Origin of the sequence: Labrys miyagiensis, from assembly GCF_030160835.1 — a bacterium.
Taxonomy (GTDB): domain Bacteria; phylum Pseudomonadota; class Alphaproteobacteria; order Rhizobiales; family Labraceae; genus Labrys; species Labrys miyagiensis.
In genome coordinates, this window is sequence record NZ_BSPC01000057.1 from 1 (window position 1) to 57,671 (window position 57,671).

At 58.2% G+C, this 57,671-nt stretch carries 47 protein-coding genes, 1 tRNA gene and 7 pseudogenes (1 of these 55 running past the window's edge); 22 read left to right on the top strand and 33 right to left on the bottom strand.

Annotated features, from left to right (window positions below; all coding sequences use genetic code 11):
* The 3 pseudogenes from QQL24_RS24815 to QQL24_RS24825 form a co-directional block, all read right to left on the bottom strand.
* Positions 1-1,674 (bottom strand): annotated as a pseudogene (locus QQL24_RS24815) (phosphoesterase); the annotation flags it as partial.
* Positions 1,675-2,250: 576 nt separating this feature from the next.
* Positions 2,251-2,854: pseudogene (locus QQL24_RS24820) on the bottom strand (IS66 family transposase); the annotation flags it as partial.
* A gap of 529 nt (positions 2,855-3,383) precedes the next feature.
* Positions 3,384-3,521, bottom strand: a pseudogene (locus QQL24_RS24825) (transposase); the annotation flags it as partial.
* A gap of 77 nt (positions 3,522-3,598) precedes the next feature.
* On the opposite strand from QQL24_RS24825, the gene QQL24_RS24830 reads away from it, so the two are divergent.
* Positions 3,599-3,796 (top strand): hypothetical protein, encoded by a 198-nt coding sequence (locus QQL24_RS24830; RefSeq protein ID WP_284314986.1) that lies wholly within the window; start codon positions 3,599-3,601, stop codon positions 3,794-3,796.
* A gap of 165 nt (positions 3,797-3,961) precedes the next feature.
* Here QQL24_RS24830 and QQL24_RS24835 read toward each other — a convergent pair whose 3' ends face one another.
* Together QQL24_RS24835 and QQL24_RS24840 are read right to left on the bottom strand one after the other, a co-directional pair.
* On the bottom strand, positions 3,962-5,251 hold the full coding sequence (locus tag QQL24_RS24835; protein ID WP_284314987.1) for a polysaccharide biosynthesis/export family protein: 1,290 nt from the start codon (positions 5,249-5,251) through the stop codon (positions 3,962-3,964).
* A complete protein-coding gene (locus QQL24_RS24840; protein ID WP_284314988.1) occupies positions 5,248-6,483 on the bottom strand; it encodes a polysaccharide biosynthesis protein in 1,236 nt (411 codons plus the stop codon). Before QQL24_RS24840 ends, QQL24_RS24835 begins: the two co-directional genes overlap by 4 nt.
* 315 nt (positions 6,484-6,798) lie before the next feature.
* On the opposite strand from QQL24_RS24840, the gene QQL24_RS24845 reads away from it, so the two are divergent.
* The 4 genes and pseudogenes from QQL24_RS24845 to QQL24_RS24860 form a co-directional block, all read left to right on the top strand.
* Positions 6,799-7,944 (top strand): DegT/DnrJ/EryC1/StrS family aminotransferase, encoded by a 1,146-nt coding sequence (locus QQL24_RS24845; RefSeq protein WP_284314989.1) that lies wholly within the window; start codon positions 6,799-6,801, stop codon positions 7,942-7,944.
* Between the two features lie 5 nt (positions 7,945-7,949).
* Positions 7,950-8,675 carry a sugar transferase gene (locus QQL24_RS24850; protein ID WP_284314990.1) on the top strand — a complete coding sequence of 242 codons (726 nt, stop codon included), beginning with the start codon at positions 7,950-7,952 and terminating at the stop codon, positions 8,673-8,675.
* Entirely contained in the window at positions 8,665-10,113 is a 1,449-nt protein-coding gene (locus QQL24_RS24855) for a lipopolysaccharide biosynthesis protein (protein ID WP_284315050.1), read from the top strand. The genes QQL24_RS24850 and QQL24_RS24855 overlap by 11 nt, the downstream gene beginning before the upstream one ends.
* 319 nt (positions 10,114-10,432) lie before the next feature.
* Positions 10,433-10,624: pseudogene (locus QQL24_RS24860) on the top strand (IS630 family transposase); the annotation flags it as partial.
* Positions 10,625-10,691: 67 nt separating this feature from the next.
* Here QQL24_RS24860 and QQL24_RS24865 read toward each other — a convergent pair.
* The 11 genes and pseudogenes from QQL24_RS24865 to traA all read right to left on the bottom strand — a co-directional run bounded on the left by QQL24_RS24865 (position 10,692) and on the right by traA (position 24,785).
* Positions 10,692-11,705 (bottom strand): ABC transporter substrate-binding protein, encoded by a 1,014-nt coding sequence (locus tag QQL24_RS24865; RefSeq protein WP_284314991.1) that lies wholly within the window; start codon positions 11,703-11,705, stop codon positions 10,692-10,694.
* Positions 11,706-12,446: 741 nt separating this feature from the next.
* Complete coding sequence (locus QQL24_RS24870) at positions 12,447-13,595, bottom strand: adenylate/guanylate cyclase domain-containing protein (RefSeq protein WP_284314992.1); 1,149 nt, start codon at positions 13,593-13,595, stop codon at positions 12,447-12,449.
* A 5-nt stretch (positions 13,596-13,600) separates the two neighbouring features.
* Positions 13,601-13,966 carry a response regulator gene (locus QQL24_RS24875; protein ID WP_284314993.1) on the bottom strand — a complete coding sequence of 122 codons (366 nt, stop codon included), beginning with the start codon at positions 13,964-13,966 and terminating at the stop codon, positions 13,601-13,603.
* Entirely contained in the window at positions 13,963-16,071 is a 2,109-nt protein-coding gene (locus QQL24_RS24880; RefSeq protein ID WP_284314994.1) for a sensor histidine kinase, read from the bottom strand. Before QQL24_RS24880 ends, QQL24_RS24875 begins: the two co-directional genes overlap by 4 nt.
* Positions 16,037-16,621 carry an SCO family protein gene (locus tag QQL24_RS24885; protein ID WP_284314995.1) on the bottom strand — a complete coding sequence of 195 codons (585 nt, stop codon included), beginning with the start codon at positions 16,619-16,621 and terminating at the stop codon, positions 16,037-16,039. Before QQL24_RS24885 ends, QQL24_RS24880 begins: the two co-directional genes overlap by 35 nt.
* Positions 16,618-17,625: an ABC transporter substrate-binding protein gene (locus QQL24_RS24890; RefSeq protein WP_284314996.1), complete on the bottom strand. Its 1,008-nt coding sequence runs from the start codon at positions 17,623-17,625 to the stop codon at positions 16,618-16,620. Before QQL24_RS24890 ends, QQL24_RS24885 begins: the two co-directional genes overlap by 4 nt.
* A gap of 41 nt (positions 17,626-17,666) precedes the next feature.
* The gene (locus QQL24_RS24895) at positions 17,667-18,668 is read right to left on the bottom strand and encodes an ABC transporter substrate-binding protein (RefSeq protein ID WP_284314997.1); all 1,002 of its coding nucleotides are present in this window, start codon (positions 18,666-18,668) and stop codon (positions 17,667-17,669) included.
* A 754-nt stretch (positions 18,669-19,422) separates the two neighbouring features.
* Entirely contained in the window at positions 19,423-20,340 is a 918-nt protein-coding gene (locus QQL24_RS24900) for a formylglycine-generating enzyme family protein (RefSeq protein ID WP_284314998.1), read from the bottom strand.
* A 572-nt stretch (positions 20,341-20,912) separates the two neighbouring features.
* Positions 20,913-21,149, bottom strand: a pseudogene (locus QQL24_RS24915) (transposase); the annotation flags it as partial.
* A 276-nt stretch (positions 21,150-21,425) separates the two neighbouring features.
* Complete coding sequence (locus tag QQL24_RS24920; RefSeq protein ID WP_284315000.1) at positions 21,426-21,641, bottom strand: helix-turn-helix transcriptional regulator; 216 nt, start codon at positions 21,639-21,641, stop codon at positions 21,426-21,428.
* A 129-nt stretch (positions 21,642-21,770) separates the two neighbouring features.
* Positions 21,771-24,785: a Ti-type conjugative transfer relaxase TraA gene (gene traA / locus QQL24_RS24925; protein ID WP_284315001.1), complete on the bottom strand. Its 3,015-nt coding sequence runs from the start codon at positions 24,783-24,785 to the stop codon at positions 21,771-21,773.
* Between the two features lie 172 nt (positions 24,786-24,957).
* Here traA and QQL24_RS24930 point away from each other — a divergent pair, with 172 nt between their 5' ends.
* The 3 genes from QQL24_RS24930 (at position 24,958) to QQL24_RS24940 (ending at position 26,051) form a co-directional block, all read left to right on the top strand.
* Entirely contained in the window at positions 24,958-25,284 is a 327-nt protein-coding gene (locus QQL24_RS24930; protein WP_284315002.1) for a conjugal transfer protein TraD, read from the top strand.
* Position 25,285: 1 nt separating this feature from the next.
* Positions 25,286-25,504 (top strand): conjugal transfer protein TraD, encoded by a 219-nt coding sequence (locus tag QQL24_RS24935; RefSeq protein ID WP_284315003.1) that lies wholly within the window; start codon positions 25,286-25,288, stop codon positions 25,502-25,504.
* 247 nt (positions 25,505-25,751) lie between these two features.
* On the top strand, positions 25,752-26,051 hold the full coding sequence (locus QQL24_RS24940) for a hypothetical protein (protein WP_284315004.1): 300 nt from the start codon (positions 25,752-25,754) through the stop codon (positions 26,049-26,051).
* Here the strand turns inward: QQL24_RS24940 and QQL24_RS24945 are convergent.
* Positions 26,048-26,548 carry a hypothetical protein gene (locus QQL24_RS24945; protein ID WP_284315005.1) on the bottom strand — a complete coding sequence of 167 codons (501 nt, stop codon included), beginning with the start codon at positions 26,546-26,548 and terminating at the stop codon, positions 26,048-26,050. The genes QQL24_RS24940 and QQL24_RS24945 overlap by 4 nt on opposite strands.
* A gap of 966 nt (positions 26,549-27,514) precedes the next feature.
* Here QQL24_RS24945 and QQL24_RS24950 point away from each other — a divergent pair.
* Positions 27,515-27,766: a hypothetical protein gene (locus QQL24_RS24950; protein WP_284315006.1), complete on the top strand. Its 252-nt coding sequence runs from the start codon at positions 27,515-27,517 to the stop codon at positions 27,764-27,766.
* A 50-nt stretch (positions 27,767-27,816) separates the two neighbouring features.
* On the opposite strand, the gene QQL24_RS24955 is transcribed toward QQL24_RS24950, so the two are convergent.
* The 5 genes and pseudogenes from QQL24_RS24955 to QQL24_RS24975 form a co-directional block, all read right to left on the bottom strand.
* Entirely contained in the window at positions 27,817-28,197 is a 381-nt protein-coding gene (locus QQL24_RS24955; protein ID WP_284315007.1) for a carboxymuconolactone decarboxylase family protein, read from the bottom strand.
* A gap of 412 nt (positions 28,198-28,609) precedes the next feature.
* A complete protein-coding gene (gene istB, locus QQL24_RS24960; protein WP_284315008.1) occupies positions 28,610-29,386 on the bottom strand; it encodes an IS21-like element helper ATPase IstB in 777 nt (258 codons plus the stop codon).
* An 11-nt stretch (positions 29,387-29,397) separates the two neighbouring features.
* A pseudogene (istA, locus tag QQL24_RS24965) lies at positions 29,398-30,986 on the bottom strand (IS21 family transposase).
* A gap of 991 nt (positions 30,987-31,977) precedes the next feature.
* Positions 31,978-32,517, bottom strand: coding sequence for a recombinase family protein (locus QQL24_RS24970; protein WP_284315009.1), 540 nt, complete (start codon positions 32,515-32,517; stop codon positions 31,978-31,980).
* Between the two features lie 307 nt (positions 32,518-32,824).
* A complete protein-coding gene (locus tag QQL24_RS24975; RefSeq protein WP_284315010.1) occupies positions 32,825-33,109 on the bottom strand; it encodes a hypothetical protein in 285 nt (94 codons plus the stop codon).
* 163 nt (positions 33,110-33,272) lie between these two features.
* Here QQL24_RS24975 and QQL24_RS24980 point away from each other — a divergent pair.
* Positions 33,273-33,354: transfer RNA gene (locus QQL24_RS24980), tRNA-OTHER, on the top strand.
* The gene (locus QQL24_RS24985; RefSeq protein ID WP_284315011.1) at positions 33,329-33,637 is read left to right on the top strand and encodes a ribbon-helix-helix domain-containing protein; all 309 of its coding nucleotides are present in this window, start codon (positions 33,329-33,331) and stop codon (positions 33,635-33,637) included. The genes QQL24_RS24980 and QQL24_RS24985 overlap by 26 nt, the downstream gene beginning before the upstream one ends.
* 293 nt (positions 33,638-33,930) lie before the next feature.
* Here QQL24_RS24985 and QQL24_RS24990 read toward each other — a convergent pair whose 3' ends face one another.
* Both QQL24_RS24990 and QQL24_RS24995 read right to left on the bottom strand, forming a co-directional pair.
* Positions 33,931-34,191 carry a DUF982 domain-containing protein gene (locus tag QQL24_RS24990; protein WP_284315012.1) on the bottom strand — a complete coding sequence of 87 codons (261 nt, stop codon included), beginning with the start codon at positions 34,189-34,191 and terminating at the stop codon, positions 33,931-33,933.
* Positions 34,192-34,193: 2 nt separating this feature from the next.
* Complete coding sequence (locus QQL24_RS24995; RefSeq protein ID WP_284315013.1) at positions 34,194-34,442, bottom strand: hypothetical protein; 249 nt, start codon at positions 34,440-34,442, stop codon at positions 34,194-34,196.
* Between the two features lie 388 nt (positions 34,443-34,830).
* Here QQL24_RS24995 and QQL24_RS25000 point away from each other — a divergent pair, with 388 nt between their 5' ends.
* Positions 34,831-35,109 (top strand): hypothetical protein, encoded by a 279-nt coding sequence (locus QQL24_RS25000; protein ID WP_284315014.1) that lies wholly within the window; start codon positions 34,831-34,833, stop codon positions 35,107-35,109.
* 47 nt (positions 35,110-35,156) lie between these two features.
* Entirely contained in the window at positions 35,157-35,468 is a 312-nt protein-coding gene (locus QQL24_RS25005; RefSeq protein ID WP_284315015.1) for a hypothetical protein, read from the top strand.
* A 1,873-nt stretch (positions 35,469-37,341) separates the two neighbouring features.
* Here the strand turns inward: QQL24_RS25005 and QQL24_RS25010 are convergent.
* The 3 genes from QQL24_RS25010 to QQL24_RS25020 form a co-directional block, all read right to left on the bottom strand.
* Complete coding sequence (locus QQL24_RS25010) at positions 37,342-37,527, bottom strand: hypothetical protein (protein WP_284315016.1); 186 nt, start codon at positions 37,525-37,527, stop codon at positions 37,342-37,344.
* A 732-nt stretch (positions 37,528-38,259) separates the two neighbouring features.
* Positions 38,260-38,451: a hypothetical protein gene (locus QQL24_RS25015; protein ID WP_284315017.1), complete on the bottom strand. Its 192-nt coding sequence runs from the start codon at positions 38,449-38,451 to the stop codon at positions 38,260-38,262.
* Positions 38,451-38,981 (bottom strand): hypothetical protein, encoded by a 531-nt coding sequence (locus QQL24_RS25020; protein ID WP_284315018.1) that lies wholly within the window; start codon positions 38,979-38,981, stop codon positions 38,451-38,453. The genes QQL24_RS25015 and QQL24_RS25020 overlap by 1 nt, the downstream gene beginning before the upstream one ends.
* A gap of 272 nt (positions 38,982-39,253) precedes the next feature.
* On the opposite strand from QQL24_RS25020, the gene QQL24_RS25025 reads away from it, so the two are divergent.
* A complete protein-coding gene (locus QQL24_RS25025; RefSeq protein ID WP_284315019.1) occupies positions 39,254-39,802 on the top strand; it encodes an SOS response-associated peptidase family protein in 549 nt (182 codons plus the stop codon).
* A gap of 726 nt (positions 39,803-40,528) precedes the next feature.
* Complete coding sequence (locus tag QQL24_RS25030) at positions 40,529-40,774, top strand: DUF982 domain-containing protein (RefSeq protein WP_284315020.1); 246 nt, start codon at positions 40,529-40,531, stop codon at positions 40,772-40,774.
* Positions 40,775-41,286: 512 nt separating this feature from the next.
* On the opposite strand, the gene QQL24_RS25040 is transcribed toward QQL24_RS25030, so the two are convergent.
* A complete protein-coding gene (locus QQL24_RS25040) occupies positions 41,287-42,030 on the bottom strand; it encodes a hypothetical protein (protein ID WP_284315021.1) in 744 nt (247 codons plus the stop codon).
* A gap of 499 nt (positions 42,031-42,529) precedes the next feature.
* Between QQL24_RS25040 and QQL24_RS25045 the strand changes: the two genes are divergently transcribed.
* The 4 genes and pseudogenes from QQL24_RS25045 (at position 42,530) to QQL24_RS25060 (ending at position 45,358) form a co-directional block, all read left to right on the top strand.
* Positions 42,530-42,970, top strand: coding sequence for an NUDIX hydrolase (locus QQL24_RS25045; RefSeq protein ID WP_284315022.1), 441 nt, complete (start codon positions 42,530-42,532; stop codon positions 42,968-42,970).
* Between the two features lie 557 nt (positions 42,971-43,527).
* A pseudogene (locus QQL24_RS25050) lies at positions 43,528-43,653 on the top strand (VOC family protein); the annotation flags it as partial.
* Positions 43,654-43,750: 97 nt separating this feature from the next.
* Positions 43,751-43,915 carry a hypothetical protein gene (locus tag QQL24_RS25055; protein WP_284315023.1) on the top strand — a complete coding sequence of 55 codons (165 nt, stop codon included), beginning with the start codon at positions 43,751-43,753 and terminating at the stop codon, positions 43,913-43,915.
* A 78-nt stretch (positions 43,916-43,993) separates the two neighbouring features.
* A complete protein-coding gene (locus tag QQL24_RS25060; RefSeq protein ID WP_284315024.1) occupies positions 43,994-45,358 on the top strand; it encodes a peptidoglycan-binding domain-containing protein in 1,365 nt (454 codons plus the stop codon).
* 257 nt (positions 45,359-45,615) lie between these two features.
* Here the strand turns inward: QQL24_RS25060 and QQL24_RS25065 are convergent, their stop codons facing one another.
* The 4 genes from QQL24_RS25065 to QQL24_RS25080 form a co-directional block, all read right to left on the bottom strand.
* On the bottom strand, positions 45,616-50,580 hold the full coding sequence (locus tag QQL24_RS25065) for a hypothetical protein (RefSeq protein WP_284315025.1): 4,965 nt from the start codon (positions 50,578-50,580) through the stop codon (positions 45,616-45,618).
* A 9-nt stretch (positions 50,581-50,589) separates the two neighbouring features.
* Entirely contained in the window at positions 50,590-50,898 is a 309-nt protein-coding gene (locus QQL24_RS25070; protein WP_284315026.1) for a trypco2 family protein, read from the bottom strand.
* A gap of 710 nt (positions 50,899-51,608) precedes the next feature.
* Entirely contained in the window at positions 51,609-52,268 is a 660-nt protein-coding gene (locus tag QQL24_RS25075; RefSeq protein WP_284315027.1) for a hypothetical protein, read from the bottom strand.
* Positions 52,265-52,993 carry a GIY-YIG domain-containing protein gene (locus QQL24_RS25080; RefSeq protein ID WP_284315028.1) on the bottom strand — a complete coding sequence of 243 codons (729 nt, stop codon included), beginning with the start codon at positions 52,991-52,993 and terminating at the stop codon, positions 52,265-52,267. The genes QQL24_RS25075 and QQL24_RS25080 overlap by 4 nt, the downstream gene beginning before the upstream one ends.
* Positions 52,994-53,308: 315 nt before the next feature.
* On the opposite strand from QQL24_RS25080, the gene QQL24_RS25085 reads away from it, so the two are divergent.
* Both QQL24_RS25085 and cysS read left to right on the top strand, forming a co-directional pair.
* On the top strand, positions 53,309-53,491 hold the full coding sequence (locus tag QQL24_RS25085; RefSeq protein WP_284315029.1) for a hypothetical protein: 183 nt from the start codon (positions 53,309-53,311) through the stop codon (positions 53,489-53,491).
* 81 nt (positions 53,492-53,572) lie between these two features.
* Positions 53,573-54,919 (top strand): cysteine--tRNA ligase, encoded by a 1,347-nt coding sequence (cysS, locus tag QQL24_RS25090; protein WP_284315030.1) that lies wholly within the window; start codon positions 53,573-53,575, stop codon positions 54,917-54,919.
* Between the two features lie 116 nt (positions 54,920-55,035).
* Here cysS and QQL24_RS25095 read toward each other — a convergent pair whose 3' ends face one another.
* Positions 55,036-56,703 (bottom strand): hypothetical protein, encoded by a 1,668-nt coding sequence (locus QQL24_RS25095; protein WP_284315031.1) that lies wholly within the window; start codon positions 56,701-56,703, stop codon positions 55,036-55,038.
* A gap of 811 nt (positions 56,704-57,514) precedes the next feature.
* Here QQL24_RS25095 and QQL24_RS25100 point away from each other — a divergent pair.
* On the top strand, positions 57,515-57,671 hold the 5' portion of the coding sequence (locus QQL24_RS25100; RefSeq protein WP_284315032.1) for a hypothetical protein. The gene runs 20 nt beyond the window's last position; only the first 157 of its 177 coding nucleotides appear in the window; its start codon is at positions 57,515-57,517; its stop codon lies off the right edge, out of view.

A 57,671-nucleotide genomic window follows, 5' to 3' on the forward strand; every position in this document is an offset into this window, starting at 1 on the left:
TGCCGGTGCCGTGGTGTCAATCTGCAGAATGCCGGTCGGATTATTGTTGGAAGCACCCGACAGGTCGGCCACATTTCCTGCTCCATCGCGGATAGTAGCGCCATTCAGATTGAGAGACGACACGATCAGGTCTGCCGTATTCTGACCGGCCGCGACTGTATAGCTGAAGGTGAGCGCGCTGGTGCCCGAGCCACCGGTGTAAGTGGCGCTGCCGCTATCATTCAGTGCCAGCGTGGGCGCCCCCCCCGCGGTATTGACCGTAACCGGCGAACTGAAATTGACAGTCAGCGTAATGATCTTGCCCGCATTCAGATCGCCGACGCCGCCGTTGATGCCTGTCCCGGAGGTCGCAATCGATGCCACCGTCGCACTGCTGCCCGACTTGACCTCGATCTGCGCAACCGAGGTCTGCCACCAATTATTGGCGACGTATTCGTTGGAGATCCAGAACGCGTGTGGATTGTTGGGATCTGCGATGGCGGTGGAATAGGCGCCCCAGCGCTGCGTCGTGGATCCGTTTCCCGCGTTGAAGAATCCGGTGCTCGCCTGATACAGGACAGGTGCGCTGAACGAGCCAATCGGATCCGTCGCGCTCTGATAAACGTAGTAGTCCGATGGATACATGTTCGGACCACTGGCGGTGAAATTGATGATGAGGTCGCCTGCCCCGCTGACCGCAATGGAGCCGTTAAACGTCGCCACATTGCTTCCCAGCGAAGCGCCGGAGATGTCGCCCTGCGCCACGAGCGCGGGGCTGTTCGGATTACCAACATCGACTTTGAACCAATGGACCAGGGGAACGCTCGATCCGAGCGGCTTTTCTTCGGCAACGCCATAAAGAAAGCCATTGGAATACACTAGGCTCTGAGCACGTTTGTCGCCGGCATCTAGCAGCAGGGTGGTTCCTTGCTGCTGGGCAGTGTATGTACCGCCCTGATCAATATTTCCGAGCGAGATGGTTTTGACCGGCCCGAAAGCGCTGGTGGCGGTGTCATAAGTTTGCAAAGCGAGAAGGATCTGGCTGCCGCTGGAATAATCAGAGGCGTAATAGGTTTTGCCATTGTTGCCGGCCGCAACCGTGAAAATCCCCTGGCTTGGCGAAGAAATCTGGTTGGCGACGACCGTCATTGTGCCGCCGTTATAGAGGCCGCCGCCGGCGCCCGCAGTTTTCCCGATAACCCACGTCTCCGTGCCCTGCCAGCCGCCGCCGCTATTGTTGTACTGCGGTGCAGAAATGTAGATGTTGTTCTGATCAACCGAGATTGCGGGCCGATCCGAGGCGGTCGCCTGTCCGTTGATGACGAGCGCGGTGTTCAGCGACGCGAAGTACCAACCGTCGTTCGGATTGGAGTCCTTGGATACAGCAATATCGATATTGCTGACGGCGCCGTTGGATCCCAAGTTCTGCATGATGACGACGAACCGGCCGCTCGCACTATCGTAGAAGCAGCGTGGGTCGTACAGCGAATTGGTCGCTGTGGTACCGAGCGATCCGAAGAAGCTATAGACCGATTGTAGCGTCGGCGCGCCGCCGGTCAGGTTGGTCCACTCGATCCGTGATCCCTCTGCCATCACGACGTAACCCGGTCCTACCGCCAGGCCATTATGAGGCGGATACGTCGAGGTGTTTGAGATCCCGGAAAATTGGGTGTCGGTCTGTGAAGATGAAGGCATCTCAGGCTCCTAGTTACCAGGCGCTCGTATTCAGTAGCTTACCGCGAAGGGATTGCGGCCACGCGATGCTCCTGCGAGCGGGGCCATCGCTGCAAACGCGAGCGACTGCTCGTCCTATGCACCACCCTGCATTGGGGAAGTCATCGACGAGGTCGATATCAAACCAGAGGCCTGCTTGTTCGAATGTGTTCACAGGTTGCTCACGAACTCGAGCACAGGTGCGCCCGACCGCCTTAAAATGGTTCCTATGAATAAAGGTATGCGATCGGGATCGCGTAACGACGAGTAACTAGTTTCCTCTCGCGTACGATACCCGTTCTCATCTCACGGTCAGAACTAACGCCGCGAGCCCCCTTCTCTTCCCGGTCCAAGACGAGCCTCGACGACTTCGATGCTAACCTGCTCGCCGGCGCGCCCGCAGGGAAAAAACGAGGTATGCGGCAACCACGTTCGTATTACGTCCAAATTGGTAGCGCATGAACGTCATGATCGCACGCATACGACGAAGGTCGCCAGATTGCAGCATGGGCGTGCGCATAGCGGGCTTTTCGGCCTGGCGCAGGCGCGTCCAATCCCGGGCAGAAGTTCGTGCAGACGCGAGGCGGGAAGATGACCGATACGGGCGAGGATGTCGGCGAGCCGGGCTTTGCGATCGACGTCGTTGAGGCGGCAGGTCGTGATCATCGTCGGCGTGACCGGGGGCACGGTCGGCGCCGCGCTGGGAACCAGCGAAGGTCCACTTATGCCTTCCCAACGCGCGCTCAGCACAATTGTTGGTCAAGCAGATTCTGCCATCATAGAGGAAGCGGGCGAAGTCGGCCCAGCGCTTGAGCATGTAGTTGATCGGCTTGAGGACTTCGGCGGAGCGCGAGAGGGCTTCGCGCTCGTGGAGCAACCACGGGTCCATGTCGCTGAGAGACGGCTTGCTCTTCCCCTGGCATACGGCGCGCCGCTCGTCGGCGCTGCGGCCGTTGATGGCGCACTCGATCTCCAACAGCTCGTCCGGGCGCCTAACCGCCTCCAGCGCGATTGCGGAGATGGGATTGCCTTTCTGGCCTTCCCGGGCATTTTCCTCGATGTCGGCCAGCCCGAAGAAGCTCCACTGCGCATGGGCGAAGCAAAACGCCGGCGTGATCGGCAGCTCTTTCCACTTCGGGTAGAACATTGGCTCGAGGCCATTGATATGTTGGCCAGAACTTATTAGAGAGCGTTTTTCGATTGACGGCGCAGTGATCAACGTCGCCGAGTGCAGGTGTGCCGCTGCGATTGCGCCGATAAGCTATAAACGTGTTGGACGAAGCCGCCAGGCGGAACGATGCAGCTATGGAAATTGAATGTCGCACCCCCTGCAAAGGATGCAGTCGATGAGGTGTCGGGACCTGCCCGATGTAGTCTGGGTGGCGAGAGGGGCCGCCTGGAATTGGGCATTGCGCAGGGAAGAACCGGAGAAGTCGACGCCCGGACGGAGCGATTTCGGAAGCAGGACAAAAGGAAGCCTGCTGCCGGCCTTGGCAGACGACGGGATCGATGATCGCTGATTGGCACGGCCCGATCGTCATGATGTGTCCGGGAAGGGTGGAATTCCGTCGAAAAGCTCGGCATTGCTGAGGCTGTAGTGTCGTGATTCAATCTTCGCATCGATTTGCGGATGATTGTGCGATGATGGGATCTCAGGCAACTCCAGCGCAGCACTCTTACGATTTCTGCCTTGGCAGGACATGGACGAGGAAACGCCGGATGAACTCGCCGGCGTTGGGTGTCAGGACCTTTTGCTGGTTCTCGTTGCGATAGTCCTTCCGGCGGAAGCTGACCTTGCGATCCTCGATATCGACGATGCGATTGTTGGCCGGGCGCGAGCTTGCTTACGGCGAACAGGCTCAAGATGCCGATGACATAGCCGGCCTCAAGGGAAAACGACACCGCCATGAAGGCGATCAGGGCAGAGCCGACGCCGAAGCCGCACATCCAGATGGCGACGGCACTCCCGATGGCCGCGATCAGGGCAATGAGCGCGAAGGGCAGGACCGGGATCCACATCCCGCAAAGGAACCCCAGCGCCACCGAGACGATCATTGGCCAGATCGAGAACATGTTACTCTCCAACCATCAGTCCTTGCTTTGATCGAAGGCGCCGTCCGTCCTTCACCGGCCCGCCTTGCCTCGCCCTTCCCTCCGTTCGGAAAGACGGTGTCTCCGAGCGCAGTCTCGCCACCGCGCTTTGATCCCGCGAGATGGCCTTCGCCGGACGGGCACAGACAGAACGCTTTTATAGCAAGGCAGGCCTGCCTCAGGGATTTTCGGTTGTCGATGTTAATAGGGGAGGCCGAAGGGTCACGTTGATGACATCACCTGGCATGAGGACGAAGTCCTCGTCCACTGTCAGGGCCGCCTGGCCACCCTCTTGACGGACGACCTCAATGTTATGTTCGACGTTGGCAGCCAGATCGAGCAACGAATCAAGACGCCTCGAGCTGTTCAATTCGAGCGCGAGCTTCTGAGCCTTGATCTTCGCCGCGGCTTGCGCCGCGGCCGCTTCTTGAAGCGCTTTAAGGAGATCGATGCGGCGCTGGTCCTCGAAATGTTGCGCTTGGCGCGCAAGGTCGCTCTTCTGCCGCTTCAATTCGAGCAGTTCCACATTCGCCTGCAAGGTTCGTGTCGATGAAAGCAGCAGCGCTCGGCGCGCCTCCGTAACGCGGAGACTAGTCTCCTGCCCTTTGCTGAGGAGGTCTAACAGCCTGTGCAGCTCCGTTGTGTCAGCACTGTTGCCTGCTTCTTCTTCATTCTTCTGCTGCGCGACTACGGAAATTCGCTCATCAGCTTGGCCCATTGCTGAATTGAAGAAATCGTGCTGTCGTTGGTAGTCGTCCATTTGAGCCTGCAGGATTGCAGCCTCGGACTTCTGGATCTCCGTGAGCCGGTCCCTGGACAGGGGAGTGTCGGAGAAATCGATCGGGCCAAACTCCGTCCGTCCATTAAGTTCAGCGTTCAGACGCGCCGTTTGCACAGTTGCGCTTGCGATATCGGATAGAGCAAGCTCGTAGTCGATCCTTAAGGTCGGCAGATCTTTGACTGTTCCCTGCTCGCGTCCCTGAAAGTCAAAGCCCCCCGCAAGCGCCAGCGCCTGCCGAACGGTCATGGCCGGAAGGAAGGTCTGCTGGCCTTGCTTTGCAACGTCGCCCGTGACGTAGATCGGTCGGTATCCGACGATTGCGGCGCTTACTTCCTCGGGCCGAATCACGGTCAGGATTTCGTGTCCATCACTCGCGCGCAGCCGATAGATCTTCTGCTCAAACTGTGACTGCACCTTCTCACGCAATTCGGACGGCGTGAGTCCTTCCACCGAAAGCGCGCCGACGAGCGGGAGCGCGATAGCACCATCAGGTTGTACGGTATTGCGCTGGCTGAGTTCGGGAATCCCTACCACTGTGATCTCGATGGTGTCTCCCTGCTGAACCTTGTATGCAGCCGACGCGGGCGCAACGGTTGAGATCAAAGCCAGTATGGCGCCAACAAAGCCCATCCGACGCCTTAACGCAACGCGCCGGAACCGCTGCCACCCTGGAGACACGCTGATCATGATACGGACATGCCGACTTGCGCTGGCCGTTGCAGGCGCGGCCTTGTTCCGTGGGCATGTTGTTGTTTCTGCCTACGTTTCGCCGTTGCAGCATCGGAGTGGACTACTCGATCTTGCAATTCGCTAGTCGATCTGTATTCGGGCACGATCTGAATGAGCGCTCGGCGCACCCATTCGCAGTCGCGAGCTTGCGCTGCCGTGATCAACTCAAAGATATGACGCAATTTCGGGCGAGGATCAAACAGCGGAATACCCGCCCGGACGCCCTCGGCCGAGGTCTGTGTCAGATGCTCCCACTCATAATGGAGTTCCTCGTGGAGCTTCTCGCCCGGTCGGATTCCGACAAAGGCTACGTCAATGTCGACGAAGGGCTGCTTTCCGGCTTTCTGGATCATTTCGATGGCCAGATCAAAGATCCGTACCGGATTGCCCATTTCCAGCACATAAAGTGCGTAACTATTCTGCGGGATGCTCGCAGCGGCGAGTGTGAGGCGCACTGCGTCCTCAATCGTCATCAGATACCTAGTCATGTCCGGATGCGTGACGGTGACCGGGCCACCCATCTCAATCTGCTTCCGAAAGAGAGGTACAACGGAGCCCGACGATCCGAGCACATTTCCAAAGCGGACAAGACTGACCCTCGTTTCGGGGTGTCGCAGCGCGCAATCATGCACATAGATCTCCGCGACCCGCTTTGTCATTCCCATTTGAGACGACGGATTAACGGCTTTGTCGGTCGAAATGACAACGAGATCCACGTGGCTGGCCGCACAGAGATCCATTATGATTTTCGTTCCTAGTACATTCGTGAGAACCGCCTCGACGACATTGTGCTTCTCAAGCAGAGGGACATGCTTGAGCGCGGCGGCATGGAAGACGATTTCGGGCGACTCGCGCATAAACAAGTGAAGCATTGCCGCCTCGTCCCGCACATCGGCGATGCATGCGCTCCAGTTCTTGATGGTTCGATCCAGATCGATCGCATAACTAATCTGATAGAGATTGAACTCGCAAGAATCGACCAGGCACAGAGACTTCGGTCCGAGTCGCGAGATCTGCTTCACAAGCTCTGAGCCGATCGAACCGCCCGCCCCAGTCACGAGCACGCGCCGGCCCCGCACGCCGTCGCTGGAAATAGTCTGTCGCAGAGGAGAACGCGACGCAGGCCGGGGCGCTTGGCTGACTGGCAATGCAAAGACCGGATCTAGGCCCGGCAGGCATGGAGATGTCATTGTAGTCTCCAAATTTCTCAACGAATCGGATCACGAATCGCCACGTGTCAGACGTCGGCGAACTCCTCATCACGGAGCCGGACCACTGGAAATAATAATGGTGTGGCACGGCTAGCAGCGGAAAGTGCAAAAGAGGCCTTTTCTTCTATCAACATATACATAGGACACTGTGTCGAAAGACGTAGTCGTACGCCTAAACGCCATACCCTCTCCGCCCGATTGCTTGCGAGTAGTCCACTCGTTGCCCGACATGATCGACGGCAAGCGCAACGGACCTTGCTGTTGCGCGCTCGCGTCAAAGGAGCGGTGTTGAGAATGCGCATCCCCTTCTTCCAGCCCTCGATCGGGGATCGAGAGGTTCAGGCTGCGATCGCGGTTCTCCGGTCGGGGTGGCTGACAACTGGAACTAAGTGCCGTGAATTCGAGGAGCAGTTCGCCGAAATGCTCGGCGGAAATGTGGAAACGGTAGCGGTAAATTCCGCTACCGCAGGGATTCATCTGGCTGCTGAGTCTTGTGGTATCGGGCCGGGAGATGCAGTTCTCGTACCCACCTTGACGTTTTCTGCTACGGCCGCAGCGTTCCATCATCTCGGAGCCGAGGTCATTCTTGTCGACGTTGATAGGGCTTCACTGACAATCGATCTCGACGATGCGGAAAGGCGATGGACGCCACAGTGCAAGGCGATCGCTCCAGTACACTTTGGCGGCTGGCCTTGCGACATCGAAGCTATTCTCGCTTTCGCGAGGAAGCGTGGGCTAAAGGTCATTGAGGATGCTGCCCATGCTCTGCCCGCACAGCGAAATCGGCAAATGGTCGGAAGTTCGGACTCAGACGCTTGCGTCTTTAGTTTCTACGCTAATAAAACGATCACGACCGGCGAAGGTGGAATGATTGCAACGCGCAGCCCACTCGTGGCGGCTCGAGCGCGAATGATGCGGACACACGGCCTCAATCGCGACGCCTTTGACCGGTTTCGCACCATCGGCGCGAGTTGGTCTTACGACGTCGTCGCAGCGGGCTTCAAATATAACCTCACCGATCTCGCTGCGGCCATAGGATTAGCTCAGCTCGAGCGAGTTTACGAGTTCCAGTCGCACCGACAAGCGATCGCAGAGCGCTATCTCGATCGCCTGAGTGGCCTACCTCTCGATCTGCCCGCCTTGGCACCCCAGGGAGGGATGCATGCCTGGCACCTCTTCCCCGTTCGCGTGCGCCCCGAAGCCCGTATGAGCCGCGACGATCTGATAGCCCTGCTGACCGAGTCAGGTATTGGCAGCTCTGTCCATTACCGCCCGCTCCATCAAATGACCTATTGGAGTGAGCGCCTGCCGCCGAAGTCCTTAGGCTTCCCAGTCGCCGACGCCTATTTCGCTGGGGCGGTGACGCTTCCACTCTACCCAGGGATGCAAGACACGGACGCGGAAGAGGTAATCTCGGTCATCAGGCAGGCTTTGGGCTGACAGATATGACCGTGGAGCGCCACCCCCATGTCGAAGAAATGACTGGCCTTGCCGGGCTAAGAACGAAACGTCTTATGGATATTGTGATCTCCGCTTTGGGAATTCTCGTTCTGCTTCCGGTCTTCGCTGTGGTCGCACTCGCCATTCGTATCGAGGGAGGCGGGCCTGTTTTCTACCGTCAGTTCCGCGTCGGACGTTCAGGGCGACTTTTCAGGATCGAAAAATTCCGTTCGATGAGGCCGTCGAAGGGGGGCACCAATCTCACTATTGCGGGCGATGTAAGGGTAACGCGGGTCGGGGCTGTTCTCCGCCGCACGAAGATCGATGAACTGCCACAACTCCTAAATGTGTTGTACGGCGACATGTCTCTGGTCGGCCCGAGGCCCGAGACTCCAGACCTGATGGTGCACTACACGCCCTCGCAGCGTGCTCTCATGGAGTCCATACAACCGGGGATGACAGATTACGCCTCGGTCCTGTTGCGAGACGAGAGCGCGCTGCTCGCCACCGCGCCAGATCCCGGGGCCTTCTATCGAGAACGCCTGATGCCACTGAAATGCGAACTCTGTGCGCGTTACGTTAGGGAGATCGGGCTTAGGACGGACCTGCGTCTCATTCTCGCAACTGTATGGGGCGTCTTTCTTCCATCGAGCCGGAACCCGTTTCTTGATCCAGTCGCCTCGGGTCTACTCAAATCCTGGCTTGAGGCCACACTTGACCATGTCGCCTAGCCGCCGCCCACCGGCCTCGACCTTATCGCTCCGTAGCTTCTTTGGAGCTCGGGCTGCGCAGGGGCTAGGCTCTCGGTCAGATCCATCCTCGAGGCGATTTGAACTAGGTTCCTTCGCCCGTCGGGCGATTAGCCTCTCCGCGCTCACCGCGCTTGGGCAAGCGTCCTTCGTCATCGCTCTGCCTCTTCTCTCTCGTCTTTATACGCCGGCGGATTTCGGGGTCTTTACGATCTATCTCTCAATCGTGAACATCGGAGGGCCGATCATCGGCCTGAAATTCGAATCCGCGATGTTCGCGGCCGAATCGAAGCACGACGCGAGCATTGTGCTGGCTCTCTCCGCCCTGACCACGGTGGTCATGAGTAGCATTGCCGGCGTTCTACTTTGGGCTTTCATGCCTCATCTAGTTGGAATGCTGAGCCCGGCCGCGCGATGGATGCTTTGGTGTCTTCCCTTCGGACTCTTTCTTGCGGGATTGTGGTCTGTATCCTCCGCCTGGGCGATCAAGGGGGAGGCGACTTTGACGCTCGGAGCGGCTCGCTTCGTGCAGCCTGTGGCTATGACGGCGCTCCAACTCGTCGGCGGCTTCGTGCTGGCTACAGATGCGGCCGTGCTGGTCGGGGCACATCTCTTGAGTCATGTAGTCTATTCAAGCTTCATCTTCTCGCGAACATTGACCCGTGAGGACCTCTCGCAGTTCTCCCCCGCACGATGGCTCTTGCTTCTGAAGCACGCGTACAGTCACCGCGGGTTCCCGCTCTTTGTGTTGCCGGCACAGATCAGCTATCTCAGTGTTAGTAACCTGCCTCCGCTTCTGCTCTCGCTCCTTTACGGACCAGAGATCGCGGGCCATTGTGGCGTCGCTTACCGGCTGGTTGCCGCGCCAGTCTCGATCGCGTCGCTAGCGTTCGGAGCCATCTTCACCGGTGTGGTTAGCCGAAATCGAGATCACGAAGCAGTCATCCCATTCGCACGCAAGGTGTTCCTCACGAATCTCCTATTGGTCTCTCTACCAATTCTCCTCTTCGGTGCCTTGGCGCCGACTCTCGCCCCGAGGATTCTGGGGTCCCATTGGGCAATCACTGGACAGTTCGTGGCGGCCTTCGCTCTGATAGGAGCGGCTCAATCGCTCTCGGCCCCTTTTGTTGAAACGACATCCATCTTCCGCTCACAGGGCCTACGCCTCGGCATCGAGTTCGTGCCAGCAGCTCTTGTCGTGACTTCGATCCTTCTTGGCGGAGCACTTGAATGGCACCCGATAAACACAGTCTGGCTCCTAACCATCTCCAGCGCTGTAGCATCGACAGTTGGCCTCGCTCTTCTATCGCATCGCCTGCCCGCGATGATTCGGCGAGCCGCCCAAGTCCCTTCGGCCGATGGCGTTAACCCTGCTGAGCCTTGCCGATATGCTGAGCGGTCTGATGAATCGGCGGACTAGATACCGTAATGGGTCGGTGCTCTTCATACGGCCAAGAAGGTGACTGGGCACAGCCCCGTTAACGGGTGCCGGTTCCGGGTCAGATTTGGTACTATGAGCAAAGTCTCAAAAGGCGGCAAAGCCGCGCGGGGTGCTGCCAAATTAATTCCAAGCTGTCTCCGCCAGGTGCACGAAGGCCAATCTGAACCTTAGTTTAGGCTGCAAGAGCCCGCCACTCGGCCAAGGCAGACGAGTGTCTCTGCTTGTAGATTACCCGGCTGACGAGGTGGCGCCCCGAAGTAAAGTGGTTGTGGAACTGGCCGTGGACGGCAAAAAATTTCTGGAAGGCTTCTCCGCCAAGCTCACACGGCGGCGCCTGAAACGAGGTGTCTTCCACTCCGTCGTCGATCTCCGGGCTGTCATCAACCGCTTTATCGAAGAGATCAATGCCAACCGCAAGCCCTTCGTCTGAACCGCAGACCCCGACCGCGTCCTCGCCGCCAATCGAGGGAAAAAGCCGTTAGACTCGGTCCACTTGCTCGCCGCGGGGCTGGAGTGGCGCAGACAGGAAATCGCCATGATAAGCCCGATCCACCCGCTCAGGTCTTCAGCTCGCGCTTGATTTCGTTGAGAAAGCTCCAGTCCGTGCCCGCGGCGATGATCTTCTGTGGGCTTGCTTTGGTGATGCCTGTCTCCTGCATGCGTAACGCATAGAACCGCATCGAGTCTTCAGCATCATAGTCCCGCCAAGCGTCGTAACGCACATCGCGCATCGCCTGCAGCGCATAGTCGTAACGGCTGGCGAAGCCCCTCTCGACTGCCAGTCTAGCCACTCGCTCTGGGTCGGACACACAGAGGTCCACGGCCTTGAGTAGAGCGCGCAACACGCGCTTGGTCGCTACCGGATATCTGTTGACATAATCCGCAGTGCTGGTCAGCATGCAGCAATAATACTGCGACCAGGGATGGTCGATGGACGTATTGAGGATTACATGGCCGAGCTTGCGGCCGCGTGCCTCTTGGGGCAGGGGCGGAATACCGAGGAAGGCATCGATTTTGCCTTGGGCAAGCAGCTCCAAGGGGCTCAAATCCGGATTGGCGACCCAGTGGATATCGTTGAAAGGATCAAGGCCGACATAGGCAGCCATGATGATCAGAAGCTCGTGTGGGGTTCCGTTAGTGATGTCAATACCCACCCTCCTGCCCTTGAGCTGCAAGACGCTGCGAATGCTCTTGTCGGCGATCAGTTCAAGGCATCCCGAGTGCATGCCGGCCAAAACTTTGATCGGAGCGCCGCTGTCGATCGAACGGATCGCTGCCGGCAAGAAGGGCCAATCAAAATCTAGCTCGCCATGAGCGAGCCAATCTGGTGAATCAGGGCCGGTGCCGGAGGCCACGAATTGGATGTCGGTGAAGCCCTCGGCGCGCAGCAGTTCCGTAGCGATGTATTCGGGCAACTGGCAGTCAGAAATCTTGTAGAACACGGGTAAGCGAACCGTGGCCGTCTCTGGCGGTGGCTCTGCCCAGGACGGCGTCGACCTGCCAACAAGGCCCGCCGCGCCGGCCGCGGTAAGGCTGGTCAAGAAGCGGCGACGATTCTGGATGGACTGCATGAGGAACCCCTCTGTCCGCGCCCAGTCCCGAACTCACTCCAACATGCTGATATCCAGCGCAAGCTTAGCAGGTCGTGCGACCGGTGGCTATCTGCCGCTCAGTGCGGCCCTCGTCGAGGCAGTCTGGCGCATGGTGGCTGTTGTCAACCGTGGGAACCAAACCCGGAGTCAGCCCACTAGGACCGGCTGCATGTGCTCCAGGCGCCGGCCCACTCCCTCTACGATGGTGCTGACAAATGATCACGTCGGAGCTCCATGTCATACTGTAGGACGATGTCGAGCTCGGATATTTCACCCGAAATAGTGCCTGATTTGACCCCTTTTATCGAGCGCGACACACCGTCTGCTCGAAAAGCGAACCCGAAAGCAGACCTGGCGTCCAACCCAATAAGGATTGGGGCGTTCACGGATCCCAATGATCTGCTGAGCTATAGGCTGAATGAATATGCCATTCCCTACACTGGCATCTTGGTAACGAATCTTATCATCTCGAACGCACCGACATAATTCGGAATAGTCTAGAGACCTAATTACGCGCACTACGGGTATGATTTGGAATCTACACGTGATGGGTACGATAGTCTTTGGTTATGACGGCGTGAGGTTAAGCTCTCTTGATCGCAATCTGCCTCATGCTTGTGGCTTGGCGGAGGCTACGAGGAAAGAAGAACAACATATGCTTGCGCTATACAGCACGTTCCAACTTGCCAGCGCCGCTACCTGCAGGGCTCCCATCCAAAATCACCCGCGCCGATTCTCGGAAGCGCCGACACCTTCCTCGCGCCAACCAAGGACCTCGTAGACCGGAATCGACCGATGAAAGCCTTTCAAGGCGATCGAACCAAGGTGCGAGGCCTGCAACGTCCCTTCCAGCGCGCTGAAAACCCGCTGGCTCACCAAGATCTGACCAGGCTTGGCCTCGTCGCAAAGCCGGGACGCCAGGTTCGTCGTCGTGCCGATGGCGGCGTAATCCTGCCGTTTGTCGAACCCGATGGCGCCGAGTGTGACGAAGCCCTGTGCGATGCCGACGCCAAAGCCCAGCTTGTACCCCAAGCGCTCCCACCGCGCAGTCAGGTCTTGCATCTGGACCCGCATTTCAAGCGCCATCCGCACAGCCCGCGCCGTGTAATCCGGATATTGGATCGGGTCGTTGAACATGACGAGGAGTCCGTCGCCGGCAAATCGCTCGAGTGTTCCACCATGACTGAAGATTACCTCACCGAGGCAGCGATGGTAGTCTCGCAGGATTGCCATCACCTCCTCGGGCTCGGCCGTCTCGGAAAAGCTGGTGAAGCCGCGCATGTCGCAGAAGACCACGGTGACCTCGCGACGATGGCTGCGGAGCATGCTCTCACTGCCGGAAGAGAGGACGACATCGGCCACTTGCGGCGAGAGGAATCGCCGCAGGCGGCCCATGCGTTCGATCTCTTCGACCTGGGCGGCGACGCGATCTTCCAGCGCCTTGTTCCATTCGGCCAGTTCGCGGGCCTGCGCTTCGACACGATCGTGGAGTGCCTTCTGCCGAAGCATGGAGCGGACTCGGGCCAGAAGTGCCGTGTGCTCGAACGGTTTGGTCAGGTAGTCGTCACCGCCCGCATCCAACCCCGCAATCACATCTCGCGTGTCTGCCTTTGCGGTGACGAGAATGACCGGGATGGCATGCAGCTGCGGGTCGGCCCGTATCTGCCGCACGACCTGAATGCCATCGAGCTTGGGCATCATGACGTCGAGCAGGATAAGGTCCGGAGCCAACTGCCGCGCGCGAAACAGCGCCTCTTCTCCATCTGCTGCGGTCACAACCTCGTAGCCCTGGGAGGTCAAACGACGTTCGAGAATCTCGAGGTTATCGGGGGTGTCGTCGACGGCAAGGATAAGCGGCGGGTCGTGCATGGCATTCAGCCGATGAACTCAGCGATCTTGGCCAGCAACTGGCGGGGACTGAACGGCTTTGCAACATATCCGTCGCAACCCGCTGCGCTGGCCTTCGCCTCATCGCCGGAAAGAGCGTAGGAGGTGACGGCGATGATCGGAATGTGCCGCAGCGCCGGGTCAGCCTTGATGCGGCGGGCCGCTTCATAGCCGTCCATCACGGGGAGTTGGATGTCCATGAGAATCAGGTCAGGCTTGTGTACTGCGGCGGCAGCCACGCCCGCAGCACCGTCGTGCGCCTCGATTAGTTCATATCCGGTACCCGCAATAAGGTCGCGCACAATCTGGCGGTTATCCGTGTTGTCCTCCACCATCAGAATTCGTTTGCTCATGCCGCTTTCACGCTTTCCCCGGCCCTGACCGGTATCGTCATGCGGAATGTCGACCCCGCACCGGGCACCGATTCAACTACAATGGTTCCTCCGTGCATCTCGACGATGCGCTTCGAGATGGAAAGACCTAGGCCCGTGCCGCCCTTCGCTCTAGTGCTGCTGCTGTCGACCTGGTGAAACTCCTGGAAGATCAGGGCCTGGTCCGCTGGTGCAATGCCGGGCCCGGTGTCACGCACGATGATCTCGAAGTGCCCGCCAGCCGCACCGGCCAAAATGTCAACCGCGCCCTTCTCGGTAAATTTGACGGCGTTGCCGGCGAGGTTGAGCAAAACCTGAGTCAGGCGGCGTTCGTCGCCGTGTCCCAAAGGAAGGTTGTCGGCAACGGTCATGGCGAGCACGAGACCTTTCGTCCGCGCCAGCGGCTCCACTGCCGCCGCGGCGGTCTGAACGATCTGACCCACACAATAGTCGTCAAGGGACAGCGTGAGCTGGCCCGCCTCAATCTTCGAGAGGTCGAGCACATCGTTGATGAGGCCCAGAAGGTGACGACCATTGGCCTGTACACGGGCAACCGTCGCCTTTGCCCTGTCCGGAAGTTCTCCGTAAAGGCCATCGGCCAACATTTCTGTGAAGCCCAGAACGGAATTGAGCGGCGTCCTAAGCTCATGGCTCATATTGGCGAGAAACTGCGACTTGTGCCGGCTGGCGGCTTCGAGCTGGCGGCCCTTCTCGTCGATCTCACGGAACAGCTTCGCGTTCTGGATGGCTAACACCGACTGGGCGGCGAAGGTCTCGAGCAGGTGAATGATCTGGTCGTCGAATTCACCGGGCCCGCGACGCCTGACGACCAATGCGCCGACAATCTTGTTCGGCCGAAGTAGAGGAACCACCAGAACGCTACGATATCCAGCCTGCAGGACGATCCTCTGAAGTGGAGACAATGTCTCCTCGGCCAGATCCGGTACCTGAACGGGAACGCGGCGCTGGGTCGCATCGCCGATACCGGGATCGTTTAATCCGATGGGTTGGTCGGAAATTGCCGCAATGAGATCGTCACTCATCCCATAGGTTGCGCGGAGGCGAAATTGTTGCCGGGTGCTGCTGACGACGTATATGGCGCCTGCATCCGTGCCTGACAGTTGGACCGCCTTGGCCACGATCGTCTTCAGCACCATGTTGAGATCGAGAGTGGAGTTCACCGCCTTGCTGACTTCTCCTAGCGCTTCTAGTTCGCCGACCAGGCGCGCCAGCTGAGCAGTGCGAGCCTGCACCTCCCGGTAAAGACATCCTAGCTGTTCGGATGTCTGGTTGACGTCGCTGGCAAGCACTCCAAGTTCGTCACGGTTGGCGACGGTGACCTGCTGAGTAAATTCGCCGGCGGCAATCTGGCGCAAACGTGTCTCGATCTTCTTGACCGGGTCGATCAATGACCACGAAATGATGTAGCCAAGCCCTAATCCCAGGAGGATGCTGACGATGGCGAAGGAAGTGACGATCCACCGGGAGGTCCGATATGCCCCCTCCGTCGTTTCGATGGCGGTCACCATGTCAGCTTCGGCCAAGTTGACCAGTTGATTTGTCAGACGATCGAGGCGGTCTGCCAACGGCACGATCTGCGCCATCTGAGCCTTGCGCGCCTCGTCGGTACGCCCGCCGCGGATCAGGTCCACAACGTGCGTCACCTCAGCCGTGAGCCGGTTGTAGTCCTTCCGCACTTGACCGAGGATTTCCGCTTCTTCCTTGGCAACGAATTCCATGCGGTCGAGGTCGTACCCGAACTGGTTCAGTTGGCGTAGTGCGGCGTCCAGCATTCCGTCGTCCTGAAGCAAAAGCGCGGTCGAGATGCTGTAGAGCTGGTTCGTCGTGTCGTGCTGGACCTGATGGTAAGCCGCGATCTTGCGCTGCAGCCTGATCAGCTCGTTAGTCTGATGGTTGATCTCGCTCAAGACCTGCAATCCGACCGCGCCAAGAACGATCAGCAGGCCGACAATCGACAGAAACGCGACCAGCAGCTTGGTCTGGACGCGCACCGGCAGCCGGGCAACCCAGTCGACCAGCCGGTTCGTGATATTACCGGGATTCATCCAAGAGGCTAAGAAGATCACGCCGGAATTCCTCGGGGTCGAACTCTGCGCCGAGATACTGCACGCGTAGGACACCATGCGGGTCTACGAGCGACGTCAGGAGTGTGTGGTCTATATCTCCCGCCCCTGTCGTCCTCACCGCGACGCCATATTTTCTTGCAACATCGCGAATAACGGTCGGATTTCCGGTCAGGAATGCCCAGCCTTGCAGATTGGCGCCGAAGTTCTGCGCGTAGAGCTTCAGAACTTCGGGCGTGTCGTGCACCGGATCGACGGTGATTGAAACAAAGGCAATCGTCGGCCCGAAGGCTGGACCCAACTTGTCCTGCACACGCGCCATGCTGTTGGTCAGCATCGGGCACACATCAGTGCAGGACGCAAAAATGAAGGCGACGGCGACCACCTTACCGCGAAAGTCGTGGAGCGACACGTGGGCTCCGTCCTGAGACGTCAGGGAAAAATCAGGAGCCGGCCCGATTACCGGCAGGCGCTCGACATGGCCCGCGTCGTGCGCTTGCGCTGGTACGGCCAGCAGCACAAAAAGCAGCAGGCGTGCCGGCCACGCGCTCACGTCTTCAACTCCCGCCTCAGCTCGTTGAGGAAGCTCCAGTCGGTTCCGTCGGCGATGATTGCCTGCGGGCTCGCAGTGGTCATGCCAGTCTCCTTCATGCGCAGCGCATAAAAGCGGATCGAGTCCGCCGGGTCGTAGTCCCGCCATTTGTCGTAGCGCGCATCGGTCATCGCCTGAAGTGCGAAATCGTAGCGGCCGACAGTGCCGTTCTCGACTGCGAGTCTGGCCACTCGCTCCGGATCAGATATGCAGAGGTCGATTGCCTTGAGCAGAGCGCGCATGACGCGCTTCGTCGCTACCGGATAGCGGCCCACATATTCTTTGGACCCAGAAAGCATGCAGCAGTAATACTGCGACCAGGGCCGATCCACCGACGTCTTTAGAATCACATGACCCAGCTTGCGCTCGCGCATCACTTGGGGCTGCGGTGGTGTCGCGAGAAATGCGTCAATCTTGCGCGCTGCGAACATCTCGACGGCGTCTGCGCCTGTGACCCACTCGATGTCCTTTTGTGGGTCAAGCCCGACATAGGCAATGTGAATGATCAAAAGCTTATGCGTGTTGCCGCCCGAGATATCTATTCCTACCCTCTTGCCCTTAAGATCCATGATGCTGCGGATGCTCTCATTGGCGAACAGTTCGAGGCACCCAGCATGCAGGCCGGCCAAGATCTTGATCGGCACGCCGCCGTAAACCTGGCTGATTAGGGCCGGCGGAAAATTCCAGTCGAAATCAATTTCGCCATGGGCGATCCAGTCCGACGAATCGGGGCCGGTCCCCGCCGCCACGAACCGCACATCGGTGAAGCCCTCGGCGCGCAGCAGTTCTTCGGCGATGAATTCGGGCGCCTGACAATCGGAGGTCTTGAAGAATATCGGCAAGCGAACCCTTGTCGTCTCCGGCCGCGGCTCGGCCCTGGCCGATGTCGCGGGGCCGAGGAGACCTGCCGCACTAGCGGCCGCAAAGCCGGTAAGGAAGCGGCGGCGGTTCTGGATGATGTGCATGGGGCTTTCCCTCCCAAGAGCACTGTGTGCCGGCCGGCCGCTCACGTCTTCAGCTCACGCCTCAACTCATCGTGGAAGCGCCAATTCGTCCCATTGGCGATGATCTCTTGCGGACTAGCCTTGATCATGCCCGTTTCCTGCAAACGAAGGGCATAGAAACGGATCGTGTCCTCCGGATCGTAATCCCGCCACGTATCGTAGCGCGCATCGGTCATCGTCTGGAGGGTGTAGTCGTAGCGGCTGCCAAAGCCTTTTTCGACCGCGACCCTGGCGACGCGCTCCGGATCGGAGACGCAGAGGTCGACGGCCTTGAGCAGGGCACGCAAAACCCGCTTGGTCGCGACCGGATACCGCTGAGCGTATTGGGCGCCGCTTGCCAACATGCAGCAGTAGTAGTGGGACCAAGGGCGGTCGACGGCCGTCTTGAGGATCACATGGCCAAGCTTGCGTTCACGCATCACCTGAGGCTGTGGCGGAGTGGCGAGAAATGCATCGATCTTGCCCTCGGCAAATGCCTCGACCGGATCCGGAGTTGCAACCCACTCGATGTCATGGACAGGATCGAGCCCGACATAGGCAGCCATCATCATCACAAGCAGGTAGGGGTTGCCGTTCACAGCATCCACCCCTACGCGCTTGCCTTTAAGATCGGTGACGCCATTAATGCGGTCATTCGCCATCAGTTCAAGGCACCCGACATGGGCGCCGGTCAGGACAGTGATCGGAACCCCCTTGGCGATCGACCGGATATGCGACGGCGGAAAGTTCCAGTCGAAATCGATCTCATCATGCTCGAGCCAGTCGGATGAATCGGGGCCAGTACCCGACGACACGAAGGTTACCTCTGTGAAACCCTCGGCCCTCAGCAGATCCTCCGAAACGTAAATGGGCGACAAGCAATCCGCGATCCTGACGAATACCGGAAGGCGGACCCGAGTTATCTCCGGTGGTGGCTCGGCGCGGGCCACGGCTGCGCTCGCCAGCGTCGCAACGGCAGCCGAAAAACCCGTCAGAAAATGGCGTCGGTTCTGGATGACCTGCATCGGAATGTTTCTCCGACCGCAATAAACAGCCCTGGCCCGAATAAAGTGAAAGAGATTCCAGCAAAGGCGGACAATGTTATGAGCCCGCAAAACAGGTGAGAGTTGGAGCGTGACTTGTGCTAACGTGGCAGTCTTACGTTCTCAGTTGCCGGCCCCCCGTGGCCTCAGCCAGCTGCGTCTAACCATACGCCTTATCCGTGCTCGTAGCGAGAGCAAATGGGAAGTCCATCAAACCCCAAGTTGTGCTCACTGATTTGGCGGGCATTGCCACAGGAAAGGCAGCCTCTCGTAGCTGCCGTCTGTAAAGTCGATCGGTATTGTCACTGGAACGGCGGTCTTTGCGGGACCGTGAAATTAGCTGGGGTGTTACGCCGTCATGAGCAGCGGAGGTGTCGCCTCGAGCATCCACGCAAACCTCTATCGATGGGCTTGTCTCGGCAGCCATTGAGAGCATAAAAAAGTTGGGGGTGCCTCGTTCCGCTTCGCTGTCTTTGTTCGACCCGTCGAGGCGCCTGAAGGATTGCAGCGGTCACAATCGGATCTGAGGCATAGCCCCTACGCCCAACCGTGCGTGCCCGCCCCCAACCTTTTTATGCTCTCCGAGTCCACGGCATTGTCCTCGCTCATGGGCCCCCAGGCCTAACTCGGCCGAGGAACTCGTGAAACTACTCGGGCGGCGGAGATGGCCCTGCTCTACGAGTCTGGCTCAGGTGGTTCTGAGCCCGGACGGCTCGAAATACCGGCCCACACTTACTTACAAGTCTCTCGCGACACGAAATCCGACGTCGTCGCTATGAGTTCCAGACGGAGTTGCGAACCGGGCCGCTGAGCGCACCACCGCAGGCTCACTGTTCCAAGCTCCTCCACGTGAGACGCGATGTGAGCAGTCGCCGTTCGTGCGCTCTCGATCATCGTTCGGAGCCCCGCTATAGTCTTCGTTCCAACAGTCACCTACCCACTCGTAGACATTTCCAAGCATGTCATACACGCCAAATGCATTGGGCCGGAAGCTTCCTGCGGGAGCCGTGTGCGCGTAGCCATCGTCGCATGCATGCGCTTGCCAGGGGGAACCATTAATTTGCCTCCCTGTTGCATCATGCACGTTGGCATAGCTGCAGGCCTCGTCTGAACCTTCACCCCAATACCGCGCGGTCGTTGTTCCCGCTCGCGCGACATATTCCCATTCGGTCTCACTCAGCAGTCTGTAGCTATGCCCCGACATACGACTAAGCCATGCTGCGTAGGCGGTCGCGTCGTCCCACGAAATGCACACAGCGGGGTCGCGGTCTGATTGCCGGAAGCCAGGGGTCTGCCAGTCTCGACCGGGCACCTGTTCACGGTTAGTGGGATCGGTATTCACGCCGCATTTGTCGCCAGCCCTGTAGCCCGTGGCGGTCGCAAAGGCTGCAAATTCGCCGCGCGTGACTTCGTACTTACCGACGGCGAATGTTCGCGTGATCGTGACCTGATGCTGCGGACCTTCTCTGTCGAAGCGGCCCTTCTCGGTGGGAGGCGAACCCATGATGAAGGTTCCCACGGGGATGACCACCATCTCAGGGCAATTTGCGCAATCGCGAAACTCTAATGAGCCCGCAAGTGCCGCGATCGATACGACGGCAGGCGGGAAGGCCAGAGAGAGAAGCCGAACGACGACCGCTAACAGATTCGACATGCCGCACCACCCAGTGCAGGTTCCAGCCACATAGCCCACGTAACTATTGCAGACCAGAAGCTCGCTAGGTGACCCGGCCGGCGACCAGTCAGTCGCGTGCAGTGTCCGAGGCAAGCGAGCAATTCTACCATGCGCCCGCACCGCACGCGAGTGACGTCAATCGACGGTAATGTCTCCGCTTGAAATTTGTGAGACGGCCTTTGGATCAGCAATCCCCATGACATGATCCGTTTGAGCATCCTCGCCGAGCGTGAGCGTTTCCGACCCAGGGGCGACGAGAAATCCCAGGGCACCACCTTACGAAAGCCAATCCAGCAGCCGATCATTGCAGCTATTCGGCGGCCTCGACGACCTGCCAGGCGTCGTTAGAAGCTTGGATAGACTGAGCCACGTTTTCGGCGCTCAGGTTGGGATGCTGTTTGGTTTCAAGCGTGATCTCCTCCAGGGGCATTGTCACATAAACGTCTGGGCGGTGGTAAGGTAGAGGGATGACGTCCATTTCCTGCGCCCGCCATCGTTTTCCGCCCACGGTAATTCAGCATGCCGTCTGGCTGTATCTTCGCTTTTGCCTGAGCTACCGCAACATTGACGGCGACGCCGACGATGCGGCCCGCCTGGCGGACTTTCAGATAGGTGGCATCGATCCACAGATAGGGCCATTCGCCTTCGAGTGGACGTTCCAGGAAGGCTTCGACGCGCTCATCGATCTCTTCGCATAGCCGGCTGACCTGGCTCTTGGAGATGCCGCTCATGCCCATGGATTTGACCAGGTCATCGACCGAGCGGGTCGAGACGCCCTGGATATAGGACGAGGGAAATTAACGTGCTTGAAGTTCGACGACTCATGTCAGGATGTTAAGTCACTTCATGAATGGGCATTACAGACTTTCCTCCCAGCCTACATTGGCATCCGGGCAACCTCCAGCCAACCTCAAGACTATAGTGCCACCGCGGCGACTGAGCGAGGAGGCGGACATGGCGCATGAGTATCGACGCGATGTTGCCCTTTACATCACGGACGCGGCAAGCCAACGAGGATAGGGAGGGCGATGCGCCCAACGGCTCTGACGTTTGGCGCATCGCCCTCACGCAGACTCACCACCCTCGTCTTTCGGACGCCACGACACAGGATCGGCGATCCAGCGATTGATGTCGGACTCATGCCAACCCGCACCGTGCACGCTGATCCTGATCTGGCGTGGGAACGTGCATTCGCCGATCTTGCGGTAGATGGTGGAGCGGGACAGCCCGGTCCGCGACAGGACGGTTTTCAAGCGGATGATACGGTCTGGTTCGTGCATGGCCGCCCTGCCTCCTGCCCGCTGTTTCTGGCTGCGCCTGGTGTGAGACACGACAGACCATTGCGGGTGCACAAGAGGGTTTTGTGTGTCGTCCTGCTGCAGCGAAGACACGGCGGTAATTGGGATGGATCACAAGCCGATCCCCCTCCCCCGTCCAAGGTCGATCCCGTGGTTGAACGCCAGTTCCAGGCCAAGCCGGCGGCCTGATTCGAACGCGATGCCGAGCTCGGCCTTGCGGTTGGCGAGGATGGATTCAAGCTGAGGATCGCGTTCCAGTCTCTTGACCATATCCCCCATGGCAACCCGCGTAGTCTTGTAGCCGGAGATGTCGCCTTCCCTGTACTGACGCGCGCTGGCCAGGTCGAGCTTCCGCCAGCGCTCGACGAAGCGGTCGGCGCGCCGCCTCGGATCGGTACGCAGTTCGGTTTCAAGCTGCAGGGCGCGGACGGTGCGGTTGATCTGGCCACCCGCCGCCTCGCGGACGAGCTCGGGGTTCTTGACATAGGCGGCCTCGGCATCGCGCCAGCCATAAGGCCGCACCTCCTCGAAGGCGTTGCGGGCTTTATTCAACTCGCGCGTCTGTGCCGGGCTGGCCTTGCCGCCGATCTCCTGCGTCTCGAAGATCGCATCCACGGCGCGGGCATGACGCACGAGCGCCCGTGTGCGGGCCTGACGCATCGCCACCTCCCGATCCTCGGCGGTCTCTCTCGCAGGCGCCGCGGGTTCATGGGGTGCCTCCCTTCCGGCCTCCCGTCCTGCGCCTTCCCGTTCCGGCCTCGGCGCCTCCGCTGACGGACGCAGGCCGTCAAACAGACTGCGCACCTTCTCGGGGACGATCTTCCTGACGATCTCGACAACACGCTCACGGAAGCTGATGCCGCGCTGCTCGGCATAACTCTGTACCGGATCGGCGCGCTCGTAATCCGACGCCATGTCCTTGGCCCGGTCGCGTGACAGGGTGCGGACCAGCCTGTCCTGATCGGAGAAGTCGTCGCGGCCATAATAGAGATCCATGCCATCGCGATGACGCGACAAGGCGACATAGCTGGCATGGGCATCCAGGCCTGGTGTTGCCAGCACATGGGTGCGATCCACGGTCATGCCTTGTGCCTTGTGGATGGTGGCGGCATAGCCATGGTCGATGCGGTTGTAGTCCTTGAGGTCGAAGTCAACGCTTCGGCCATCATCGGTGTGCACGGTCATGGATTGCGCACTGACCTCCAGAATGGTTCCGAGCGTGCCGTTCTTGACGCCAAGGTTGCGTTCGTTCTGCAGGAACATGACGCGGTCGCCACTGGCAAAACTGCGCTCGCCGCGCTCGACCGTCAGACGCACGTCATCCCCGAGATCGCCGGCGTCCCGCATGCGCTCGCGCGCCGCCTCGTTGAGGGCGCGAACCTCGTCATTGGTGTGGGTAAGGATGATCCGGCTGTGGTTGGGCGAGGCCTGCCGGTCGCGGTCCCAGTGCTCGATCAGATCCTCGCGGGCCTGCTCGCGTGTTGCTGCCGCATGCACCCTGCCATGGCTGTCATAGGCGCCAATGGCATCCCCGGTCCTGCCGGTCGCTAGATCACGCGTGGCCTCGCGCTGCCAGTCGTCCTGCTGGCGGCGGACCTCGCCGATCTCCGCCCCGCCATGACGGTCGTGGAGCGAGCGGAAGGCCGCACCCGCCTCGATGGCTTGCAACTGCTGGGGATCGCCGACCAGCACCACTTTGGCACCGGCCTCGGCGGCATGGGACAGCACTCGCTCAAGCTGGCGCGTGCCGACCATGCCGGCCTCGTCGATCACCAGGACATCGCCCGAAGTAAGCAGATCGCGATCCTGCTGCCAGCCATGTTCCAGACTGGCGATGGTGCGGGACACTATGCCCGATCCGCTTTCGAGGTTTTCCGCGGCGATGCCGGACAGGGCTACGCCCCGGACCTCATAGCCAGCCGCTGCCCAGGCCTGCCGCGCCACGCCCAGCATGGCGCTCTTGCCGGTGCCGGCATGGCCGACCACGATCGAAAGATCGCGGCTATCCGTGACATGCGCCAGCGCGTCGGCCTGCTCGCCCGACAGGACAAGCCCGCGTTCCGCGGCGGCGGCAAGAGCCTTTTCCCTTTCCCGGTCATTCACCGCATGGCGCTCCCTTTCAACCATACGCTCAGCCGCACGGTGCAGGCGTTGTTCAGTTTCGATCATGGCGCGTGTGGTGAAGCGATCCTCGCCCCGTCCGTCCCTGCCGAGCTCAATGAGATCCGGCGCACTGCTGACCGCTCCCATCACCGCATTGAACTGCTCGAGGCCATCACTATGGCGGTGGACGAACATCGCCATGTCGCGGCGTGTAAACGTCGATTGCTGATGCGTGATGGCGTCGAACGCCAGGGTGGGATTGGCGAGGATGCGCTCGCCATTGCCGCGCGCGATCTCCCGGTGCAGTTCGGCGCGGTCCGCCTCGAGCCCTTCCCCCTCGATGCCCGGATCCTTGATGCCCTCCTCTTCGATGCGTTTGGCGGGCGCGCCGATCTGGCTTTGCGGCTCCAGCCCGATGCCTTGCGCTTCCAGGCTGCGATGGTCGACGCGCGCATCGATGTCGAGCTCGGCCAGGCGTTGATTGGCAAGCTCTGCCCAGCGTTCTCGCCAGTGCTCGACCATGTCGGTGCGGTTCCAGTCCCGCACCTTTGGGCCGAAGCCTATCTCGTCCCCATCAACGTCCAGCCGGCGCATGGTCAGCATGACATGGGCATGGGGTTTGGGCATGCCGTCTTCGGAAAAATCCCAATGCACGTTGAGATCGGCGATCATCCCCTGGTCGACGAACTCGGCCTGCACGAAGTCGCGGGCCAGCGCGATGCCCTGCGCCTGGCTCAGTTCGCGCGGCAGGGAGAATTCGACCTCGCGGGCAAGCTGGGCGTCCTTGCGGATCTCGAAGGTCTCGACATCGTTCCACAGCCGCTCGCGGTCGCGCCAAACCTCGGGTGCGTTCGCTGGCAGCATGACCTCGGAATGCAAGACGCCGCGCTTGGCCGAGAAGTCATGGCTGCGCTCGAGGCGCTCGTCGCGCAAGCGCGAGGCCGAGCGGTAGGCGGCGGAAGCCACCGCGCTGGAGCCGGATTTGCGGCCAATGACCTTGACGTGAAGATGATAGATCGCCATTGCGATCGGATCAGTGCCACGGCCAAGCGAACGTCGGAACGACGTATAAGCGCGCCCTCCCTCGAAAAAATCTCGGGTGGGACCTTCCCGTCCCAGCCTGTCCTGGCAACCCTGGAGCCTTTCGCCGGGCGCTCCCCTATCATCGCTGCATCAACAGTTTAGGGAGACGATGATGCGCAAGCCACGGGACTTTGATGCCGAACTGAAGGCTTTGGAAGACAAGGCACGGGAGCTCAAGGGCCGCAAGGTGCAGCAGCTTGGCGAACTTGTGATCGCCACCGGCGCCGATGCCCTCAGCGCCGAGGAACTTGCGGGTGCGTTGATCGTATTGGCAGAGACGAAGGACGTCAGCAGAAGGGAGGCATGGGCCAGGCGCGGGGCGACGTTTTTTCAGGGGCGAGCACGGCGAATTGCTCCGGCGGCTGATCGCGACACGAACAGCGCTCCGGCGCAGCTGGGCGGCGCGCAACCGGCATCTGGCGGCACGGGCTCGGCATGACATGCGCACTTGGCAGGTCGAGCGCCGCCAGCGCACACAGCATCTCATCGAATTGGGCGGTCTCGTCGTCAAGGCTGGGATCGTGGACCTGACCGGCGACGACCGCGCCATGATCTATGGTGCGGCGCTCTGGATGGCCGACAAGCTTCGAAGCGATCAAGGTGAACAGGCGCGGGCACTCTGGGCGGCAAAGGGAAGGCAGGCGTTCGGAAACGAGTGAAGCATCAGCATCGTCAGACGACAACCGAGCGCTTTCAGGCCGGTGTCAAAGACCTTGGAGGCCAGCCCCTGGCCAGTTTCGGGATCGACACCGATAGGGTCCAACATTCAAATCTCGGGCAAATAAAAAATTCTTTTCATGCCAAAAGTTAAATTGATTTATCGATCGAGGCGTCTCTTGCAGCCCGTGCCAGGCATGCAAATACTACCTTTACGGACAGCATTTTCTGTGAGCCGCTGGGGACATGATGAGTGTGATTGATTACGAAGAGTTGGTGGATATTGTCACCACAAGCGCAGACAACGACAAGGCGCTTGGAAACAGGGATATCACGCAGGCGACTAAACTTGGACCGATGCCGCTGTGGCGAGCCGTGCGGATGGTGCTTGTCGATTGGGTGCTTGGCTCCAAGCGGCAGATGGAGGCCCAGATCCTCAGAGATCAGGGCGCTTCATTGATGGATCTGGGAGCGATCCAAGCCGTATACGACCAAGATGATTTCCCCGCGAAGCGCGACCGCGGGTGGCAGGGCAGAGTGGCGGCTTAGGCCGCCATTCCCATCGCCCTCACCGGCTTCAGCTCAAGGACCACTTGTCGTTCCTGCTTGTCGGCATTGGCAGCGGGCAAGACGATCTTGTCGAGCGGAACGGCGTGGCTGGACAACGTGGCTTCACGACTCTGACGCTGAGTAAACCGGCCGCTGTTAACATGCGTGGCGTCGACGTAGGTTGAGTCACGACCAGGGCGAGGCAGCTGCCCACGACCGTCACCAAGCGGCGTGACCAGCTCTTTCGTTTGGAGGCCTCCGGCCCGGCGCCATCTTTGTCGTCGAGAATGGTGAGGGACTGGTGTGAGGTTGAGGAAGGATCGATCGTGAGGATCGAGATTACAGTTCCCATATCCGGGGGGACCATATTTGTCAGAGGCAGTGGTGAAGGGGGCAGCGGCGGTGCCCATCGCGGCGGTGACGAAGGCGTAGTCCACGGGGAGGGTGACGAAGACGGCGGAGGCCCTTCTCGCTTCCCAGGCGGGTTTGGCGGACATTCCTACTCAGGAACGCCAGTTCACGGTGGCCCAGACTTTTGGACAACTCTATTATTCTGGGTAGTTGTCGGCCTGGTGATCCTGTTCGTGATGATGTTTTTTCAGGGCCGCGGGAGGCGGGGAAATTGATCTGTCGGCCTTGGTCGGCGGGCGGCTGCTGTACGCCTCTGCCTGGCGCCGCACCTGGCCCGTCGGCTCGATCCTGACGCCCCCGAACCGATCCTGGAAGGCCTGCGCCGCCTCTTCCGTCTTGAAGCCGAAAATTACGTGCTCGGTTTCGCCGTGGCCTATGCTGTGCTGCCGCGGTGCGTCGCGCAGCGTTCGATAGAAGTTGAAGACCGCATGATAAGTACGGGATGCCCCTTAAGATGGCCGCCAACCGACTTGCGGGAGTCAGGGAGCCGCAAAGTCCAAGGCTGGCTAGGGCTTCAGCTATTTTCGGAAATGGCGCTCAGTGAATCTCTGAGTCCATTTATGGGGCTGCCTTATTGGCGCCTACGCTGTCCGACTGATCTGCGGCGCGACGCTGTGAGGCGATCGAGGAAAGGTGCCCAGCACACAAATTGATAGACGTAGCCAAGGTGACGCAAAAGGAGATGCAATGACGAGATCGACATGCACTGTCGAGATGATTTACTCGCCTTTGCCTGGCGTCGACCGATTACCGCTTCGTAGTTCCTCCAGAACCTCCTGAAGCACGGCACGGATCAAGGTCAACTCGTCGCTGATTTCGTTCGCAGCGGTGATAGCGCTGGCCTTGCCCATCCGGGAAGCCAGAAGCCTGTCCGTTTGGCGTTCCTCAATGAGCTTTTTTGGTGTCTTCAAAAAAATCAGCCATTGTCATCGTTCCTTTGCAAAGGCAGACGCGTCGCTGGCCGCTAGCGGGTTAAGAAAATATTGATGGAAAATATTCGACCATGACGACTTGCCTTTTCCAACCGCAGGACCTCTTCGAGAAGTGAGACTATGAGCGCGGACGATGACCGGGAGCGGATCTACCAGGCGCTGCAAAAGATCCTCGAGGGCTTCTTCGAGGGTCACAACGTCCAGGGCGACGAGCGGCTTGAATATCTGAGACGGCTGAGTAGATTCTGGCTGGCGCGGTCGCCAATGCCCGCCCCGTCGCGAGTCAAGATCGGCAGCGAGGCCGACATCACTCGCATGTGGGCCGCCCACGAGAAGAAGCGCAAGGCCAAGAAGCCGAAGGTGCGAAAATGAAATGACGCGATGTTCCACGAGCGGATATGGCCCTACAGGACCGCAAGTCGTCACTCCTTTGAACGCTTCAGGGCGTCGTGCGCTGCCAAGAATGCTTGACGACCCGCGGGTGTGCCGCAGTAGACGGTAATCTGAACCAATACCTCCTTGATTTCATCGACCGTCGCACCGCTGGCAAGCGCCGCATTTATGTATATGCCAAGCTCTTGAAAGCGGCCGAGCCGTCCGAGAATTCCAAGCGTCAGCAGACTGCGGGTTTTTTGGTCAAGGCCGGGACGACTCCACGCATAACCCCAAGCCAATTCGGTAACCGCTCGTTGAAACGTCATCATGAACTCATCAGAATTGGCGAGATTTGCATCAACATACTTCTCGCCGAGCACCTGCTTCCGCTTCTTGAGGCCCCTCTTAAACAAATCGCTATCCGCCATTGCCGACTCCTCCTCTGCCGAAGACTTTTGAAGTGACGGTCGAGCGTAGCGATTCTTGAAGGATAAGACCAAGCGGTCTGTGACCGCTTTGGGTCGATCGCGACGGGCGTAGCCGTGGCGCGTCCCCTGAAACGGTTGTCATACATTTACGCAGGAAGGTGCGCTCGAACACAGCTAGGCTTCTGAAAGGTAATCTAAACCGAGCAATCCTCTTCACGAGCCGATGGGGCGGCCGCGAGATGGTAGCGGTATGGATCCAGCGTACCACCCGACCCTTCCCTTCGTAGCGCCCCCTTGGCCATAAGCTGCGCGCTTCGCAAAAGCTGGACAGTGATTCCGCTAATTCCCGGACAGCGTTTTCACTAAAGTCCGGACAGTTTGACGAGGTTGGTCCTCGGCAGCCTGGTTGCCATCAGGGCTGATTGATTTCGGTGTTCTCGGTGTCGGTCAAGAGGGGCGCGGCTTTTTTCTTTCGCATGCTCTCGCCTTGGAGGGCGATGCGGTGTGCATTGTGCACGATGCGGTCGAGTATGGCGTCGGCGACCGTGCTGTCGGCAATCAGGTCGTGCCAGCTTGCCACGGGGACCTGGGCGGTGATCAGGGTGGATTTTCTCTGATAGCGCTCCTCGACTATTTCGAAGAGGTGGAAGCGCTGCTGATCGGAGAGAGCATGGGTGCCGAAGTCATCGAGGATGAGCAACTGGACGCGGGTGAGCTTGTCGATGAGACGGGGGAAGGAGCCATCGAGGCGGGCCAGCGCGAGATCCTCGAACAGGCGGGGCACGCGCACATAGAGCACGGAGTGACCGTGCCTGGCCGCCTGCCTGCCGAAGGCACAGGCCAGCCATGACTTGCCGGTGCCGGTCTGTCCGGTGAGGATCAGGTTCTCATGGGCGGTGAGCCATTGCCCCTGGGCGAGCGCCATGGTGTTGCGCCGGTCGAGGCTGCGGGAGGCGGCAAAATCGATATCTTCGATGCAAGCCTGGGCAAAGCGTAGCTTGGCGGAGGCGAGCCTGTTGCGGATGCGCTTGTCGGCCCGCAGGGTGACCTCGCGGTCGAGCATCAGGCCGAGCCACTCATCGCGGCTCAGCTCATTGGTGCCGGACTGTTCGGCCAATTCGCGCCAGGCGACGGCCATACCGGTCAGCCCGAGGGCCTGCATCTGGTCGAGAGTTGGGTTTGTCAGCATTCTTGCTTCCTTCACTGGTAGTAGGAACGGCCACGGATATTGGTGTGTGCAGGCGTGGGCGCCGCTTGTTCAGCCTGCGGTTGCTGCCGGTCGAGGCCGGATTTGAGGATGGAGGCGACGGAGGAATAGGCGATGGCATTGATGGTGAGCGCCCGCTCACAGGCTGCGTCGAGGCGCTGCGATCCGTAGCGCGGCGCCAGCGACAAAATTCCCATGGCCGAGCGGTATCCCTGCTCAGGATGCGGCCTGTCGCGCATCATGCGCTCGACCAGGATGGCGGCGTTGGGGCCGATCTGGATTGCGCGGCCGATCAGATTGGCCGGCGTGGTGTTGGCGTAGCGCTGATGCGCCTTGGGCATATGGTCGTTGACGGTGACGTGGCCGGAGCGCTGGGAGCGGCGGACATGGCTGGCGACGCGCTGGTGATCGTGGTCCCTTTCGTTGAATGCACGCATTCAACTGTCGGGCGAGGAGATCTCGACCACCCGGTGAGTAAGCCGTACCTGGAGGGTGCATCCGATCAGCCGATGCGGCACCGAGTAGAAGGTCTTGTCGACCTCGACATGATAGTCGGGATGGACCTTCGCCGCCTTCCATTCCGCATATTCGAAAGGCGTGGCCGGCAAGGGCTTCAGGGCGGCTCGCTCGATCTCCTCGAACAGTTCGCGGCGGCTTTTGCCGATATGGCGCATCGGGCGGTTGTTCAGGTCCTCGAGCAATTCGGCAATCGCTATGTTGAGGGCAGCCAGCGAGAAGAAGCTGCGGTTCCTGAGCCGAGCGAGGATCCAGCGCTCGACGATCAGCACCGCGCCTTCGACCTTACCCTTGTCGCGCGGCTTCCGGCTGCGGGTCGGCAGGATCGTGGTGTCGTAGTGCTCCGCCATGGCGGCAAACGTCGTCGTCAGCGTCGGCTCGAACCACAGGGCTTTGGCCACGCCCGACTTCAGATTATCGCATACGATTGCCCTGGTGACCCACCATAGAAGGTGAGCGCTCGTACCTGGCCGTCGATCCAGTCCGGCAGCCGCTGGCTGAAGCTGGCATAGGCAAAGGTCAGGTTGGAGGCGCCCAGCACTGCGACGAAGATCTGGGCCGGATGGATGACGCCGGTCGCCGGATCGACCACCGGCACCGTCGGCCCGGCATAGTCGGTCTGCATCACGGCGCCTGCCGCGTGCCGATTGCGGAATGCAGCGCTCATTCGCTGCCGGAAGGCGGCAACCCGATCACAGAACCAGGTGAAGCCGTAACCGTCGGGATGGCAGGCGCGGTATTCCTGCCATAGAAGCGTCAGCGTCACGCCTTTGCGCTTCAACTCCCGGACGACCAGCGCCCAGTCCGGCTCGCTCAGATCCCGCGGCGGTCGGCCGACACGGCCGAACAGCAGCCGCTCCAGCTTTGCATCTTCATCCGAGCCGGCCGGCAAGGGCCATGAAAGCCCGGCTTCCCGAGACCGTAGCAAATAGGTGGAAACCGAGCTCTTGCCGATCTTCAGCCGCTCGGCAATCTCACGCACCGAAAGACCCTCTTCGTGGGTCAGACGCAGGATCGTCCGGATGTCCCTCACGCTCGTTCGTCTTGCTTGCTTCCGTCTCGGCATCGACTCTCTCAACATTCTCGTGAGAGGCCTCATTGCCAGAACGGCGCTGCCGCGAACCAACCGTCACACCGCCGCCGGAAACTGTCCGGGAATTAGCGGAATCGCTGTCCGGGAATTACTGAAAGCCTTGTCCGGAGATTACCGGAAATCCTGTCCGGACTTTTCCGAAACCCGCACATAAGCATCGAGACTTGCGGGTTAATGCGCTGACCGAAGCGGTTGTCGGGGCCAAAAATCCTGTCGGTCAGCTCCATCATCGTCATTCCAGGACGGGCCTGCAGAAGACTTTGTATCTGCTCTATGTAACTGATCACTGCACCGTTCCTGTTGAAGACCTCAACGCGAGGCTCTTCAAGGCCTCCCACCGAGCAGAAGCCCCACGAGCAAAAAAAGCGATGGCAAGGCGATGAATTGCAAGTCACCGCGTTGGCGGCTTATGGTTCGGCTGATCAAAACCAGTCCCGGGCGGCATATGGCAGCCCAGTCCAGTCGGAACACCCTCAGCAGCCTTGCATGCATTTGCTCGCTCGATCGCTTGCGTAGGCGATGACTGGCATGATGAGAGGTGTGCGGACGCGACGGCCTACCTCATCAGGTCGGCGACACCGCGAGCCATTTGGAGATGATTGCCTCACCCTTGGGACCCAATCCTTGGATTATCCGAAGATTCAATTGTCGAACTTGAGTGGCGGTCGGCTGCCAGTGCGGCGGTCGCGCTTCGTCCGCCGGATACAGGGCTTGCCAGAGCGAGTTCAGCAGACGCCTCTCTGCGACGATGTTCGGGCAAAAATCAGCCAGAGTTGCCATTGGCAGGGGACTTTCACCAATATTCTCTAGGTGGCTAAATTCTATCAGCCTTTGCTGGCGGCGCGCTCGGCGCATTAGGTCAATCGAGCCCTCACTTGGTGGCAACGCTGCTGACTAAAGGAGGGGTGAGGACTCAAGGTCTCACCCAATTAGCTAATCGGCAACGAGTTGCAGCATGAAGGGGCTAGCCCGTGACGCGGTACACGCTCGCCCTACCTATCCCAAGCCGCTTCGCAATCTCCGTCGCCCCCAAGCCGTTGCCCTGCATCTCTTTCACTTTGGCAGTATCGATAGTTGGGCGCCGCCCTTTATAAACACCTGCCGCCTTCGCCTTAGCGATGCCTTCCATCTGGCGCTCCTTGCGCAGGTTCGTTTCGAACTCGGCAAAGACGCCAAGCATGTCCAGGAAGGCTTTGCCGGCGGCGGTGCTGGTGTCGATCGGCTGCTCAGTCGCTTTCAGCGCCACCCCTCTGGCCTTGAGGGCGCGAACGATGTCCTGCAGGTCTCCGATGCTGCGAGCCAGGCGATCGATACGGGTCACCATCAGTGTGTCGCCGGAGAGGAGAAAGGTAAGCAGCGTATCGAGCTCCGCCCTGCCCTCTCGGCTCGTACCGGAACGCTTCTCTTTGCGGATGACTTCGCAGCCCGCTTTGCGGAGAGCCTCAATCTGGATAGTCAGATCCTGATCTGTGGTGCTGACGCGTGCATAGCCGTACATGGTCATTCGCTGGCATCCGTCTCGTTTGGTTCTAGACCCTTTCTCCATACCGTTCTCATAATACAAACGTAAACCCAAATAAGACGCAGAAAGTGTCTCATGTGATTGTCTCGCTGGGGTGAATCCACACGGTACACGTCAACGAACAAACGCGGGCCGTTTGCATACCAGGCGGTTGAGTTGCGGAGAGCAGCGGGAGGGCTGATCGATTCTGCGAAGGTAACTCGGAAGAAGATCCTGTGGCGCAAAGAGCGCGCCCTGTTCTTGGGCGATTGATATCGGCCTGCGCCATGCTAAAAAGCGGAGCATGGTTCTACGATGTTATGTTCGGGTGAAAGCCATGGCCCGCATCACGTACTATGTCGTTGTCCCCTTTGTCCGTATGCCCGACGGCGAATTGCTGGGTCTCCAGGCCGAAGAAGCGCCATCCCAAGCCCACGCAGAGATACGGGCGTTTACTCGAATTGGTGCGCTGAGAGGTGTTGATACGATAGTCGGCGCCGTTGCCTTCTCCAGATCGGGCGATCCTGGCACCGGTCGCTTCGAAGACGCCGTAATCCTGGCACGCTGCGGCGATACCCCCGATGATCTGCACCAAGGCGGTTGGTGATCCAAGCTCGTCATAGCGAGGCGCCAGATAGGGTGGACATGCTGAAACGAGGCATCAGCGATCCAAATACCTTTTTAATGACCTCAAATAGTTCTTTTGATGAATTGCCGCTTGCTGGCTTCGCACGCAATATATCGCTGCTGGCTGGTTGGGAGGGTGGCGCTCAAGGTGAGCATACGGTGCAAACCGTGCCCCGGAAACGGTGATGTGTTCAATTCCATCACCCTCCGCCAACAGCTTTTTTGGCATCCTGTTACGCCGGACTGCAGCGTAACCCACGCGCATATGAGCAAGCTTGGCAAGATACCAGTCCGCTCCATTACCTATAACGGACTCGAGTCGAGCATTTCGCTGGAGGACGAGTTTTGGCGGGCGCTCAAAGACATTTCTCTGGCGCGCGGGATGAGTCGTCAGGAACTCATCAGTCGGCTTGATTGTGCGCGCACGAACGCAAATCTTTCATCGGCCCTGCGCGTCTTTGTGCTTGATGTCTATCTCAGACAGCGTCGCGCGTGAGAGTTGAATTGAGAAGATACAAGGCCCCTCTGGTCGGAAGGCTAGAGGGGCTTTTAGCTGCTGGTGAACATGTCGCACTGCGCCGCGCTCTCGTAGGAAGCCTATCTGGCTCCGAGCCGGGTTTTTGTCTCGTGCAGGATGCTCCTCTGTTTGCGGGATAATCCGGCAGCGTAGAAAGGTATATGTTTGCGCAATCGGTGGCCTCGCCAACCAAGGCCATCGTTCTGGCGCGAGATGGACTGCCCGACCCGGCTCGCCGCAAGCGAGCCGGGTTTTTTGTTGTCACAAGGCGCTTAGCCTTCTGCCCTTTGATCGAGCGAAATGCCAATTTCCCCGAGCGCCGCGATGAATTCCGCCCTCGCTTCGTCATTGCTCAGATTGTCGGCCATCGCATCCTTGCAGGCTTTACGCGCGCGCAGACAGCTCGGCCCCGGCTGCGTAGGCCATTCCTGTTCCAAGTATCCTGCTACTTGCTCAAGCGAAGCTATCGTCCTGAACCGGCCGGGCGAAAAAGCGAAGGTCAGGGCCTCGAAGGTGTGCAATTCCTTTGACACTGTCATCTCCCAGTTTTTGAAGCCGTGTTGCCGAGCGCTGGAGCCGCGGCGAGATAGTAGCGGTGCGGATCCCGAATGCCACCCGCCCCTTCCCTTAGCAGCGCGCCCTTGCTCATCAGTATCAAGACCTGCGGGTTAATGCGCTGACCGAAGCGGTTTTCAGGCCCGAATATCGCGTCCGTCAGTTCCTTGACCGTCATTCCGGGGCGCATCTGCAGTCGATTTTGGATTTGCTCCCTGTAATTTGCCACAGCAGCCCTCCCTTAATGACCTGCAACGCGCTACGCCCCTTTCGGTTGCGATGAGGGGCATATCTTCCACGCACAACATCCCAATTCACAGGCCGGCCACGCGTGCATAGGGGAGGAGCCAAGCAATTGCGCTTGTTAGGATGAAGTACCGTGGCTCGGGGGCAATGACGATCGAGCTGGCAGCGCCGCGAGGCGGACGTGCAATTTAGGACCTCGGATCTCGCCGGCGGCCCACTTCCACTTCAAACCCGCGCCCCAGTCGGTACACCCCCACCGTACCCCCCGTACAGCCAATTACTTATCCTGTCGGCGAAGCACCTCTACGGATGTGCAATAGACCGCGAATGGCGGCGTGCTACGCTGATGTATTGGCACATAGGTTATGGTCATGTCCCGCACCATCCGTTTCCTCGTCCTTCCTTTCACTCGTGATCATCATGGGGAGCTTTTCGGTCTCGGGCCGGAAGAGGTATCTGACGCGGCCATGGCCAATTTTCGGGCATTCAACATGGTGGGGAAGATAAGGAGATCCGAAACGGTGGTTGGTACCATTGCGTTTTCGCGGTCAGGCGACCCTGCGCGCGGAGATTTCGCTGACGCCAGTATCCTTGGACGCTACGGCGAAACGCCCGAGGATGTGGCGGGGAGGAAGTGGGGCCGCCGGTGACTGGGTATTATGCTGTGGTGTGCTTTACCCACGGGGCCGGAACAGAATTGATCGCCCTGCCTCCCATGTCAGCGCCGACGAGATATGCCGCGTTGCGGCAGGCCTGCTTTTCCATCGCTGGCGGCCGCGACAATACCGCCATCGTGGGCGCCATTGTCTTCGCTAAGGAGCGTAATGAAAACGACGTCTTGGGGGACATCGCCATCGTCGCCCGGTACGGTGAAACGCCCGAAGTCATGACGGGCAACGGGCAAAGCTTGACAGATGGCATCGTCGCCCGCCAATCGCCCGCCGTAGACAGCGCGAGGCGCGTTTTTCAAATCATACGGGAGCGCTGGCATCGGGAATGCCCCGAGTGAGAGGAACTGCCGATATCACACGGCATGTCAACTTGTTAGGCCATCGAGGAACGCAGGGCGGCGCGGAGGCTGATGGGCGCGGCCAGGGCGACGCGGGCTAATGGCCTAAATCCGCGCTAACACCAACGTCGTACATTCCCGCTAGTCGCAAACGCGAGCTTCACACCAATGTCTACGCGAGGCCTGCAGCTATCTTGGCTAAGCATGGTCTTGCCAGGCTTTGCGGCCGTGGCGATGATGCTCTATCTCGGTCTCCCGTACATCACAGATCATCCGCTCTTGGCCGCTGCGAGAACGGCAAGTTGCGCGCTTGTCGTTCGGTGGATTGTCGTCGCCCTCCTCACTCTTGCCTGAAGAACGCGCTCGTGACGCATCTGTGCCACCCACCGTTCAAAGAGGAGAACACGCTCGTCGACCGTAAGATCGGCGCGGTAGAACCTGGGCCTGGGCGTGAGTTTGAAGAAGTCGACTGGGGTTCCCTCATGAAAAATCTGGTGATCGCCGTCCTGCTAGTTTGCCTGTGCTTCGTTTGCTATCAGCTCGCGATTGTCGAGGATGAGCGATATGCCCGCCAGATGGGGCTATGCGATCCATACACGGCCAGGACGTGCCCCGCGGCCCGGACCTCACTGCTTTGGGATCTTTATTGGGGCCTCCGACACAAAAAACCAAGGGCAGGAGGGGAGGCTTAGGGAGGGCGGAAGAGGTGGTGCTATCGATAGCGGCGGCTGAAGGGAGAATAACAACTAGGTCGCGGGTGGCCGGCCACATTGCCAGGTTTTGTGTAAATTAGCAGGCACCCATCTAGGCCCGAGGCTGACCATTTTTGTTTGGTTGTGGGGTAAATTCGTCAATTTCTTGCTTCAACCACAGGTAGTATGTGATCAGGGTCATGCAACCTGCCCCTCTTGACTCGCCCGATGCTCGTGCGTCCGCCTCTTCCACAGGAGAGTCGGTTGCGTACCCCCGGCCTTTCCCGGCAGGCCGGGGGTTTTTGTCTCGTGGCAGATGGCGCCCGCTATGGACGCACGCTAGCCCGGGGGTTAGGGCGTCTGTTGGGGAGAGGCACTAGCTCAAATAAACGCGTGGATCTTTATTCATCCACAAACACACGACCATGAATAATTCCGCGGAACAGTGACTACCGCTAGGAAGGCGGCTGAGGTTTGAATGCGACGTCTCAAGCTGTGCCGCCAGTTCGCGAAGCCCCAGTCTCCCGCTACCTCTGCTACCAGCGCTGCCCTTCTTCTACATGGTCGCTCCGACCAGGCCGCCCGTTGCCATAGACCCCCCGGCCGGTCCGATCCGAGTCGCGTTGCAACAGGCCGACCGTGATTGTCGTACCATTTGACCTTTTTTGGCTGCCAGATCAAAGCCGTGGCGGCGGTTCTTTGACTATGGCTGGTGCGACGATGCGCAGTGCTATACACTTGGCCAAAAAGGTATGCATTGGTATCACTTTCTGTTGGTTTTTAGTATCGTCCCTGTGGATCCTCAATGTGTGGAGAATTATCCTATGAATTCTGCACAAAATAATTCGCCTGCCGAGTCCATTATTGCAGCGGCGGTTAGCTCAGTTGAGGAAATATCAGATAAGCCGAAAGATTACATTTCGGTGGTTGCCAGTCCAGATCTAACGTTAGCGAGGATAACTATCGTTGGCCAAGACAAGCCACTAGCCAGCATTGATTTCGATGCGGACCAGCTTGACATTCTTGTCTCAAGGATTGTCGCGGTAAGGGACGCCTTGAGTGGTCGCAGATAGCTACGCTAGATTGAAAACTCTTGAACGGAAACTTCCGCTTCTTTGACCTTACGCACTCGCCAGCCGGTACCAAGCGGCATCGACGCCGCATAAGCGCCCCGGTTGCTATCAGGCTCGCCCCTGAGGCTCGGCGTCTTCGAGTATAATTGGGTTTTGTAAACCAACCAGATCCCGCAAAATCACGATTGCCTGTGTGGCCTCCAGCAAGGCTGTCTCGATCTCTTCCACCGGCCGGTCGTCGACCTCAAATGCGCGATTGCGTAGTCGCTCGACGATATCTTGCCTCTTGTCCATGCGATGGGGTTATCAGAGTGGGGCCGTCATACCAATAACGTGCACCAGGCAAGACTTTACTGACAGCTTCTCCCTGGCGTCGTCCTCAGCACTCGCCCATCCAATATCTCGATCGGCCTTTCTTCCCATCTCTGTTTACTCCCCAAACCAACCGGCGCGACGAGACGCACCTCTTGGGGAGGGCAGTTGCACTTCCTGCAGGCCGCCCGGAGATAGACCTGGCCAATGAACCATTGGGCTTTGCCGCGGCGCTCAAGCTTGTAGAAGGGCTCGTAACCTTCGCTGTGACACTTGGGGCAATCGAATCGGAGACCGCTCCAGCCCATGCCTATGGCCTCGCGAATGGTCTGAGGCGGCCCGTCCAAGGTGGCCATACTTTATTCCCTGCTCGGTCTGAGCACGCGGCCTTCGTAGAAATCTACCCGCTTCTCGTGCCAGTGGCTGCCGTCCATTTCGAACGCCAGGCTGGCTGTGACAGGTCGCAATCCGCACTGCCCGCACTTGCAGCGCCCGAAGATCCAGGGCAGCGGCACGCGACGCAGGATTACGAAGCGCCGCAAGTCGACGTGGCCGGTGTGTCCGCAGTGTTTGCCCCGGCATGTGAACGCCAGATGCGTCCAACCGAATTCAACCGCCTCGTGAGCGGTTTGCGGAGGCTGATTAGGGCCAATCGCTCTTGGCCTGTGTCGCCACCTTCGTTCGCAAGAGATATCGTTCCCGGCGCCCGCGCGATTAGCCGCGGGAGACGTCGACGGCGAGCCTGGCTATCTCGGCGGCCAAATCGTTGATCTCCGCTTGCTGGTGATGGATCGCCAGAAGCAGCACGCGCACAGCCGCCCGCGCATCGCCGTCACAGGCAGCGATTGCCTCATCCGTCATGTTTTCGAGATCAGCGGGCGCCGGCTCCTGGGCCGGCTGGGTCATTATTTCACGACACGAAAGTGCTTGCCTTGGGACCGGCGCATTAGATCCCGCCATCCCGGCGGACGCGAACCTACCGGCTCGTCCGGAGGGCCATTCTTCCACGCGGCTTCATCTTCCCAGAAGCCCGGGGGAGCCGGCTCAAACTGAAATTCGCGCTTAGTGCGCTCTATCGACTTTTCCAGCCGGTACTGCAATTCGGCTACATACTGCTCGACCATGGGCGAGTTGTCAGGATCCAGCTTATGAAGTTCAAGCATCAGACAGTCGATAGCATCATCTTTGTACATCGCCCGTCTTACGAGCAACCGCAGAGCTACCAGCGGATCCCCACCGGCTTGATCAAGGCGCTCCCGCACGATGTCCTCAAAGCCCATTCCGGGATTATATTTGTCCAACTCATCAATATCGTGCCAGTTGAGCAAATCGCCCTTTCGAGCCTTATATTGCGCAAGTGTTTCTCCGGGCTTGATATCGCTGGGGGATTCCGGAATTGGCTCCGGCCGTTCGGGAATAGCCTTTTTCACCGCCATAGTCGCCTCCATAGCAGTTTCGATTTGCTCGGAAGCTAACTCTGGCTCTCTCGAGAGTCGAGTCTTTCGTTCTATTTCTGTTCTCGCATCCGCCGGGGTTGCGCAGGGCTTTGTCCCGAAGCATGCTGTCGGTTATCGGAGGTCCGGCAATGTGCGATCTCTTCGGCTAGCGAATGACGCAGGCGGAAATCCGCCTCCTCGGCGACGTAATCCGCGACACGATCAACTGGCCTGACGCCGTCGACATCTATCCGGATTAGCCCTCGCCGATCGTGGGCACCGGAGCCGATGGCGTCCGTGAGCCGGTGACGGCGCGCTGGGGCATGCCGACGCCGCCGAAGTTCCTGAAGGGCAAGAGGACCGATCCTGGCGTGACGAACATTCGCAACGTCTCGTCGCCGCACTGGCGCCGCCGGACAGGCCCTGAAAACCGCTGCCTGGTGCCAATGGCGTCTTTCTCGGAGTATTCCGACAGCGAGACCAACGAGAAGGGCCGCAAGGCGCTGAAGTGGTTCGCACTCGACGAGAGCCAGCCACTCGCCTTCTTCGCCGGCATCTGGACGAACTGGACCAGCGTGCGGAAGGTGAAGGAAGGTCAGGTGACGATCGACATCTTCGCTTTCCTGACGACGGATGCGAACGCCGTCGTGAAGCCGCACCACGCCAAGGCGATGCCGGTGATCCTTCGCAACAAGGCGGAGTTCGATGTCTGGATGCGCGCGCCGTGGGGCGAGGCAAAGGCGCTGCAGCGGCCCTTGCCGGATGATGCGCTCGTGGTACTGACCTCGCGAGAAGCCCAGAGTGCGGTGGGGGCGATGTGATATTGTGATGTGACCTGGCCTAGGCCTGATGGAGGCCAGGCCTCAACTAGATAGGACCGCCCTTACGGTAGTCACTTACCGTATCTTGATAACCTTCCCGCAGTTTGATCACTTCGGTGAGGCGGCCCGGATCTTTGCTTGGCATGCCAGAGTAAGCTGAGCCATATGCTGGCGCAGGCAGGGACCGGCTTTTCCTGCCTCGCTTTGCGGGCAAAATTCCTTCCGATTTTCCTTGCACGCGTGGCGATCATTCTCTCTCACGACCCTGCCGTTCGAGTTCGCGCCAAGAGTCGAAGCCATTACACAGATGGCGGCAACAGACATAAGCCAACTCCATGTTTTCACACCGCGCATTGCGTCCCCCTCAGCCTAAAATTCCATGTGCATCTCGATGCCTCCCGATCCTCAACTAGACTGGGCCATCCTTACGGTATCTAGATACCGGTGCCTCGATGGCTTCCTTTGTGGCCTGATTGCAGTGGCTTGCCGATCTGAGAGATCTGTCGCTGTCTTAGGACCCTGCATGGATTGCCCTCACCGGTGGCCATTCCAAGTCTCTGCTCGCTAAAGTAGCACATGGCAAAGCCTCGCGCAGGTCGTCTCAAGCGCAGGGGCAAGCGAAAACTCCGACCAGTCCCCACTCCGGCCGGTGGATTCCAGCTCGGCCGCGACAGCACTGAGAGGAACCGAAAATCTCAGGCGACGTTGAGTCTCCGGAGGTGTGACATGGATTCAAAACCGTTCGATCACCCGGTAAAATTCATGGCAACCAATTCGCTCGTCAGGCACGTTACCAACACCGACGAGGCGCTGTACTTCCTCGAACACAAATGGCCTTACGTGGAGGGTCAGGCTCACCAGCATGCCGTTCAAATCTCCCGAGAAGTGCTTGGGGGACGAGGCGGCGCGGAGAAAGCCAAGCAGGCCTTCCTGCGTGCGCTGGACGAAGGCCAATTCCATCTCGTGGACTGAGCTCGTGGCCGAGATCGAGTTCCGCCGCCGGACGGATGATCAGAAGCTGCGGCATGTTTCGTGTAAAGGGCTGCGGGAGAAGAGGGCGGATGTGGCCGCCGTGCTGAAAAAGCAATTCGGCTAATGTGGCGCTCTTAATTTGGTTCCGATCGGCGGTGTGGTCCGGGTCTCATCGCTGTGCAAGCGGCCATCGACAGCCCTTCAACGCCGCCAGGGTACACAATGGTATCGGGCGCCTCTGGAGGGAGCCGAGGCTCTGTCGGCCGCCTCAGGATCACGACCAATACCTCCTCCCAGATCCGTTTTCGCAATTCGAACGCCATCAGCGTGACGATAGGGATCATGACCTATAGCTGGCTCGACACTCGCGGGACTGTCTAGCCCACGTCGGGACGATACATTCTGCAAGTCACTATCAAGTGCAACAAGTTGAGACCAATCAGCATCAAGACCCAAGGGCCTTCTGGGAACCAGTCTCGGCGCTTCTCTTGGCGTCTTTCCGGTCCGGAGTATTAGCAGGGCCACGCCTTTGTCATAGAATCCTGCCCCGCAGACGGAAAATGGATGCCGCCGAACCTCATATTCTTCATTTCGCACACGACCTGGCTCCACATGTGGCCATTGTCAGTCCGCACGAGTTGAAAAGGTTGACCCGTCCATCCGACAAGCGGACGCAATTCCCATCCTATGTTTGCGGTGCTGGTTGCAAACAACACACACCAGACCAGCGATGTAGCTAAAAAACCACCCTCGGCCAGTTGCATCGTATGGAGGTAAAAAAACAGGGCACCAACGAATGTGCTAATTAAAAACGCTGCATACGATGCCAGTATGACTTCAGAATAATTCCCCTGTGAGCTCAAAATTGCTATTGCAGGAGCAAGTACAAATAAAAATGTCGAAGTCATAAATAATGCTACTAAAGATCCTCGCGCAATTGCTCTGCCTTTAAGAGATTTTCGGGTAATTCTTGCGAACAAGAATGTTATAATAGCGGCAACGATGGCACTGAGAAAAAATATTAGCGGAAGCTTTATTATTGAGGATATGGTCTGAAGTATGTAGGGATGTCCCGGCACGAACATGATATAGGCGGTCAGGCAAGCGCCGAAAAAGGCCAGGCCAAATGCTGCGGGCAAAATCAATGCAAATGGATTCCACTTACCCAAACTAACGGAGATTTTCCAAATAAACTTACCGAAAAAGTAGGAGTTCGGTCCGGAAACGAAGATATTTCTAACGGCATGCAAACTCATCCTTATCGCATCATATTCTAAATAAAATTACGCTGCTGGAGCACTCAATCCAACATCTCGCTTTCACTTTAGCGATGACCAAAAACGTCGAGATCCAAATTAAATGCATGGTCACCGTCATGCTGTCATCCTAATTCTTCACCAGGCCTCATTTAAGTTGGAGCTCATCGAAGGACGGCGCGGTGCGCTGGCGCCTGGGGGAGGCGCTTGCAAGCGACTTGTTGCGAGATCTACGTGACGGAGGAGTGACAGCCTCTCGCTGAACTGGAGGAGCGGTTTGGAATGCCCCTGGAGACCCCGCTAAGAGTCACTGGCGGGCTTTCTGCTTTTCGGAGTCGGGAGTGCCACCGTGGTAGGAGAGCGAGCCTGCAGACTCGCCGTACGCCAGCTTGTTGTGCCGCCTGGAGGCATCGCTGTAGAAATTTAGGGCGCTCACAACCAAGTAACGGGGCAAATGATTTGTAATATGGCTTTTACGAGTTGGGAGTATTCTTGAAGAATGGCGAAAGGCACAACTCACGCTGCCAATAGGACACCACGGCGCCAAATCGCCGCGTTGCCCCTGCGTGAGCGAGAAGGTGGGGTAGAAGTCTGCTTGGTGACCACCCGAACAACGAGCCGTTGGACCGTGCCGAAAGGATGGCCCATGAAGGGCTGTTCAAATTGGAAGGCCGCTCGGATCGAGGCGGAGGAAGAAGCTGGCATCACCGGCAAGCCCGGCAAGAAGCCTCTCGGTTCGTTCCTCTATTGGAAACGTCTTCTCGACCATTTCGACCTCGTGGAGGTGGATGTCTACCCGCTTCGCGTCACTGGGGCGTTGCCGACGTGGAAGGAGCAAGCTCAGCGCCCCGTACAATGGATGTCGTTGGCAGACGCATCAATCATCGTCGATGAACCGGGCCTCGCTGCCTTGCTGCGCGATATGAGCGCCCGAGGCTAACCCTCAGTCCGCTACCCGGAGAGGTATTCGCCCAGTTCCCCGGAAGGCTCCCCAGCGCCATCAAAGGCCCCTTATTGGAGAGCCCGCCCATGGCGCGCAGAATTCACCAGTCTTGCGATAAAGGCGAAACCCGTTTCCATGCTGAAGGATGGTGTTGGCGATTTTATTGCAGACTAGCCCCCAATGCCGGGTGTGGCTTCTGCTTCATGCATCGCTGGAGCCCCGGCAACGGGACAGTTTTGATGCACCGGGCTAGATTTGTCACCGACTGATTTACGCCTTGCATGCAGCGCTTCCATTGCGGGGACTGCTGCGCGAAGTGAGCGCTACATGTGGCCGCCACGTCTTCCTGCCTAGGATTGCCATTGGCATCGATACGAATGTTCGGCCGGGCTGGAGCACAAGCCCCAAGTGCAAGCGCAACGACAACAAACAAAAATTGAACTTTCACAAACAGCTCCACTTCACTTCTAACGGATTGACGCACCGAAACCCATGCCTTCTGCGGCGACTTTAGCACCTGATTTCCCCTACGTCGCAGAAATCAGCACTATCGCGAAAGGCTCCGCGCGCGCGGCGCGCAGCTCGTGGGCGAAGTAGTCCAGTATAAAGACGCGTATCGGCTCTGCTACATCCGTGGGCCTGAAGGGCTTCTCATCGGACTCGCTCAAGAACTCAGTTGAGCTATGTTTGAATCCCCCGACTTCGACTGGGATAGCCTTTCTGCCGCCGAGGCTGACCCCGCGCAGACGATGATCGGCGCGTTCGCGGGCTTGGAATGTGCGCGGCCCCCTCGCGGTCACCGCAGACAATGGCGGACTGGTCCGGGACAATAAGGCCCTGCTGTTCGAGCTGCGCTTTGCCCACGCCCTCAGGTCCGCAGGCATCGCTCCGCGCTATGAGGTGCCGGGCGAAGGACAGTCAACGCTGGACGAGAGCTGCTGAGTGGCGGCGGTTGGATTGTCCAACAGCCGATCCGTTGGACGGAGATCCAAAATCCAGATAAGATTAGGTGGGGGCACTATGGGCTTCTGGAGTTGGAAATATACCGCTTCGGATGTTGCCGATTGGTTCGATTCCAATGATGAAAAATATTGGCGTGACCACGATGAATGGTTGATCAGTACGCAGCTGCGCGGAGAGACCAACCCGGTGTTCGTATTCGCCACCTGGTTCAATGACCGGATGGCGACCCTTCCGCAACGTGTTGGTAGCTCGTTGACGTCCGGCGTCGTGGACGTTCTACGACTTGGCAGCGATATCGACTTTTCGTCGAAAATGGGCATCGCCAAGGGCGTGTTCCTGAATTTAACGCGCATTGCAACGATCGCGGGGCCGATATCCAAAGCGGTTGGCGCGGGTGGAAGGTATGCGGGACTCCTCGCCACTTCTTCTTTGGAGGAAATCGCAGGCGCTGCAAAGCCTTGTAGCTTCGTCAGCGCCAACAACGTGCTTTCATATATGAAAGGTCGCACCGTTCAGTTGTTCGCCGTTGTAGATGACGTCATTAAGGTCAGAGGAGCTAACAAGGGCATTGGCCGCGAAGCATTGTTAGCAAGTGAGGAGGTGCAGGCGGCGTTAGCAAAGTTCGGAGTCACCTGGGAAAGGCTCTCGAACCTCGGTAGCATTGATGATGTCTTGAAGGCTGCGAAGTCTTCCGAGGGCCCCATACTATTCAGCATTGAATGGGAAATGAACGGAAGAACCGCCAGGCACGCGCTTACCGCCGTCAAAGACATGGCCGGTAGAGTGCGAATCCTTGATTACGTCGAAGAGTCCTCCGAAGCGTTCAAAGGCTTCTCCTCTATTGCCGAAATGGCACAGGCGCGTCCTGAATGGGGAGAGGGATTTGCGAATGCAATATTGCGCACAAGTCAACCCGTCGTAGCCTTCAGTAGCCGGTATCTTCGGCTTCTGGAGTTCGGCGGCGGACTGTACAGATTCGGATTGCCCATCGCGATGGGACTCAAATGGCTGAAAGGGGAGACTCAAGACGATAAGGTATTCGCTATCGGTCGTTCAGCATGGCGTTACCTCAGGTCGAAGTGGGACGATGAATCGCCCACACCGCCCCTGGCCACAAATCCACCACCTGTTGCCGCTGAATTACACATTCCTCCTGTCCCTCAAGTCAACGCTAGGGCGCTCGGTGTTTCGCCTCTATCGCGCGCAGCATCCTCCGCCCCGCGCATCGACTGGCTTACGGGCGTGCAGTTTCGATTGAAATACCTCGGGTATTATAGGGGCCCCGTTCATGGCAACAACGACCACTCGACCAAGGCTGCTGTCCTGGCCTTTCAGAAGGAGTGGTTTATCGATTCAAAGCAATGGGACTCTATACCTGGGCCCATAACCCAGGCGATGCTGTATTCAGTATTGGGATGGTGACAACTATTATAGCACAAATACTCTTGATGCCAGTCTCTGCGCGTCGTCTGCAGCTAAAGACCTTCCGGATGACCTGAGGACTAAAATCAACATCGAATTTTACAAAGACGGTGCCGCTGCAGTCTTTAAATCGATGGTAGAGTAAAATGTATCGACGAATACTTTGGCCGCTAGTGAATAAAAATTCAGTCACAAGTTACAGCTATTGTATAGGGGTAGGCAAGGTAGCTGTTTGAATTAATTCATTTCGTTTACTCTCACGGATACCAGTGGCCCACGTCATTTATTGCGCGCCATAGTTCGATTATTGCCGCTTGACCGCCCAACTCGAATGTCGAATGTGCCGCCGCCGCCACCGCCGATAGGGCGCCCGCTCTGGAGATAATACTGACTGTATCTATTAACGCTACCAAGGTCGCGAACCGCACGGTGGAGGGAACACAGTCAACTAGCCTCATCAAAGCGCTTGCCCGGAAGTCTACATCGTCGATGGCTTTGGCAGAAACGAGCGCCTCTACAAAAATCTCGTGTTTCGCTGACGGCGCGAGTTGGAGGGCGAGCGCAGCCAGTGCGCTTGAACGAGCCCAAGCATTGACAATACCTCTAGCGGAAGCAAGCGTCTCATCAAAGTGAACCGGAGAAAGAAGAGGGGCTAGCGCGGTGATAATATTTGAGCGAGAAGACTCGCTGCGAGCAGCTTTGACTGCAATGAGCGCCTCACTGACCGCCTCATTTCTCTGTTCTGTCGCAAGATAGGGCGCCAACGCCGCCAGCGCGTGTGAACGATCGATCTCGTCGCCGATGGCCTTCACATGAGCAAGCGCACAGCCGAGCTGCTCTGGAGACAGATGGGGAGCTAACTGGGCTAGTATACTTGAGCGTGGACGCTTTTTAGCGATGCCTTCAACCGTGGTAAGCGCCTCGCTGAGCAAATCATGCCTCTGCCCCGGGGCAAAATGCGGTGCAAGAGCGGCCAGTGCGATTGATCTATCGCGTTCATCGCCAATGATTCTTGCAGACGCGAGCGCTCGGTCGAGCTGCTTAGGCGCCAAGAAGGGCGCCAGGCCCGCCAGAGCATTCGCGCGTGAGGTCGTTGCTGGAATGGCCTCGGCGGAAGCGAGTGCCTCGGCAAGATGCTCGGACGAGAGATGGGGCGCCAGTGCAGCCAGCGCGTTCGAGCGGCTGTGTGTGTTTGGGATGGCCTTAGCCAACGCAAGTGCTTCGCCGAGTTGCATTAGTGTAAGTTGAGGCGCCAACACGCCCAAAACCTTTGCCCGATAGGTCCCGTCCCGGATGTCATGGGCCAAACCGAGCGACTCGCTAAGCACATCACCTCTCTGTTCAACAGCGATTTGGGGTGCCAGCATTGCCAAGGCGAATGACCGATTGCACTCGTCCTCGATGGCCCTTACAGAGGCGAGCATTTCGCCGAGGTCTTTCGGGATTAAATAGGGCGCTAGTCTCGCCAAGACGCTCGACCGCGCGTCCGGCTCGCCGATGTCTATAACCGAGATGTGGCGCCAACTTAGGAAATCGTGTCTGGTCGCAGGCTCGAGAAACCGTGCCAGAGCGGAAAGTGCGCTCAAGCGGTCGTTCCCATCGCTTATGGTTCTAACCAAAGCAAGGGTGTCGATCAACTGCTCGCGCGTAAGGTAGGGGGCGAGTGATGCCAGAGCGCGCGAGCGAGGGCCCTCGTTTTTGATCTCCCTCGCGGAAGCGAGTGCCTCGCTGAGATGCTCTGGGGCGAGAAACGGTGCAAGCGCAGCTAATGCTTCTGAACGCGGATATGCAGCGCGAATTGCCAGGGTGGAAGTAAATGCCTTAAAGACTTTTTCGGGGGCAAGAAGAGGCGCTAGGGTCGCGAGACTAAATGAGCGAAACTCCTCCTCACGTATAGCGTTGGCGGAAACGAGTGCGTCGCAAAGTACATCATTCCGCTGTTCCAAATTAAGGTAGCGTGCAAGAGCTGCGAGTGCCGTCGTCTTTGATGCCGGATGACCTATCGCTTTGACGGTGACAATTGCCTCATGGACTTGCTCCGGCGCAAGATGGGGCGCTAGAGCGGCTATAGCATATGCGCGAGCGCTCTCCTGACTAATAGCAGTGGCGGAAGCGAGCGCGTCGCAAAGTACATCATGCCGCTGTTCCAGATTAAGGTAGGGTGCAAGAGCTCCGAGTGCCCTCGTCTTTGATGCCGGATCATCTATCGCTTTGGCGGTGGCAATTGCTTTATGGAGTAACTCCGGCGCGAGATGGGGCGCTAGTGCGGCCAAGGTACTTGAGTGTGATTGATCGCTGAAAATCCATGTCTCGACATCCTCGTCAAGACCAAGATCGTTCGCCAGTTTGTCGGCAGCGCCTTTGCGATTGTGTTTGTCAACTAGAGCGGAAAACGAGTCTAGCGCTTCAACGAGCTGTTTGGGCGAAAGAAAAGGCGCGAGAGCGCTTAGCACATGGGAGCGAAAATGCCATGAACCTATGGTCTTCACCGAAGTGAGGGCTTCCGAGATCTGACCCGGCGCCAAATAGGGCGCCAGCTCGACCATGTGGCGCCACGAGCCATCATCGAGATCAATTTTCTTAACGAAACGAAGCCTCTCGCCAACCGCAGGGTGTCTCTGTTCCGAAGGTAGATGACGCGCTAGCTTGGCCAGCGCGAGTGAACTCCAGAAGGGGTTATCAATATTGTTGGCGCGAGCGAGAGCATCGTCTAACAAATCATGCCTTCGATCCACAGCAAGTCCTCGATCGAAATCAAAGAAAACGTCGATGGCAGTACTTAACAGAGACGCTTGCTCTTGGTCGCGCGCCGTCTGGGTCGTCGAGAGCGCCAGTGAAGCCAGTTCCGAACTGAGCAAATCGCTTTCGCGAGAAATGACAGCAAGCCTCGCCAACAGAGATACGCTTTCTTGGGATGGACGTTTGATCTCCGCCAAATAAGCGGCCTGGCGGACTGTCATGACACCATGTTGAACAGCCGCCAATGCGAGTTCTCCCGGCATATTTCCAAGGGTTCTGATTGAGGAGAGTGCGATCGCGCAACGCCATTGGGAGCCCAGTGTCTGAATAGCATCCTTCCGCCGTTGCGCGGACAACGCCGCCCGCACGCCGCTCGCAAACCCCCGCGGCCCGCCCTCAAGCTGCTCCCAAGCGCGCCGCCAGCCGTCGCTGACCAGCAGCATGAAGTCCTCCGCCGACGAACCGGCTTCCTCTAAGTGTTGAGGCAGGAACTGAAGCGCGTAGGAAGAGGCTCGCTCCACCGGCACCCGATCAACATTGAGATCTCCCAAATGGCCTAGGCCCCACGCCGCGAATCTGCGATGCATATCCTCGGCCCGGCCAGCGAAGCGCTCCTCTTGAAGGTAGCGGCCGATTTTGGGATGACTGAGAACATAACCAGAGCCTTTTTTTCCGTTTCCGAACACGAAACGACGCAATGGCTCAAGAAGCCTATCAGCGGCTATAAACCCGCTCGCACCGTGGATATGTCTCATAAGCGCTAACAGGTCCGCTTCTTCTAACGGACCGGCCGCGAACGCCAAGACTACAAGAACTCTGTCGACTTCATTACGGTCAATTCCAGCATCTTCCTGTCGCCATAATTCCTCCTGTCGTTCAAACCATCGCTCAAAGAAACTACCAAAACCCGGCTTCAGTAGATCGAGATCAGCACGCGAGATGCGCGCGCCTTTACTGGTGAGCTGCCACAGATCCTCTGCGAAGTAGCGGACGAGCAGTGGCTCGCCTTCAGTGAGAACGACAAGCCGATCAACAAAGTCTCGTTCGCGTGCAACCAGGTCAATTGGCGCGCCAAGTTTCGCAAGAACATCCGCGATGCCGTTGGCACTGAGTCGATCGAGTTCGAAGGATTCTACTTTTACACCGCGATCCCAGCCGAGGCGCTTCAGCCAACCGCTCGAATTACTGTCTCCCACCTGCCAGCGCGCCGACAGCAAGACTCGCAAATTGGTAGGCATAATAGTCGGAAGTACGGCAGGGTCGAAGCTACCTTGCAACGCCTCGTCAACGCCGTCGATGATAACGATTACACGTATATCGCTATTTCCAATCCGGTCGAGAAGGTCGCGAACTGCGTAGCGAAATCCATCGGCGTAACGGATGGCCTCGTTCGGCAAGGATTCGCCCGTAATTTCCGCAAGCCTACGCGCGAGGCCCTCATAGAATACCTCTGGCCGGTTCGTGCCAACGCGGATGCTGATGGGCATGAAGGCGAGCTGCCAACCGTTTCGGCCGAAAGTACTGTCACATTGGAGTATTCTTATCCATTGAACGAGCAGCGCGCTCTTCCCACGCCCGGCCGGAGCTGTGACTAGCATCCGTGGTGGAGAGTTTGGGTCGAGCAGCCAATTATTGAGACGACTAAATTCAGTGGCGCGCCCCCCGAAAGGAACGAGACCTATCTCCGACGCTAAATACTCGTCTGCAAAGGCCCGGGTTCGCGATTGAAAAATTCGCGCTATACCAAGATCCAGCCGGTTTTGTCTGATAATATACGGTACGAGACGTGGTTCCGTGTCCGACGCGATCCGAAGGCAGTCGCGGAAATCAGCGTCATCAAAACAATTAGAGAGCCGCGTGACTTCAAGCTGACCACCCGAGAAATTGGCAGGCACTTGCTGCACAGCACCGAACAGGTAAAGCTTGTCGTCCGACCCAACCCGGCAAGCGGCAGCGCCAGACATGCCTAGCCAGCCACGCGGATCATTTGGCTTGTCGGCTTCGGGCACGCTCAGGAAATATGGACCGAGCTGGTTTGCGATGCGGAGAACGCCGCGTACGCTGTAATCACCTACGGTTCCCTTCGTCGTGCACCAACGAGCCTGCGGGAACCCCGCCACATCAACCGCAGTAATTGGCTCTAACCATTCGTATGAAGCGAATATCGGTGTCAACACGGGCTTTATTTGTATTTCACCAGTCACTCGAAGTAAGGCCAAGTCCAGCTCGCCGCGCCCTCGCCAGACTAACTGAGCTTTATATGCCGAAGTCACCCAGGCCCCATCCCGCGCCCGGTTCCTGAGAAGGGAAACATTCCATCCGACGTGACTCGACGCCTCGCGAGTCGGATAGTCGACAACATGCCCGGAAGTCAAAATCAGGCCGGGCGCAATCAATCGGCCCGAGCCAAACGAGCCGTTGCTCTGATCCTCGGTGTAAACGGCGGCCACGTCGGCCAGAAATTCATCCGCAGTCAGAGACATTACGGAGCCCTATTTAGGCAAGCCCATGGGCACCGTGCCCGAACGCACTTTAATTGGCTGCCCATTTTTGTCGGCGACCGATAAAGACAGCTTAATCTTATGCTGACTCTGCCGGTCCACCTTTGCCTCAGCGGAAACATCGAGGAAGGCGAGCAATTTCAAACCACCACCAACCTTCGCCTCTGTGCCGAAATTGACTACGAGCTCGATGTCGATCCCATTCGGCGTGAATACTACATCCTGATCCTTCCCATCCAGGATGGCTTGTCGCAGTTCATCCCGAAGCTGTTGGATCGCGTCAGAAAGAGAAATTTGCACAGCTGTTCCTTAGGTCAGAAGGTGGCTTCTATCTCCCAGTTCGCGCTGGGGATCGCACTCGGGAACTTACTAGGTCACAGAACGATGCAAGGACGAACCTATCAGCATGCTTGCCGCCTAAAGCGATGTTAGGGTATTCTTTGGCAGCGTGAAAGGCGGTGTGGAATGATTGTCATCCTCTAGCCGTTCTTCTGCGCCAGCGAGTTGTCAGATTCGGCGGAATGAGAGTGAGTTCTGATTGGCTCGCGGTCGTCACCAGTCACCACTAGATGTTTGGTCTCAGGTTCTGTGAACCGACGAAATTCATTGATTTACGCCCCGTTAGCCTCAATAGCCTTCGGCTCTGTGCGGCTATACTCGTGAAGTGGATAGCCCCACAAATACGCCCCCAAACCCGACTGCATAGGCATTCTCCTCGCGAGCCTGGCTCGCTGACATGGCGGTGTCCTGCGCGAGAGCTGAGGGGCTGGGTATCATCTCGAAAGTCGCGGCGAGTGTGAGCATCAATAGGGCCAGCGCCTTCAATGCTCCGCCTCCTCGGTGGCAGATGGGTGCCCACTCTAAAGGAACACACCTGGCGGGGCGAGTACGTTACAGTAACCCATGCGCTTGAACGTCTATGTCGGCACAGGCGGCTTATACGGCGGCCCGCAATCGAATGACCGCAAAAGCGTCCAAGCTCCGTTGTTCAGAGTGATGGGGTTTTGACCCTACTCTACCGCTGCGTGAACCTCACCCCGCAGAAAAGCGTCCACACATTCGTATTGCCAGTTCGTCCGCGTCGTCGTGTGGTATCTCACGGCATCGCAACCGGGAATCTCCGGCGCATAGATTGAATTATAGAACACGGTCCGCCTGGAGCGGACCCCGCCCGTCAGCTTGCAGAACAGCGGCACATAATCCTTGCCGCCGAAAAACACCACGGGCTCGCTTGTTCTCTCCGGCAGCATATTGAGGTCGCGATACCGGTCCGCCTTGCGCCTGCGCGCGTAAGCGCCCGCTGCCACGCTAAAGGTGATGTCATAGGCGGGCGTCAAAAACGTGGCATTGATAAGGCCCCATCCCGCCGACAGGATGTAGGTATTCTCTATCCCGAACCGCTCCCTGAGACGGCGATATCTCTCGTCTGAATACAGCTCGTAGGCAGGCAGGAGATCGAGCGGATTGCTCCCGCTCCGGTTATATTCAAGCAGCATATCCCGCCACGATGCACCGCTCTCCGCCAGATCGTCGGGCCGGGCATAAGCGAAACGACTGTCTACTGGCGCTGCACCGGGATCGGCGACAAACAACACCTTCTTCCCGTCGCTTGTCCTGAGATACCCTGCATCAGGCCTTTTCGTTCCGGCACACTGAATGACGACAATCACGATGCCTGCTCCATCGCCGTTATGTGCTGCTCAAGGCGTCCGAGAAACTCCGGGTCGTATTCCTCGTCAACGTGATTTGAGTTCCACAGGCCCGACTTCCTGATCCGCTCTCCGCTGCTCCTGATCCGCCCGCCTTCACAGAAATGGCCGAGCCAGCCGGGCGACGGCGCGTCGAGAGGCTCCTTGCCGAAGTTACTGAGGAGCGCAATCGCATTGCGCTCGATATAACCGCGCTGGCTGTCAGCGCCCGGCTCGTCGTCGATTGCGATCCACACGAAGGGCATCGCGCCGATGACACGGCTGACGGCCTGCTCCAGCGCGATTTCTCCCGCGCGTATCTCGCTGTTCGCGGTGTTTCCCATGCCCCAGGTCCGGCAGACATGGCCGTCTCTCGCGATGAGGGAAGTACCCACGATAAGCCGGAAGACCGACCCGCGGTGATTGCCGCCGCCGCTTTTCGACTGGCCGCGGTGCTGTGACAGCCGCGTCCAGAGCCTGGTGCCGGACTCCGCTTTCAGGGCGTGGGTCCCTACCCTGACAATGCGCGGACCGTCTCCGGTATCGCTGCGCGCTTCCCCGTCTTCCATGAAGAAGTAGACGCCCCGGCGCGGCCATGAATGCCTGCCCGTGCTGCCCGCGAGCGTCCGCGCGCCGCCGTTCATCGCCTGCAGGCGGGCGATGGCCACATAGAACCTCTTCAGGTCTTGGATGCGCTGCTGGTCCATGTGCAATCATATCCCGGCAAGGCCGGACCGATCCATGTTCATTCTTCGGCATCAATCCGAATATTCACGGCAGTAACAGCGGCATCATCCAGCACGCCAGCCTCTGACAATTCTCGTCCGCTCCTTTGCCGTCCGGAGCCCGCACGTCCTTTTCTTTCGTCAATCTGAGCACCTTCGTCGCCTGAAGCTGCAAGTGCTGCTGCGCGGCACTCCTCCTCTCCGTTGCGGTCGCAAGCGATGCAGCCGTCTCCTGCGGAGCTCCTCCCCTCCGCAAGAAGGCCATGGCGGTCCTGGCCGGAAACAAAGGAGGAGACGATGAGAATCTTGTCACAATACGAGCTGGCCTGCTGCACGAAAGCCGAGCTGTCACTGCTGCTTCATCAAATCGCGGGCGAGCTGGCGAATTTGTCTGAAGGGTCGGTCCACCTTCGCAACGCGCACGTCAACCTGCAGAATATCCGCAGGGCGCTGGCGCGACCGGAATTCCGGCCGCGATAACCCGCCACCGGGACCTCGCGTCCACCGTAGCCGGTGGACGCAAGCCATAGACATCTCCATCCGCGTGGCTAGCATGACGGCATGAAAATCTACGACTCCCTCACGCGCGAGCTCCGGGAATTTTCGCCGATCACTCCCGGCCAGGTGACCATGTATGTTTGCGGCCAGACCGTCTACGACGCGCCGCACCTTGGTCACGCGCGCAAGGACGTCGGCTTCGACATCGTCGTGCGCTGGCTCGAAGCCTCGGGCTTCAAGGTTACCTATGTCCGCAACATCACCGACATCGATGACAAGATCATCTCCCGCGCGCTTGAGCTCGGCGAGCCGATCCAGGCCTTCACGGAGAGGATGATCGCGCGCACGCGGCGTGACTACGAAGCGCTTAAATTGCGCCCGCCCGATCATGAGCCGCGCGCGACCGAATATGTCCCGCAAATGATCGAACTGGCGGGAAGCCTCGCCCAGGACGGCTATGCCTATGCAGAGGGCGACCTGTTCTATGCGGTCCGCAAGTTCGGCGGCTACGGCAAACTCTCCGGACGCCGGGTCGATGACCTGCGCTCGGGTGAGCGTGTGAACATCGACGGCCGCAAGCGCGACCCGCTGGATTTCGTACTGTGGAAAGCGGCCAAGGAACAAGAGCCGGACGACGCCAAGTGGAATTCGCCCTGGGGCAGCGGGAGGCCTGGCTGGCATCTCGAATGCTCGGCCATGGCCAAGGCCCTGCTCGGCAAGACGATAGACATCCATGGCGGCGGCCCCGATCTGCGCTTTCCGCACCACGAGAATGAGATCGCCCAGAGCGAGGCTGCCAATGGCCAGGCGTTCGCCAACTGGTGGATGCATGTCGGTCAGCTCGATGTCGGCGGCGAGAAAATGGCCAAATCGCTCGGCAATTTCGTCACCTTGAGCGACGCGGTGGAGAAATACTCAGGCGAGGTCGTGCGCTTCTTCTTCGTTCGCAGCCATTACCGCAGCCCGATCAGCTTCAGCGAGACGGAACTCGCCGGAGCCGCGAACGGGCTAGCCCGGCTCGCAACCACCCTTCAGAATCATCCTGGCGACGGCCTGCCGCTCGACTGGGACGAAGCCTATGCCGCGCGTTTCCGGGCGGAAATGGACAATGATTTCAACTCGCCGGGCGCGGTGGCCGTGCTGTTCGAGCTCGTGAGCGAAGTGAACCGCAGCATGTCGCCGGTTTTAGCACGGCAGCTCAGGGAATTGTGCCAGGTCCTGGAGATCGGCACTTACGCTGCCTCTGAAGCTGATGCCGAGACGCAGACTTTAGTAGAGCAGCGCGATATGGCGCGCCGTAACAGAGATTTCTCCGAGGCTGACAGACTTCGCGACCTTCTGGCCGCGCGCGGATTTCAGGTGCGCGATACGCCTGAGGGAACAAAGATACAGCGAATGCAGGGATTGTAATGAAATTGCAGAATTGCCGCCCAAAAAACGACAGCGGCAAGCGTTGCGTGCCCCGCCATCGCAACTTGGCTGCCGAGTTTACTTGAAAGACCGGTCATCCCACGCTGGCGATTGAATTAGGCTGAGTCTGTCGCCCCAGGTCTTTCCAGCCCAATCGCTCCTAGATTCCCACCAATCGCAGAAGCGCCGTTCCCCGCCGCTGTGATGGAAACTGGCGACGGTTCCTGTCGGCCGATCCCGGCCAACTTTCTGTAGTAGGAAGGCGCTATCAAACCGATCGAAAGTCCAAGACAGCTCGCAATTAGATAGGGAAGCCATGCGGGCGCCGCATCGCTGGTTGACGTTGGCAGCTTTAAGTAGACCAAACAAATACGAATTGTCAGCGCCAAAACGGCAGCTGCGGCAAGGGCATCCGCTATCCGTCTATAAGGGAACCGTCCAAATGTTAAGTCCACATCACATGCTACAGCCACGATCAAGGCAGTTGAAAATGCCATAATTGAGGTCGGTTGCAGATGAAATTTGTCAAAGTTCAACGCCGCGTCGACAGTGCCTTGAAGTATGCAGACCGTACCTCGATCGATTATAAGGCCGGTAATACCCGCAAGCGCCGCACAAACCACCCAGGCCAAATAAGGTTGCTTATCTTTCGATGGCCTAAATCGGGCAAATCGGAGCTTCGGAAAGATAGCAATCGCGATTGCCAACATTTGCGCGAGGCCTATTTTTAAAGCGATCAAAACGGGTGGTGGGGCTTCCACGTTTGCGGGAAGCGGTACTATGGACATAAGGAGTAAAATAAACGCAACAAGCATTACGGACGCAAGTAAAAATCCACCCACTGGAAGACCCGGATTAATCAAGCTCGGAAAGACAGGATCAAATATTATAGGCTTTTTGACGGAAAACACCGGGCTACTCTCCAAACCCAATTTTTCTATTTGAGTAGTTATTGCGCTACTGGATTGTTCAACGCATAAAAGCTCTGTAGCAAAAAACTCCGACAGCTTCTCTTGTGTTTTCCCACAGAGAATTCTGTACCAATCTCTAAATTCTTTCAATTCGTGACTGACAGCATCCACCTCCTGATCGGCCTCCAATTGATCTGTCAGCGCATAAAATGCTAATGATTCGATCGAATATATTTTAAACATTGTAGTCAAACTTTTCATTGCGTCTGTATCGCTACCGAATCCTTTTCTATATTTAGGCCTTTGAGATAAGTCGATAATAGCTTTATAAAATTTGACCAGTTTTGTGAAAGACAACTCATCCTTGTCGCGCTGTTTATCCGTAACACGTTTTTTCAATTCATCCGGAATATCAGCATTTTCGTCTATCCAATTCCTAATAGATTCGATGTCCGATTTTTGTATATTGATATCCATATAACTTACAAAATCTGCTAGATATTTAATTCCAGAAGGAATTCTCCCCCATGTTTGAAATAACTCTAAAATCCACGCGTCTAACTTCTTAACCTGAGGTACGTTTGGAAGTAGTGAGGTTAAAATTAATGCTGCGGCCAAAGGCGGAGCGGTATGATTGGCCTTCTCTGCGGCAGTCCCTTCGACTCCCAATGCGGCCAGAACACCTGGCTGAGGTATAATCTTTGACAACAAAAAAAACAGCGCAAGTGTCGCGGTCACGTAACACGCGCCTGTCAGGTAAAACAGGCCTTTCGTTGTAGAGGTACGGTTACTCCTCGGCGTGTTATACCTGTTAAAGGCATACCATGCGACAAACAGCGTGCAGAAGAGCGTAAGCCAGTTGCTATACGGCATTCTTCTCCCTCCTTTGACACAAATTACGCCAGTAAGAGTCACCCTTATTTATTTTAAATTGCTGTGAATTCTAACAAATTGCACAGCAACCGTGACTCAACCGTGATTAAGGCGACGCCGTGCCGAGGTAGGATGGAGACGCTCCACCGTCGCAGGTAGCGATGCCGACTTTTTGAATATTGCTTTTTTCTTGGCCGCGGACTCGCCTTCTGACCCTCTACCGGCCAATGCGCCGTGGTCGCCGGAGCAGTGTACAACAGATCGTACTGGGCAATCACCAATCCAAAATCACGACGTCTCGTCATTATGGAAATCATGTAAGTGGGTAATTCTTGAATTTGGTTCGGACGATTCCGATGACCCGCTTAAAGCCATTGAGCAGATAGTGAAGGATGTTCATGAGAGCGACAGAGGCGCTATATCCTTTCACTATGCCAGGAACACGCTTGGGGGGACGATCAGCCTGCCGACATTTTAATCGACCTTCAGAACGTGCGAGACGTAATGGAAGGCGTCGACAACTTCTTTAGCGGTGTGGACGGCCAGCTAGACGCTAACAGCTCGGCGGTGGATTGGTGAAATAAAGGCTGGTAAAACTCGGTTACCGCGCGGAGGTAAGGTTGTTATTTTCAACAGCCCGGCGGCACAGAATTATATTTTCTGCTTGAAATCGGCCTATTCGCAGTCTTTTTGGTAGCGACGAGTAGTGACATACGTTTAGAACATAAGTAACGCTCGTATCGCAACTGATGCGAGTAAGTTAGTATGGTGGGGCCGTTCGAATACCATCTCGGGCCGTAGTGGAGGACCCATGGCTACATTGCAGCAGAAAGTTGCAGAGAAGTTCCTTGCCAAATTGAAAGAAGGCAAGGACTTGGATGCTGAAAAGATTGAGCAACTTCGGAAGCTGCTCGCGGACAGCAGACAGGCAAAAGCGGATGATTTCATAAAGATTTTTACCGCACCTG

Coding starts and splice junctions, on each gene's coding strand:
- QQL24_RS24830 (WP_284314986.1), top strand. CDS start 3,599: ATGAAGGCGATCAGGGCAGAGCCGACGCCGAAGCCGCACATCCAGATG.
- QQL24_RS24835 (WP_284314987.1), bottom strand. CDS start 5,251: ATGATCAGCGTGTCTCCAGGGTGGCAGCGGTTCCGGCGCGTTGCGTTA.
- QQL24_RS24840 (WP_284314988.1), bottom strand. CDS start 6,483: ATGACATCTCCATGCCTGCCGGGCCTAGATCCGGTCTTTGCATTGCCA.
- QQL24_RS24845 (WP_284314989.1), top strand. CDS start 6,799: ATGCGCATCCCCTTCTTCCAGCCCTCGATCGGGGATCGAGAGGTTCAG.
- QQL24_RS24850 (WP_284314990.1), top strand. CDS start 7,950: ATGACCGTGGAGCGCCACCCCCATGTCGAAGAAATGACTGGCCTTGCC.
- QQL24_RS24855 (WP_284315050.1), top strand. CDS start 8,665: ATGTCGCCTAGCCGCCGCCCACCGGCCTCGACCTTATCGCTCCGTAGC.
- QQL24_RS24865 (WP_284314991.1), bottom strand. CDS start 11,705: ATGCAGTCCATCCAGAATCGTCGCCGCTTCTTGACCAGCCTTACCGCG.
- QQL24_RS24870 (WP_284314992.1), bottom strand. CDS start 13,595: ATGCACGACCCGCCGCTTATCCTTGCCGTCGACGACACCCCCGATAAC.
- QQL24_RS24875 (WP_284314993.1), bottom strand. CDS start 13,966: ATGAGCAAACGAATTCTGATGGTGGAGGACAACACGGATAACCGCCAG.
- QQL24_RS24890 (WP_284314996.1), bottom strand. CDS start 17,625: ATGCACATCATCCAGAACCGCCGCCGCTTCCTTACCGGCTTTGCGGCC.
- QQL24_RS24895 (WP_284314997.1), bottom strand. CDS start 18,668: ATGCAGGTCATCCAGAACCGACGCCATTTTCTGACGGGTTTTTCGGCT.
- QQL24_RS24900 (WP_284314998.1), bottom strand. CDS start 20,340: ATGTCGAATCTGTTAGCGGTCGTCGTTCGGCTTCTCTCTCTGGCCTTC.
- QQL24_RS24920 (WP_284315000.1), bottom strand. CDS start 21,641: ATGCACGAACCAGACCGTATCATCCGCTTGAAAACCGTCCTGTCGCGG.
- traA (WP_284315001.1), bottom strand. CDS start 24,785: ATGGCGATCTATCATCTTCACGTCAAGGTCATTGGCCGCAAATCCGGC.
- QQL24_RS24930 (WP_284315002.1), top strand. CDS start 24,958: ATGCGCAAGCCACGGGACTTTGATGCCGAACTGAAGGCTTTGGAAGAC.
- QQL24_RS24935 (WP_284315003.1), top strand. CDS start 25,286: ATGCGCACTTGGCAGGTCGAGCGCCGCCAGCGCACACAGCATCTCATC.
- QQL24_RS24940 (WP_284315004.1), top strand. CDS start 25,752: ATGAGTGTGATTGATTACGAAGAGTTGGTGGATATTGTCACCACAAGC.
- QQL24_RS24945 (WP_284315005.1), bottom strand. CDS start 26,548: ATGTCCGCCAAACCCGCCTGGGAAGCGAGAAGGGCCTCCGCCGTCTTC.
- QQL24_RS24950 (WP_284315006.1), top strand. CDS start 27,515: ATGAGCGCGGACGATGACCGGGAGCGGATCTACCAGGCGCTGCAAAAG.
- QQL24_RS24955 (WP_284315007.1), bottom strand. CDS start 28,197: ATGGCGGATAGCGATTTGTTTAAGAGGGGCCTCAAGAAGCGGAAGCAG.
- istB (WP_284315008.1), bottom strand. CDS start 29,386: ATGCTGACAAACCCAACTCTCGACCAGATGCAGGCCCTCGGGCTGACC.
- QQL24_RS24970 (WP_284315009.1), bottom strand. CDS start 32,517: ATGACCATGTACGGCTATGCACGCGTCAGCACCACAGATCAGGATCTG.
- QQL24_RS25000 (WP_284315014.1), top strand. CDS start 34,831: ATGTCCCGCACCATCCGTTTCCTCGTCCTTCCTTTCACTCGTGATCAT.
- QQL24_RS25010 (WP_284315016.1), bottom strand. CDS start 37,527: ATGGACAAGAGGCAAGATATCGTCGAGCGACTACGCAATCGCGCATTT.
- QQL24_RS25015 (WP_284315017.1), bottom strand. CDS start 38,451: ATGACCCAGCCGGCCCAGGAGCCGGCGCCCGCTGATCTCGAAAACATG.
- QQL24_RS25020 (WP_284315018.1), bottom strand. CDS start 38,981: ATGGCGGTGAAAAAGGCTATTCCCGAACGGCCGGAGCCAATTCCGGAA.
- QQL24_RS25030 (WP_284315020.1), top strand. CDS start 40,529: ATGGATTCAAAACCGTTCGATCACCCGGTAAAATTCATGGCAACCAAT.
- QQL24_RS25040 (WP_284315021.1), bottom strand. CDS start 42,030: ATGAGTTTGCATGCCGTTAGAAATATCTTCGTTTCCGGACCGAACTCC.
- QQL24_RS25045 (WP_284315022.1), top strand. CDS start 42,530: ATGGCGAAAGGCACAACTCACGCTGCCAATAGGACACCACGGCGCCAA.
- QQL24_RS25060 (WP_284315024.1), top strand. CDS start 43,994: ATGGGCTTCTGGAGTTGGAAATATACCGCTTCGGATGTTGCCGATTGG.
- QQL24_RS25065 (WP_284315025.1), bottom strand. CDS start 50,580: ATGTCTCTGACTGCGGATGAATTTCTGGCCGACGTGGCCGCCGTTTAC.
- QQL24_RS25080 (WP_284315028.1), bottom strand. CDS start 52,993: ATGGACCAGCAGCGCATCCAAGACCTGAAGAGGTTCTATGTGGCCATC.
- QQL24_RS25085 (WP_284315029.1), top strand. CDS start 53,309: ATGAGAATCTTGTCACAATACGAGCTGGCCTGCTGCACGAAAGCCGAG.
- cysS (WP_284315030.1), top strand. CDS start 53,573: ATGAAAATCTACGACTCCCTCACGCGCGAGCTCCGGGAATTTTCGCCG.
- QQL24_RS25095 (WP_284315031.1), bottom strand. CDS start 56,703: ATGCCGTATAGCAACTGGCTTACGCTCTTCTGCACGCTGTTTGTCGCA.